This window comes from Sphingomonas sp., from assembly GCF_041661825.1.
Taxonomy (GTDB): domain Bacteria; phylum Pseudomonadota; class Alphaproteobacteria; order Sphingomonadales; family Sphingomonadaceae; genus Sphingomonas.
The window spans coordinates 1-57,671 of the sequence record NZ_JBAZTU010000005.1; the positions used below are offsets into that span (position 1 = coordinate 1).

Genomic DNA, 57,671 nt, shown 5'->3' on the forward strand with positions numbered 1-57,671 from the left:
GTATAGTTCAGCACGCACTCGCCCGCGCGGAACAGGCCCTGGATCAGATAGCGGTCGCGCAGCTCGTCGTTCGAGACACACTCCATCATGTCCGGGTGCGTGGCGTAATAAGTACGGTCGAACATCAAGCTTCCTCTCGGTGAAATGGGGCCGCAACACCCGGAGCGGGCGCGGGCGGGCGACCGACCGAAGCGCGGCGGATCAGCTTGGACAGAAAGAGCGACGGCTCCTTTGTCCCTTCGTCATCGGCGAGCGTGCCGGCCAGCAGCTTCAGCGCGGCCGAGCGCGCCATCGAAGCGATCGGCCAGCGCACCGTCGTCAGCGGCGGCCAGACATGGCCGGCGATGACCGTGTCGTCGAAACCGATGACTGACAGGTCCTGCGGCACGGCAAGGTTGCGCTGGCGCGCCGCGTGGAGCACGCCGGCCGCCATCTCGTCATTGCAGGAAAAGATCGCGGTCGGCATCGGCACCTGGTCGAGCAGGCGATTGCCGGCCTCGACGCCGGATTCGAAGCGATAGTCGCCCGAGGCGACCAGGCCGCGCGGCAGCTTGATCCCGGCTTCGGCCAGTGCGGTCTCGAAGCCCCGGCGACGCTCCTGAGCCGAGCGAAAGCCGTGCGGGCCAGTGACGAGGCCGATCCGGTGATGACCCTGCTCGATCAGGTAGCGAGTCGCCTCGGCGACGGCCTCGGCATCGTTGGAGGCGACCGAATGATCGGCGTCGTCGAGCATCGCCGAGCCCATCCGGACATAACGACAGCCGAGCGACCGGCAGAGATCGGCAAGAGCGTCATTCTCGGAAATGGGCGGCAGCAGCATCACGCCGAACAGGCGGTGGCGTTCGAGGAACTGGCGGAGATCGTCGAGCATGACGGGCGAGCCCCGATCGACCGGGCGGACGACCAGCGCGAATTCGGTGTCGCGGATCGCCTCCAGGATGCCCTGCTCGACGCCGAGCACCATCTGCGCATTGGGATTGTCGTGGATCAGCCCGATCAGGAAGTTGCGCCTGAGCGCCAGCCCGCGCGCCTGCGGGTTGGGGATGAAGCCGAGGTCGCGGATCACCGTCTCGACGCGCTGGCGCATCCGGTCCGACAGCAAGGGCGAGCGGTTGATCACCCGGCTCACCGTCTTTTTAGAGACGCCGGCGAGACGCGCCACATCGTTGATGGTCGGATTGGCCTCAGCCATCATATGCCCTCACTCGTCGGTCCCCCTCACCAATTGGTCATCGTGCCGTCTTCGAGCCGGTTCACCGGCAGATAGGCGCGGCTGTACTCGTACTTCGCCGCCAGCTCCTCATCGAGATCGACGCCGAGGCCGGGCTTGTCGCCCGGGTGCATCAGGCCGTTGTCAAAGCTATAGGCATGCGGGAACACCGCGTCGGTCTCCTCGGTGTGGCGCATATATTCCTGCACCCCGAAGTTCGGCACCGACAGGTCGAAATGGAGCGCCGCGGCCATGCAGACGGGCGACAGATCGGTCGCACCGTGGCAGCCGGTGCGGACATTGTGCATGTCGGCAAAGCTCGCGATCCGGCGCAGATGGGTGATGCCCCCGGCATGGACCACGGTCGCGCGGATATAGTCGATCAGCTGTTCCTCGATCAGCTGCTTGCAGTCCCAGATCGAGTTGAAGATCTCGCCGACGGCGAGCGGGGTAGTGGTGTGCTGACGGATCAGGCGGAAATTCGCCTGGTTCTCGGCCGGGGTCGCATCCTCCAGCCAGAAGGGGCGATATTGCTCCAGATCCTTGCCGAGGCGGCCTGCCTCGATCGGGGTCAGGCGGTGGTGGATGTCGTGCAGCAGATGCACGTCCCAGCCCAAGGCCTCGCGCGCCTTTTCGAACAGTGGCGGGACGGAGCGGAGATATTTCTCGCTCGACCAGGCATTCTCGCTTGGCAGATCGGCATCGGCGGGCTCGTAGAAATAGCGGTCCTTCGAGACGCCATAGGTCGAGGCAAGGCCCGGCACGCCCGACTGGAGCCGGATCGCCTTGTAACCGAGCGACTGGTAATGAAGCGCGTTGTCGATCGTTTCCTCGATCGTCTTGCCGTTGGCATGGCCGTACACCATCACGCCCTCGCGGCTCGCGCCACCGAGCAGCTGATAGACCGGCAGGCCGGCGATCTTGCCCTTGATGTCCCACAGCGCCGTGTCGACCGCGGCGATCGCCGACATGGTCACCGGGCCGCGGCGCCAGTACGCGCCCTTGTAGAGGAACTGCCAGACATCCTCGATGCGGTGCGCATCGCGCCCGATCAGGCAGGGCACGACATGATCCTGCAGATAGCTCGCGACACTCAGTTCGCGCCCGTTGAGCGTCGCATCGCCCAAGCCGTACACGCCCTCGTCGGTCTCGATCTTCAGGGTGACGAAATTGCGCCCAGGGCAAGTGACGATGACGCGCGCATTGGTGATCTTCGGCATCAGGCTCTCCTAGCCTTTTCCATACTTGTCATACAACTTTATTGACAGGGCCGCAGAAAAAGGAAAGATGATTCTGTCACCGGTGTCAGAAAATCGGGACCGGAAAGGAGGAGCAAGGATGCGGAAACAGGTTGCGCCTTGCGGGCAAAAGACCCGCGCGTCATCACCGTGGCGAGCCCCGCCCTTTCGGTCGCCACGGAGCCGGGCATCTGGGAGAAAGCCATGTTCGTGATCCTTCCCGCCGCGGCAGCCGCCGTCATGTTGACGGCGCCGGCGCCTGCCGAAGCCGCCATGCCGCGCCCCGCCGATATCCTCGCCGCCACGCGCCGGGTCGCCGACTGGCAGATCTCGCACCGCGACAATTTCGAGCGCATGCCGTCCGCCACTGCGAGCACGGGCAATCCGCGCGGCTGGCAGCAGGCGACCTTCTGGGTGGCGCTGACCGAACTGGCCGACCGGACGCGCGATCCGCGTTATGCCAGGACGATCCTCGATCTCGGGCGGAACGCGGGCTGGCGTCTGGGCGACCGGCCCTTCCATGCCGACGATCAGCTCATCGCCCAGGCCTGGCTATGGGCGTCGCGGCACGGCGCCGGGCAGGAAGCGGTCAAACCGATGATCGCCTATTTCGATCATGTGCTGGCCAATCGCCCGACGAACGATCTGCGCTTCGTGCCGCCGCCTGCGCCCGGCGATCCGGCCTGCACGACCCGGTGGTGCTGGTGCGACGCCCTGTTCATGGCGCCGCCGAGCCTGTTGGCGGTGTCCCGAGCGACGGGCGACAAGCGCTATGCCGCCTTCGCGCATGAGGAATATCGCGCGACCAGGGATTATCTCTACGACCCGGCCGAGCATCTGTTCTTCCGCGACAGCCGCTTCTTCGAGCCGCGCGATGCGGCGGGGCGCAAGCTGTTCTGGAGCCGCGGCAATGGCTGGGTGATGGGCGGGCTCGCGCGGATCATCCCGCAACTCGACCGGACCGATCCGATGCGCGGCTATTATGTCGGGCTGTTCCGCGAGATGGCGGCGCGCGCGCTGAAGCTGCAGAAGCCCGATGGGTATTGGGCGCCGTCGCTGCTGGACGACGGGCCGAACACGCAGCCCGAATCGAGCGGCACCGCCTTCTTCGTCTATGCGCTTGCCTGGGGCATCGATACGGGGTTGCTCGACGACGCCACCTATCGCCCGGCGGCGATCCGCGGCTGGTCGGCGCTGCAGCGCGCGGTCCAGCCCGACGGGATGCTGGGCTGGGTGCAGCAGGTCAGCGACCGGCCGGATTCGGTGGCGCAGGCCGATACCCAATTCTACGGCGCGGGCGCTTTCCTGCTGGCGGGAAGCGCGATGTACGATCTGTCGCGGCACAAGGTCCGTCGATGAAACCAGCCCTGATGGCCGCGCTGGTCGCGGCCCCGCTGGCCGCCGCGCCAAGCGCGCCGGCCTCGCCCGATCGTTGGGCCGGTCGGCCGCACGGCCCGGTCTATGCGGTCGCGCCGCCAATGCACGACACGGTCGAGCGGCGGCTGATGCCGCAGGTCGAGGGGTTGCTGGCGCAATTGCTGCGCGAGCGCCGCGAGATGGTGCTGGGCGGGGTGAAGGTCTTCGACAGCGGCGACAAGTTCCTGCCCGGTAAGATCGCGGCAGCAATGACCTATCACGTGCTCGACGTGCACGGCGATCCGCGGCTCGAGCAGCGCCTCGCGGAATATGCCGATATCGCCGATCTCACACTCGACGACGCGAACGATAGCTGGGGCATTTATTATTACGTCTCGGCACTTCACCAGCTGAAAGAGGCGGGGCTGCTGGACCGTGCGGTACGGCCGGCGACCCTGGCGAAGCTGCGGGTGCAACTCGACTGGCGACGCTTCGTCCGGCCCGATCTCTCGCTGATCAACCTGCCGAACAATTATTACGGCGTCGCCTTCAGCGTTGCCCGCTTCCGCTTCCTGATGGGATGGGAGGATGCCAGCGCGAGCGAAGCGCTGCTGGCGAAGATGATCGAGCACTACCGGCTCTATTCCGGCAAGTACGGTTTTGCCGACGAGACCGAGGGGGACGGGCGGTTCGACCGCTACAGCGTGCTGCTGATCGGCGAGATCGCGCAGCGCCTCGTCGAGACCGGGATGGCGCCGACGCCCGATGTGAAACAGTGGCTGCGGCGATCGGTCGACCTGATGCTGCCGCGCTTCAACCTCGGCGGCGAGGGTTTCGAATATGGGCGCAGCATCGGCACCTATGGCGAAACGGCGTTTCTCGAGGTGCTGACCGCGGCGGCGCGGTTCAAGGTCCTCAGCCCGGTCGAGGAGCGCATGGCCTATGCCTTTTCGTCGCGGGTCGCGGCGCGCTACATGGATTTCTGGGTCGATCCGGCGACGGGGTCGGTCGACATGTGGGATCATGGCCGGCGGACCGACAGCTATCGCGGCAAGCACCGCATCTTCGGCGAGAATCTCAGTCTGGCGCGCCAGTATATCTACACCGACGCGATCTGGAACGAGCTGGGCTATCGCGGGAAGGCGCCGGCGGCCGATTATGCGCGTTGGCTCGACCGATTGCCGCGATCGACCACGACGTGGTTCGCGCGCGGGGCGTATGACCGGGCGCTGGTCACGATCCGCGACCGCGGGCATGTGATCGGGCTGCCGATCATCAATGGCGCCGTGGGGCAGCATATGAACACGCCCTATTTCCCGGTGCCCTTCTCGCCGGGGCTGCTGCAGGGATCGGCCGATGCGAAATATCCGCATCTCGTGCCGCGCATCACATTGGCTGATGGCAGCGTGCTGATGCCGCTTGCCTGGTTCAGGAACGTCGCGGTGACGCGCCGGGGCGCGGCGACTGAAGTGCGCTGGCGGCAAGATGCGCTCGACCTGATGGGGGCAAGCAATGCCCGGCGCGACGATCGGGTGGCGATCGAGACACGCTATGTCTTCGCGCCCGGCAGGATCACCCGCAGCGACTCGATCGCCGCCAGGCCAGGGGTCGATATTAAGCGAATCGATCTCGAGTTCGCGACCTTCTCGAATCGGGCATCGACGCGTGGGGCGACGGTCCGATTCGGCCATGGCGAGGTCGCCGGATTCGAGGCGCGAAACCTGGGTGACTGCACTGCGGTCCCGGTCGACGCCGACCCGTACAGGGCGCCCACAGGGCCTTTTTCGACGGTTGTCCGTTGCGGAAAAATCCTTTCTTCTCAAGGCAGAAAGTCAATGACAACTTTGTCCTTAAGCTGGACATTGTCATACAACTATCGCGATTTGAATTGACACGACGCGAGACGCGGTTACTTTCGACCTCCAATGACACCGGTGACAATCGGGCGTGACGGAAGCGTAGGCTGCCGATCAAAAAACTCGGGAGGATAAGATGATCACCATGATGAATCGCCGTCATGCGGCACGCGCGCTCCTGCTGGCATCGGTCGCGGGAATCGGCCTGTCGCCGCTCGCCGCCGCAGAACGCGCTGCTACGGAAGTCGGACAGGACCGGATTCCGCCGGCCGAAACCGCCGATATCGCTGCGCAGGAAGGCGTCGCGGACGACATCGTCGTTACCGGCGCGCGGGCGACGCAGCGCAGCTCGATCGAGCTGAAGCGTGATTCCGCGGTCATCGTTGACGGCCTGGTCAGCGACGAGATCGGCGCGACGCCGGACAATTCGGTCGGCGACACGCTCGAGCGCATCACGGGCGTTTCGGCCGATCGCTTCAAGGGCAATGCCAACGAGTTGTCGGTGCGCGGCTTCGGCCCGACCTTCACCCTCTCGACCTTCAACGGACGCGAAGTGTCGACCGCGGGGCCGGATCGCTCGGTCGCGTTCCAGCAATTCCCGTCGGAGCTGGTCAACGGCGTGCTCGTCTACAAGACGCAACAAGCCGATTTCCTGGAAGGCGGCGTCGGCGGTGTCATCGAACTGCGATCGATGAAGCCGCTCGATTACGGCAAGCGCCGCATCCAGGCCGAGTTCCGCGCGGATTATCAGCCCAAGGACAATGACGTCTATCAGCATGACGGCATCGGGTACCGCGCCAACATCTCCTATACCGACCAGTTCAAGACCGGCATCGGCGATATCGGCGTGAGCATCGGCTATCAGCGCCAGGACACCACCACGCCGGAGGATTATTACAACGCCAACGCGACCTTCCAGGCGTGCAACACCTCGGCGCTCAACCCCGCCGTCCTGACGGGCAGCACGGCGGTGCAGACCGCGTCGGGCGCCAACCAGAATTGCGTGCTGGCGACGGGCCCGCGCACCGTGTCCGGCACGGTCGTCGGGGAAACCCGCGGCCCCGTCTATTTCGCCAATTCCTCCCGCAGCTTCCGAACGCAGAAGACCGCCGAGGTTCGCGATGCAGTGATCGGCGCACTGCAATGGCGGCCCTCGCCCGATTTCGAGATCGCGCTCGACGGCCAATATTCGAAGCGCGACAGCCTCGAGGACCGCAACGTCCTGTCGATCGCGGAGGGGCTTCGCGGCATCAAGCCGCTGATCATCGGCGATGGGACCAACGGCTATTCGCCCGGCGCGCTGATCAGCTATCGCGGCAATTCCAACATCGAGGACCAGCTCGAGACGCGCCAGCGCAACGAGGAATATCTCGGCGGCGGGATCAGCCTGGCCTGGACGCCGGACCGGTGGAAGATCACCGCCGACGGCTCCTATTCGCGCTCGCACCGGACCGAAACGCAGAAGGCCACGCGCATGCGGTCGACCAACCGTGTCGGCTATACGCTCACCTATGTCGGCGACAATGTCGTGCCGACTGTCGTGTTCGACAATTTCGACGTGACCAACCCCGCCAACTTCCTCGCGCTCGCCAACAACGCAGTCTATGCGCGCAACCGCTTCGTCACCGATCGCGAGGACGAAATCTGGGCCGGCCGGTTCGACGTGACGCGCGAACTCGACGGCTTCCTGACCTCGGTGAAGGTCGGCGCCCGGGTTTCGAACCATCAGCGCACCAACGACAATGCGCGCAACACCGATCTCAACACCATCCCGGGCACGCCGGCCCAGGTGTCGGCGATCATCACCGCGGCCAACCAGAATTGCCGGGTGCCGTTCACCACCACGTCCTACATGGCCGGGCAGGGCACCAACCTGACCAACTGGGCAACCTTCGACAATGACTGCCTGTTCCGCGCCTTTGCCGGCAGCGACGATGCCTTGCCTTATCCGGCGGACGGCCGCGACCCGAGCGATATCGACGTGCAGGAGCGGATCTATGCCGCCTATGCGATGGCGAATTTCCGGTCGGACCTGGGCAGCGTGCCGTTCAGCGGCAATGTCGGCCTGCGCTATGTCCGTACCGACATCACGTCGATCGGCTATCGTCAGGCCTATCTGATCACGGTGGATACCGGCGCCGACAATTATACCGTCGCGGTCGATCCGACGGGCACGCTGACCTCGAACACCGCCAAGGGCCGCTACGAATATTGGCTGCCCAGCGCGAACATCGCGTTCGATCTCAGCGACAAACTCAAGCTGCGCCTCGCCGGCTACCGCGCGATCGCGCGGTCGGGCATCGAGAGTTTCGGTGCCGGCATCACCCTCACCCCGGGGACCGGAACGGGGGCCAACAACATCATCTTCAACGCGACCACGGGCAACCCGAACCTCAAGCCGTTCCGCGCCTGGAACGCCGACGCCTCGATCGAGCTTTACGCCTCGAAGGACACGCTGCTGGCGATTGCTGGCTATTATAAATGGGTCACGGGGGCAGTGATCGGCCGTTCGGAGCCGATCCCGACCGACATCACCGTCACCACCATCACTGATGGCGGCCCGCGCCAGACGGGAAACATGACGATCAACCCGGTGGGCCCGGCCAACGATCTCGACCAGCGCCATCTCTACGGCGTCGAAGTGACGGCGAGCCACGCCTTCACCTGGCTGCCCTCGCCGCTCGACGGGTTCGGGGTGAGCGGCTCGGCCAACCGCGCCTTTGCCGATTTCGAATTTCCCGACACCTCGACGCTCGCGCCCTATCTCGAGCCGTCGAACTTGATCGGCCTCTCGAAATTCACCGCGAGCGGTTCGGTCTATTTCGAGAAATGGGGAGCGTCGTTGCGCGCGTCCTATCGGTACCGCTCGTCCTATTACAAGCCGAACGGGGGCACCAATCGCGAGGTGCGCGGCGCGAGCTATCTCAACCTGTCCGCCCAGTACGACCTGACCAAGAACGTCCAGCTCAAGGCCCAGGCGCTCAACGTCACGGGCACCAAGGATGTATTCTACAAGGGCGGCGTGGACAGCATCGCCGAGGTCAGCAACAACGGCCCGCAATATTTCCTCGGGTTCCGGGTGCGCCTGTGATCCGGTCCGGCACGGCGATCCTCCTCCTGACCTGTGCCGGTCTCGCCGCTGCCGGCATGCCCCCGGCAGCGGCGGATCCTCTGCGCACGCGGGCGACGCCGTCGCAATGCGCCGCCGAGGAAGGGTATAAGGCAGCGTTCGGGGGGCGGCGGACCTTCTATCTCAAGCCCGACCAGCTGGAAGCGATCAAGGCAGTCCGCGACAGCGACCCGGCAGTGGCCGAGGCCTATGCCGCGCTGATCGCCCGCGCAAACGCAGCGCTCCAGCGCAAGCCCGGATCGGTGATGGACAAGACGACCATCCCGCTGTCCGACGACCGCCACGATTATCTGAGCATCGCGCCTTACTGGTGGCCGGATCCGGCCAACCCCAACGGCCCCTATGTCCGGCGTGACGGCGAGGTGAATCCGAAGCGCGACACGAAATCCTATGATCGTACCGCGATCGGCCGGATGAGCAGCGACGCGGAGACTCTGTCGCTCGCCTATTTCTACAGCGGCGACCGCAAATATGCCGACAAGGCGGCCGAGGTTATCCGCACCTGGTTCCTCGACCCCGCGACGGCGATGAACCCCAATGCCAAGTTCGCCCAGGCCGTGCCGGGTCGCGAGAATGGCCGCGCCGAGGGGGTGCTCGACACCAATGCCTTTCAGCCGGTGATCGACGCGGTAGGCCTGATCGGTCCATCGGGCGCGCTAAGCGATGCCGAGGTGAAAGCGCTGGAAACCTGGTTCGGCCGCTATGTCGACTGGATGCTCAGCAGCCCGACTGGCCGCGAGGAGCAGGCGGCGAAGAACAATCATGGGATGTGGTTCGATGCGCAGCTCACTCAATATGCACTGTTCGCGCGCCGCGCGGCCATTGCGCGCAAGGCGGTCGCAGAATTCCCCAAGCGCCGAATCGCCGCGCAGTTCGATCCGTCGGGCTCGCTTCCTGGCGAACTGACCCGCACCCGCAGTTTCCATTATTCGATCTACGCGCTCGAGCCCGCTTATGACGTGGCGGAGATGGCCGGCTGCCTCGGCCTCGATCTGTGGAATTATACCGACGATAAGGGGCGCGGCCTGCGCAAGGCGACCGACTTCATCGCTGCCTATCGCGGCCGGCAGGCCGACTGGCCGTACAAGGAACTGAACTGGCCCGCGGCCGAGCTCGACGCGCTGTTGACCCGGGCCGACTGGGCATGGGGGCCGGGGCGTTATCCTCGCTCCAGCGAGGGTATGCCGACGCTGCTTTACCGCCCCCAAGCCTCCGCGGCGCGCTGACCGTCATGGGTCGTCCGGCCCCTTGGCCTTCCCTGTTCGGCCGGCGGGATGTGCTCGCCGGGGCGGCGTGCCTCGCGGTAGCGGGCAGGTCGGTCGCCGCCGAGCCGATCGATCTTGTCGCGATCGAACGTCAACGGGTGATACGCGCGGCCGATGCCTGCCTGGCGCGGGCACCGCTGACGATTGCCGCCATCCCGGCACCGCGCAGCCCGGGCAACCGGCACGATTATTATTCGGAAGGCGATTATTGGTGGCCCGATCCGGCCAATCCCAACGGCCCCTATGTCCGCCGCGACGGCTTTTCCAATCCCGCGAAGTTCGACGGTCACCGCGACGCGCTGATCCGCTTCGGCATGGACGTGCCGTCGCTGACAGCGGCCTGGCTGGTGTCGCAGGACGCGCGCTATGCCCGTCACGCGGTGGCCCATCTCAAGGCGTGGTGCGTCGATCCGGAAACCCGCATGACGCCGAACCTGGTCCACGCCCAGGCGATCATCGGGGTGAATCAGGGCCGCGCGATCGGCATCATCGATACGCTGCAGATCGTCGAGGTCGCGCGCGCTGTGGAGCTTCTCGGCCGCCGGCATACGCCGGGCTATGACGATGGCACGCGCCGGGCGGTCGAAGCATGGTTCCGCGACTATCTCGCCTGGCTCACCACCTCCGCGCCCGGTCGGGAAGAGCGCGACCAGGCCAACAATCACGGCACATGCTGGCTGCTTCAGGCCGCTGCCTTCGCGTCGCTGACCGGCGACAAGGCGGTCCTCGACAGCGCCCGCACGCGGCTGATGGAGGTGGTGATCCCACGCCAGATCGCGCCCGACGGCAGTCAGCCGCTCGAACTCGCGCGCACCAAGCCGTTCAGCTATTCGCTGTTCAATCTCGATGTGCTTGCCGGGGCCTGCCAGCTCCTGTCGGGCGGCAGTGCGGATCTCTGGCGCTTCGCCACGGCGGACGGGCGCGGGATCGGCCCGGCGATCGACTTCATGGCCCGCTACATTCGCGACAAGGCGCGCTGGCCCTATCCGCGCGATGTCGAATATTTCGATGCGCTGCCCGTCCGCCAGCCCAGCCTGCTCTTCGGCGGGCTGGCGCTGGGGCGGGCCGACTGGATCAGCCTGTGGAAATCGCTCGAGCCTGATCCGACGGTGCCGGAGATCGTCCGCAACTTCCCGATCCGCCAGCCTCTGCTCTGGGTTCCGCCCGGTGGCTCACATAATGGAATGCACACATGATGGCGGATCGAACGGCCGGGGAATTTTTCGACGGCCGTGCCGAGCATCGGTCAATCGCGGCCAAATTCGTTGCGGCACGGCACGCTGGCGAAGCGCTTGGCGGCTATCCCGGCACGCCGCCGGGATCGCTCGAGGAAGCCTATGCGATCCAGGCGCTGGCGATCGAATTGCGTGGCGGATCGGTCGGGGGATGGAAGCTGGGGCGGATCAACCCCCCTGCCGCTGACCGGATGGGTGCCAACCGGCTAGCGGGCCCGATCTTTACCGACATGATCTTCGAAGGCGATGCGGGCGGCAGTCGCGAGATGCCGGTGATAGCAGGCGGCTTCGTCGCGGCCGAGGCGGAGTTTCTGTTGCGCATCGGCGCGCGCACCGATCCATCGAAGGCGGCGTGGACGCTGGAGGAGGCGCGTGCCCTGGTCGACCGGGTGGCGATCGGTATCGAGATCGCCAGCTCGCCGCTCCGCGCGATCAACGAGCTCGGGCCTGCCGTCACTGCGTCGGATTTCGGGAACAACAACGGCTTGCTGGTCGGCGAGGAGCTTCCCGGTTGGCGCGCCGCCGACCTGGATTCGATTCCGGTCGCCTTCCTGCTCAACGGAGCCGAGATCGGGCGCGCCACCACGGCGACCATGCTCGACGGCCCCTGGGGAGCGGTCCGCTTCGTTGCCGAGCTTTGCGCCAAACGCGGCTTGGCGCTGGAGCCGGGGCAATGGATCTCCACCGGCGCCGTCACCGGAGTCCATCCCGTCGCGGTCGGCGACCGGGTCGAGGCACGGTTTGGCGAGACACTGTCGGTCGGGTGCGTCATCGTGGCGCAGGGCAATCGGGATTGATCGGGACATGACGATGGGCACAGGCGACACGGTGGTGGCAGCGGCGACCGACAGGATCGGGCGCTATCGATGGCTGATCTGCGGCCTGCTCTTCGCGGCGACCGCGATCAACTATGTCGATCGCCAGATGATCGGCGTGCTGAAGCCGACCATTTCGGCCGAGCTCGGCTGGAACGACAAGACCTATGCCGACGTCATCTTCTGGTTCCAGGCGGCCTATGCGATGGGCTATCTCAGCTTCGGCTGGATCATCGACCGGCTCGGCGCGCGGATCGGCTATTCGATCGCTTTCACCATCTGGACGCTGGGCCACACCTTGTGCGGCTTTGCCGGCAACGCCTTCCAGTTCTCCGCTGCGCGCTTCATCCTCGGCATCGGCGAGTCCGGCAATTTCCCGGCGGGTATCAAGGTCGTGTCGGAGTGGTTTCCGGCGCGGGAGCGCGCTTTCGCGACGGGCGTGTTCAACGCGGGCGCCAATATCGGCGCGGTGGTCACCCCGCTGATCGTGCCGATCATCACCATCGCGTTCGGCTGGCGCATGGCGTTCGTCATCACCGGCATTGCCAGCCTGGTCTGGCTGGTCGCCTGGATCTGGGTCTATCGCCGCCCGCGCGAGCAGCCGCGCGTTTCCGAGAGCGAGCTTGCCTATATCGAGAGCGATCCCGCCGACCCGGTCGAGAAGATCGGCTGGCTGCGCCTGCTGCGCTATCGCGAGACCTGGGCCTTTGCGATCGGCAAGTTCCTGACGGACCCGATCTGGTGGCTCTTCCTGTTCTGGACACCCGACTTCCTCGCCAAGACCTATGGCCTCGATCTGAAGAGTTTCGGCCCGCCGTTGGTCGTCATCTATCTCATCTCGGATTTCGGGAGCGTGGCCGGTGGCTGGAGTTCGTCGAAACTGATGAAGCGCGGGCTGAGCGCGAACCGCGCGCGCAAGCTGACCATGCTTGCCTGCGCCTTTCTGGTGATGCCGATCTTCTTCGCGCAATATGTCACCAGCCTGTGGGCCGCCGTGGCGATCCTGGGCATTGCGACGGCGGCGCACCAGGCCTGGTCCGCGAACCTCTACACCATCCCGTCGGACATGTTCCCGCGTGCCGCGGTCGGATCGGTGGTCGGGATCGGCGGGACCGCAGGCGCGATCGGCGGGATGATGATGGCCAAGTTCGTCGGTTACATCCTCGACGCGACCGGCAGCTACACGCTGATCTTCGCGGTGGCGGGGAGCGTCTATGTCATCGCGCTGGCCTGCGTTCATCTGCTTACGCCGCGTCTCGCGCGGGTTCAGGTGGCATGATCCCGATGGCGGTCTGGTCGATGCGCTTCCCGCATCGCTGACCGCCACGGCGCTTCAATATCAGCCCCAAGCCCGGCACGGCCGCCCCGTTAACCTCGCGATTACGAGGAGACCCTAGAGGTCGAAGGGGAAGGTCGTCATTCAATGATCGAGGTCGTCATTTCAGCCGCGAGCGACGGCCTTGGCCGCCTTGCCGGCTTCTGGGGCAACCAGCTTGGCGGCACCTTCCTCGGGCGTGGGTCCACCCTCGCGATCGACGGGCTGATCTGCACTTTCTTGCTGGCCGCTTTCCTTGCGGTGCCGCGCGGCCGGCGGCGTCTGCCGCGGCTCCGAGTGTGGTGGCGCGCGCTCTTTCCCCGGCGCTTGTTCAAGAGCGCCTCGGGCCGGGCCGACATCGTCTATTTCCTGTTCGGCCTGTTCTTCTACGGCCTCGCCTTTGGCTGGATGCTGTTCTCGGCCGGCCCGCTGGCGCAGTGGATCGCGAATGGGCTGACGCTGGCGCTGGGGTCGGCGCCGGCAACCGCGATCCCGCCGCTGGTTCAGGGGGTGGTGCTGACCATCCTGTTCTTCCTCGCTTACGAATTCGCCTATTGGCTCGACCATTTCCTGAGCCACAAGATTCCGGTCCTGTGGCAGTTCCACCGGGTGCATCACGGGGCGGAGAGCCTGTCGCTGCTCACCAATTTCCGGGTCCATCCGGTCGACACGCTGGTCTTCATGCACATCACTGCCGCGGTACTCGGTCTGAGCCAGGGCATTGCCCGCTATGCGCTGGGCCCGACCGCGCATCCCTGGGAGATCGGCGGCACCAATGCGCTGATCATCCTGACCGCCGTCGCGCTGACTCATCTCCAGCATTCGCATCTGTGGATCACCTTCGGCCCGACATGGGGACGGTGGATATTGAGCCCGGCGCATCACCAGGTTCACCACTCGACCGACCAGCGCCATTTCGACCGCAATTTCGGGAGCACGCTGGCGATCTGGGACCGGCTGTTCGGTACCTTCTACCTGCCGTCGGAAAAGCGGGAAGTGCTGCACTTCGGGCTGGATGACGACCCGTCGCCGCATGGGCTGCGCGCCGCGTTCGTGACGCCGTTTCACCGGACCGTGGCGCTGCTTCCAATCGGGCGCGGCACGAAAGTCGAGGACGATCCGGATACCCGACCGGAGATGGTGCTTGGGTCCGAGCGGGCGAGCCCGATCTCTCATTGAATGAGGGAGCGGGCGGGCAAGCCGCTTTACCCCGCGCCGGTTTCGCGATCAGGTTGCGCGCCCCGCCGGATAGGAGCGTATTTTGATCGCCGCGTGCATTGACGATTTCCGCGTGCTGGCAAAAACGCGCCTGCCGCGCTTCCTGTTCGACTATATCGATGGCGGCTCCTATTCCGAGGCGACGATGCGCAGCAACGTCGCCGACCTGCAGGCGCTGAGACTGCGCCAGCAGGTGATGCGCGACGTCTCCGCGATCGACCTGTCCACCATGATGATGGGCCGCAAGGTCGCGCTGCCGATTGCGCTCGGGCCGGTCGGACTGGCGGGGCTCAATGCGCGGCGCGGTGAAGTGCAGGCAGCGCGCGCAGCCGAGGCGAAGGGCGTGCCCTTCATATTGTCGGCGGTGTCGTGCTGCAGCCTCGAAGAAGTGACGGGCGCGGTGTCCGGGCCGGTGATGCTGCAGCTCTACATGATCCGCGACCGGGATTTCATGCGCGACCTGCTGGGCCGCGCCGCCGCGCTGGGGGTCGATACCCTGGTGCTCACCGTCGACCTGGCGGTGCAGAGCGCGCGCTATCGTGACGTGCGCTCGGGGCTGGCCGGGGTGCAGGGCATCGACACCCAGCTGCGCCGCTTTTCCCAGATCGCCGCGCGGCCCGGCTGGGCATGGGATGTCGGCGTGCGCGGCGGGCCGCATACGCTCGGCAATTTCGCGCCGGTCATGAAGGAGGGCGCCGGGCTGAGCCAGTTCCTCGCCTGGGTCGGCCGCAATTTCGATGCCTCGATCACCTGGAAGGATCTGGACTGGATCCGGCAGCACTGGAGCGGGCGGCTGGTGATCAAGGGCGTGCTCGATCCCGACGATGCGCTCGCGGCCTGCGATGCGGGCGCGGACAGCATCATCGTCTCCAACCATGGCGGCCGCCAGCTCGACGGCGCACCCTCGACGATCGCCGCGCTACCGGCGGTGGCGAAAGCCGTGGGCGGGCGCGCTGAAATCCTGATGGACAGCGGTGTCCGCTCCGGCGTCGACGTGCTGCGCGCGCTGGCGCTCGGCGCGAAGGGCGTGCTGCTTGGCCGGCCCTGGGCCTTCGCGCTGGCGGCGCGGGGCGAGGCGGGGGTGGCGGCGATGCTCGACCTGTTGCGGCATGAGATGGCGGTGGCGATGGCACTGACCGGCCAGACCAGCATCGCCGATCTGTCGCCCGACATCCTGCTGCCTCTCAACACATGAGCGCCCGAACGCCGGCGGCCATCGACGGCGGCTGGCTTGCGCTATGCTCGCGTCCAAACAAGACGCGTTGAGGGGATGGAGATGGCCGGAGCATCGAACGGGGCGCGCACGCCGGGGTCGCGCTGGCTCAGCTATCTCGTTGCGCTGATCCTGCTGGCCGCGGGGCTCGCCTTGCTGGTGCCGGGGCTTGCGCTGCTGGGTATCGGCGGCTCGGCTTATTATGCGGTCGTCGGCCTTGCGGCGATCGGTACGGCCATACTTGCGGCGCGGCGCAAACCAGCGGTCGCGCTTGCCTATGCCGCCCTCCTGTTCGGCACGACACTCTGGGGATTGTGGGAAGTCGGGCTCGATCCCTGGGCGCTGATGCCGCGACTGGTCTTCTGGATCGTCGGCGGCATCGCGGTGGCGCTGGTCTGCGCCGCGTCGCGTGCGGAGCGCCGGGCGTTATGGGTATCGATCGGGTCGGCGACGGGCGTGTTCCTGATCGCCTGGATCCTCCATTCGCCGTTCGAGGCCGGGCCGGCACGGTGGAGCGGCCAGCCGCGCGCGGTCGCGGCAAATGGCGACTGGGCGCATTACGGCAATTCGCAGGGCGGTTCGCGCTTCTCGCCGCTCGCCGAGATCACGCCTGCCAATGTGACCGGGCTCGAGCGCGCCTGGACCTTCCGCTCCGGGCTCACCATGCCCGGCGGCAAGCGCAAGGGCGGGTTGCAGGTCACGCCGCTGATGGTCGATGGCGTGTTGTATGGCTGCACTGCGTTCAGCAGCGTGTTCGCGCTCGACCCTGTTACCGGCAAGCAATTATGGCGTCATGACCCCAAGCTCGCCGAGAATTCGGGCGGGCACCCGGCGTGCCGCGGCATCGCCTTTTTCCGCGCGCCGGCGGGCGTGGCGGAATGCTCGACACGGCTGATCCTCGGCACGATCGACAATCGCCTGATCGCGCTCGATGCGAAGACCGGCAAGCCTTGCACCAGCTTCGGCGAGGGCGGCGCGACCAGCCTGCAGGACGGCATCGGCGATTTCCAGAAGCGCTGGTCTCACCCGACCTCGCCGCCGACCATCGTGAACGGCGTCGCAGTGATCGGCGCCTATGTCGCCGACAACCAGGCGACCAAGGTGCCGCCGGGCGTCATCCGCGGCTATGATGCGGTGACGGGCAAGATCCGCTGGGCGTTCGACCCCGGCCGGCCCAACGACCAGCGGCCCTTGCCGCCGGGCCAGAATTACACGCCCTCCACGCCCAATAGCTGGACCCTGTTCAGCGGCGACGATGCGCTGGGCCTCGTCTACATCCCGATGGGCAATGGCAGCCCCGATTTCGTCGGCGGCCAGCGCAGCCCGGAGACCGAGCGCGTCACCTCATCGCTAGTGGCGCTCGACGGGGCGACCGGCGCGGTGCGCTGGACCTTCCAGGCCGTGCGGCACGACCTGTGGGACTATGACCTGGCCGCGCAGCCGGTGCTGGTCGATTTCCCGACGGGTAACGGCACCACGCCCGGCCTGATCCTGCCGACCAAGACCGGCCAGCTCTTCGTGCTCGACCGCCGAACCGGCAAGCCGCTGATCAAGGTGGAGGAACGCCAGGTCCCCAGATCGACCCTGCCGGGCGAGCGCGGGTCGCCGACGCAACCCTTCGCGGTCGGCATGCCCGACGTAGCGGGCAAGCCGCTCGAAGAGCTCGACATGTGGGGCCTCACCCCGTTCGACCAACTCTGGTGCCGCATCCAGTTCCGCCGCGCGCATTATGAGGGCATGTTCACCCCGCCACGCCTTGGGCCGACCTTGCGCTATCCCGGCGAGCTGGGCGGGATCGACTGGGGCAGCGTCTCGGTGGACGAAAGCCGTGGGCTGCTGATCGTCAATTCCAACCATATGGCCGACCGCGACGAACTGATCACCCGTGCCCAGGCCCGGGCCGAGGGCCTCGTCGTGAAGAGCGACCCGAAGACCCATTCGGCGCCCGGCGCGCCGATGGAGGGCACGCCCTATGCGATCCATTGGGGGCCGTTCATGTCGGGGCTCCAGGTGCCGTGCCAGCGGCCGCCCTATGGCTATCTGACCGCGATCGACCTGAAGACACGCAAGATCCTGTGGATGCGCACCCTGGGCGATTCCCGGAACAGCGGGCCCTGGGGCTTCGGCCTGGGCCTGCCGCTGCCGCTCGGCGCGCCGAACATCGGCGGATCGATCGCGACCGCGAGCGGCCTGATTTTCATCGCCGCGACCCAGGACGAGATGTTCCGCGCGGTCGACACCGGCACGGGCAAGATCCTGTGGCAGGACAAGCTGCCGGTGTCGGGCCATGCCACTCCGATGAGCTATCGCGGGCGCGATGGGCATCAATATGTGGTGATCGCGGCGGGCGGCGGATCGCTGCGCGACCGGCCGGGGGATTATTTCATCGCCTATCGGTTGAAGCGGTGAGGGGAAAAGCCTTCGCTCGCAGCCCTTCGGCAATACTGTTCCGACAATAAGAAAGAGCGAGCCGGCTCACATCCGGCACAGATGACATGCCAGACCCCAAGTCATCGTTGAATCGAGGCCGATGACAGGCTGAGCCGACTGGAAGATATGGGACACCCAGCATGTCCCATATCTCCTGTCCCGTCGGTGAGGGGTTTCTATAATATTATTGTATATCAGTTATTTAGAATATAGCCGATAACCGAGGGGAGCGCTGGATATGGGACATTCGGGGATTCTGGAGCGTCAAAGTGGCGGGAGCAGGGATATCACCAGCGATCCCAGCCCAGCATGGCCCCGCGCGCCACGGCTTCCAGCGTTGCGAGATCGGCGCCGTCGCGCGCAAGCACTGACATTCCGCTCTGCACGCTGAGGTAAAATGCCGCCGCGTCGAGGACCGGGAACGCCGGCGGCAATTCGCCCTCGGCGATCGCGCGCGTGAGACGATCGGCGATCTGAGTCAGGTTTCCGCGGCGCCGGGACCGTAGCTCGTGATGCGCGGCATTGTCCTCGTCGAGGTCATGCTGTGCCCCGAGCACGATCAGGCACCCCGGCGGATCGCCGGGAGCCGAAAAGGCCCGGGCCGTCGCCACCAGGAAAAGCGCGATCGCGTCGCGCGCGCGGGGCGTTTCCTCGAGCGCGCGCCAGATCTCGGTGCCGTGATGGGCGTTGTAATGGGCCACCGCCTCACAGAACAGCGCCTCCTTGCTGCCGAAGGCGGCGTAGAGACTCGGCGCGTTGATGCCCATGGCCCTGGTCAGCTCGGCGAGTGAAGCGCCTTCATAGGTCTTGCTCCAGAACAGCCGCATCGCCTGTTCGAGAGCTTCCGCGCGATCGAACCCGCGCCGCCGGCCGCGTTCCACCACGATCGCCTCCTTTCTGTAGCGAACACTATATATTCATGTTGACCGACTCGCCAAGTGCTGCATATCTGTAGTGATTGATACAGAATGGAGATGGCGATGACGAGACTGACTTCCAAGCGCGCTCTGGTGACCGGCGGCAGCCGGGGAATCGGCGCGGCGATCGCGCGGCGGCTCGCGGCCGAAGGTGCTGATGTCGCCATCACCTATGCCGCATCGGCGCAGGCGGCGGCGCAGATCGTCGGCGATATCGAGCGGATTGGCCGCAGGGCGTTGGCCATTGCCGCGGACAATCGCGATGCGCAGGCAATCGAGGCGGCGGTGGAGCAGGCAGCGGGCGCGCTCGGCGGGATCGACATCCTCGTCAACAATGCCGGCATCTTCATTGCCGCGCCGATCGAGTCGCTGACGCTCGACGATTTCGACGCGACCATCGCCGTCAATCTGCGCGCGGCGTTCGTCGCGGTGCGCGCGGTGCTGCCGCATATGGGCGAAGGCGGGCGGATCATTTCGATCGGCAGCAACCTGGCGACTCAGGCGCCGCATGAGGGGCTCACCGCCTATGCGGCGAGCAAGGCCGGACTTGCGATGATGGGCCAGGCGCTGGCCCGCGATCTGGCGCCGCGTGGGATCACCGTGAACACGGTTCATCCGGGATCGACCGACACCGACATGAATCCCGCGAACGGTAGCTTTGCCGCCGACCAGGTCGCGCGGATCGCGCTCAAGCGTTTCGGTTCGCCCGACGACGTTGCCGCCGCCGTCGCGTATCTCGCTGCGCCCGAGGCAGGCATGGTGACCGGCACGGCGATCCTGGTCGATGGTGGCGCAAACGCATGAACGGGGCGATGGCCGCGCTGCTTGGCATTGGCGCGGCGATCGTGGTGGCGGTGGAGTTCGTCGTCATCGGCCTGATGCCGGCGATGACGGCGGAACTCGCGCTGTCGCCTGCCCAGGCCGGCGCGCTGGTGACGCTGTTCGCGCTCGCCTCGGCGCTGCTCGGGCCAGTGCTGGTCGCGACCACCGCGCGACTTCGCCCGGCATTGGTGCTGGCGGCGGCGCTGATGCCGTTCGCGGCGGGCCTGTTGCTGCTCCCGTTTCCGAGCTTTGCGATGGTCGCCACCCTTCGCGTGCTGCAAGGCGCGACGCTGCCGCTGTTCATGAGTCTCGCTGGAGCCCGGCTCGCGGCGGACCGGGGGGCGGGACAGGGGATTGCGCTGCTCTATATCGGCGTCACGATCGGCGGCACGCTCGCGCCTACCTTCGGCGCCTTTGCCGCCGAGCGGGTCGGCTGGGTGGCGCCGTTGGCGGGGCTTGGCGCCTTGGCGCTCTTCGTCGCCGCGGCCTGTCTCGCACTCCCGCACCGCAAGCTCGCGGATGAGCGCGGCATGACGTGGCGGCTGCTCGCCCGTGCGCCGATGCCCGCGCATCTGCTGCTTTCCGCCTTGCTGTTTGCAACGATGTTCGCGGGGTTCAGTTACATCGCGCTGCTGCTCACACACGCGGGGCTTGATGCCGATGCAGTCACGATCGCCCTGTTGGGCTTTGGCGCGGCGGGTCTGGCCGGCAATTGGCTGGCGGGCAGGTTCGTCCGATGGGCGCTGCCGGCGACCTATGCGCTCGCGCTCGTGGTTGTGCTGGCGACGTCGTGGCTGTCTTTCGTCGTCAGACCTGGAGCCCTCGCTTTGGGCCTGGCGATGCTGATCTGGGGGGTGGCGCATTCGGCCGGGTTCGTATTCAGTCAGGTGCGGGTGATGGCGGTGGCGTCGGAGGCACCGGGCTTTGCCGGTGCGCTGAATATCTCCGCGGCGAACATCGGCATCGCGATCGGCAGCCTTGCGGGCGGTCGCGCGATGGAATGGGGTGGGCCGGCGACGCTGGCTGCAACCATGATCGCGCTGGCCCTGCCGTGCGTCGGCGTCGCGTTTTGGATCGGTCGTGCCGGTCGCCTGCTGCCCGGTCGAAATCCGCCCGTCGGATCGGGTTAGGGTGCAGAGTCATCGATTCAGAATTTCGCGCGCAGGCCGATGGTGATCACGCGGCCGATCGGGTTGCCCGAATATTGGTCGTATCCATTGGCGCCGTTGTAGAAGGCCGGTTCGCGGTCGAAGAGGTTGGTCGCGTCGACGAAGATCTGGCTGCCGCCGAGCGATCCCGAGCCGGGCAGGGTGTAGGTCAGGTTCAGGTCGAAGGTCGTGTTCGAGCGGACCTTGTCGCCGCCGCTCGACGGCAAGCCGTCCACCGTGACGATCGGTGCGACCGTAGAGCCCGACCAGTTGCGATAGCCGCCGACATGATTGGCGAAGATCGTGGTCGAGACCGGCCCGATATCCCAGCCGAGATTGGCGCGCGCCTGAGTCTGGATCGACGGGAAGGTGTTGTTGAAGCCCGTCGTGTTGAGCACGCTGAACGTCTTGCCGCCGCGCAGCTTCTGGTCGAACCGGGTGAAATAGGAGATCGATCCACCGATGCGGAAAGCGCCGGCCGATCCCGCCTCGAGCCGGTAATCGACATTCGCGTCGATGCCCTGGATGTCGAGGTTGAGCACATTCCCCTGGCGCACCGATAATATGTAGTAGGTCGGCGTGTTGACTGGCGAGGACAGCGGGAAATCGCCGACGACGCCCGTGATATCCGCCTGGGTCGCGCCGTTCGGGAAGAATTGCAGCCGGTCGGCCAGCGCGTCGCTGCTGATTGCGTTCGAGGCGCTGGTGCCGGTGATCTGGTTGATCAGCTTGGTGTTGAACAGGGTGAAGCCGGCGCGGAAACCCGGCAGCCAGGGTGGTGAGAAGTCGAAACCGATCGACCAGCTGATGCCGCGGCCCGGCTCGGGATCGGGCGGGCCGCCATTGACGGTGATGCCGTTGACCGTGCTCGGCACGGTGCAGAAGCCGTTCGAGCAGGTGACGCCAGGCACTGACGCGACCTGCGGGAAGCGCGAGACCGGGATGTTGATCAGCGACTGGTTCGACCCGCCATAACCCGAAAAGCTGGTGAGGCCGTTGCGCGTCACGTCGCCGACGCTGGTCAGCTGGGGTGCGACAAACGAGCGCGAATAATTGCCGCGGAAACGGATGCCTTGGGTCGGCTCCCAGCCCAGTGCGATGCGTGGGTTGGTGGTCGTGCCGATCTCGCTGTAATCGTCGACCCGGCCCGACAGGCTGATATCGAAGCGCCGGATGAAGGGCATTTCGTTGCCGGCGCCGACCAGCGGGATGTTGAGCTCGGCATAGGCCGATTTCACGTTGCGCTTGAGGAACAGGTAAAAGGCTTCCGATCCGCGCGAGGACGGGCCGGTATTGTTCGGCCGGTTGCGGTTCATCTCCAGCCCATAATGGGCGAACTCGCCGCCGATCGCCATGCGCACATCGCCGCCGCCGATCGTGAACAGCGTGCCGTCGACCGCGAGCCGCGCCTGCGTCAGCGAATAATACCACATCGAGCGAGTCTCGTTGTCGATCAGGCGCGCGCGCACCGCCGCAGAGGTGCGGTTGGCCGAGCCGATGTTCCAGACGTCGAGTGCGTTGTCGACAGTCAGCGGCAGCTCGGTGACGATGATGTTGGTGCCGGGGATCGACGGCGTGGTCAGGCTGCCGCTGCTGTTGGTCGTGCCATTGAGCGCGAGATTGGCGCAGCTCGCGCAGATCTGGCCCTTGTTGCCGACAAAGCTGTCCTCGCGGCCGTACAGGCCGAGCGCGGTGATCCGGAAATTGCCGTCGAGCTTATATTCCAGGTTGAGCGTGCCGTAATAATCGGTCGCGTTGTTGTCGTTGTACGCGCCCGGGCCGAGCAAATCGTCGGCGTTGAAGCGGATGGTCTGCTTGTCGAAGGCTGGATTGGGCGTGATCCCGTCGGCAAGGAATTGCGGAATGCCGGGAGGGTTCACGTAAAAGGGATTGGCCTGGGCGCCGGTGCGCGACACGGTCGAGGTGATCGTGCCGCGCGAGGTCTGCTGGCGGTTGGTGACGCGCGAATAGACGACGTCCAGCCCCACCGTGAGCTTGTCGGTGATGTCCTGCTGGAACTTGACCATCGCATTGTGGCGTTCCTCGCGCGGGAAGATATCGCCGAGCGCGGTCAGCTGGCAGGGCGAGTTCGCCGCCGTATTGGCGATCGGGGCGGCGGAGGTGGGCGAGACATAGATGCCCGATACGCCCGCGGGCTGGATCGATGCCGGCGAGCAGAAGAAGGAGCCGAAATTGGTGCCGCCCTGCGGCCGATGGTCGCGATTGAGGAAATCGCGGTCGGCGAACTGGAGCGCACTGCGGTTGGAATAATTATAGGCCAGCATCGCCCAGCCGCCGTCCCAGCGCGTGCCCCACAGCGCCCCGGCATTATAGGTGCGATAGCCGTCGCCGAAGCCGGCCTGGCCGGTAACTTCGAAGCCCTTGTAGTTGCGCCGCGTGATGAAGTTGATCACGCCGGCCACTGCGTCGGAGCCGTAGACCGAGGAGGCACCCTCGGCGAGCACTTCGACTCGTTCCAGCGCGATCGGCGGCACGATGTTGGGATCGGTCAGCGTCTGCTGCTGGCTGCCGGGCGAGATGCGATGCCCGTCGATCAGCACCAGGGTGGAGTTGGACGAACTCGACCCTAGGCTGTGGATCGTCGGGGCGTAGAAGGAATTGCCCGGATTGCCGCCCTGCGGCGTTGCGCCCGAGCCGGTGATCGACGGGATGGTGCGCAGGATCTGCTGCACGGTCTGGGCGGAGGTCGATTCGATCTCCTTGCGACCGACCGCGACGACGTTCGACCCGACCGGCGCGGCGCCGCGGATGCTGGTGCCGGTGACGACGATGTCTTCCTGCTCGGCCGTATCGGGGCTGGCGGGAAGGTCGGCCGGTGCGGCGGGCGCAGCCTGTTGCGCAAGTGCCGGCACAGAAAGGGTTGAAAGGCCTGCAGCGAGCGCCAGAAGACACGCCCGCCATGCCGCCGCGATTCGCGATGTCGCCATGATCCGCTCCCTATTATGTTGTGGGAGCAAGAGGATAGTATTGGCCTTTGTCCGTCAAAGTCGGGGCCGCCAACCTTCTCAAGCAATGAGAAGGCGACGAAATCGCCTCTCAACTGTTGAGCGTCAGTGCCCCGCAGGCTTCTCGCCGACGCTTTGGGCGGGATAGGTCTTGGACAAATAGTCGACGAACTTGGGATAATCCTCGTCGGACACCGTCGCGCCATAACCGATCATCTGATCGACCGTCAGGGCCCATTGGTCGGGTGACTTGCGCTGCGCGCTCACCTGCGTGAACACATGGCAGCTCGCACAGGTTTTCTCGACCACTGGCTTGATCGCCGGATCGGCTACCGCCGGCGCCGGGTCTGCCTGGGCGAGTGCCCCCGACCCGAGAATGGCGAACGCCAGCAGGCCGGCTGAAACCGTGAACGTTTTGCGACCGATACCGTGCATCCAACTTCCCACTTCAATTCTTCGCCTCTTCTGGCCTCCGGCGGGTGCACCGGGGCTGAACGGCAATTTGCGATCCGGCAGCTATCCCAGCGCCGCTGGCGCTCCAATGAATGGGCTCGGCCCGCTCTCATTAAATGAGAGGATATGCCATGGTCGCGTTGACACTTTGGGCGCTCGACCGGACGCTTAGGGGCATGACGACGGCGTGATGAAGCGCCCCGGGGGGATGATGTCGGCAGGGCGAAACCTTGCGGACGACAGGTTCGAAACCCCCGTGAAGAACGAAAAACGGCCTTGGGCCGAGGAGAGACGGATCGCATGACGCAGGGGTTCACCCGCCGCCAGCTTTGCCAGACCGGGATCGCGCTTGTCCTGGCGGCGCGGGCGCCGGCCGTGCTGGCGCAGGGCCTTGGCGAGCCGGGAGTTCCGGGTAATCCCGATCTGTCCGCCGGCACCGACAAGGGCGAATGGCGGACCTATGGCGGTGGCCTGTCGAGCACGCGCTATGCGCCGCTCGACCAGATCAGTGCCGACAATTTCTCGAAGCTCGAAGTTGCCTGGCGGTTCCGCCCCGACAATCTCGGCCCGTCGCCCGACCCCAATCTGCAGGCGACGCCGTTGATGGTCGACGGCGTGCTGTATCTCACCGCCGGCTCGCGCCGCGCTGCGGTCGCCCTCAATTCGCGGACGGGTGAGATGCTGTGGAAGTATAATATCGATGAAGGTCCGCGGGGCGAGAAGGCCGTGCGCCCGGGCAGCGGTCGTGGCCTGAGCTACTGGACCGACGGCAAGGAGAAGCGGATTCTCTACGTGACGCCGGGATACCGGCTGATCGCGCTCGATGCCGCGACCGGCGATCCGATCCCGGGCTTTGGCGATCAGGGCGTGGTCGACCTGAAGACGGGGCTCGACCAGGACGATGTGGATCTGGTCGGTGCCGATATCGGGCTTCATGCGACCCCGCTGGTGGTGGGCGACATCATCGTCATCGGCGCGGCGCACCTGCCGTCCTCGACGCCGATGAAGAAGCATATCAAGGGCGCGATCCGCGGCTACGACATTCGTACCGGCAAGCGGCTGTGGATCTTCCACACCATTCCGCAAAAGGGCGAATTCGGCAACGACACCTGGCTGAACGGGTCGGAGGTTTACACCGGCAATGCCGGCAGCTGGGCGCAGATGAGCGCCGATCCCGAGCTCGGTCTGGTCTATGTCGGCGTCGAGCTGCCGACCGGCGACTGGTATGGCGGGTCGCGCCCCGGCGCGGGCCTGTTCGGCGAGAGCCTGGTCGCGCTCGACGTGAAGACGGGCGTGCGGCGCTGGCACTTCCAGTTCGTCCATCACGGCATGTGGGATTACGACGTGCCCTGCGCGTCGATCCTGGCCGACATCACGGTCAATGGCCGCAAGATCAAGGCGATCGCCCAGCCGAGCAAACAGGCCTGGGTCTATGTGCTCGACCGGGTAACCGGCAAGCCGGTCTGGCCGATCCCCGAGCGCAAGGTGCCCAAGGGCGATGTGCCGACGGAGTGGTATGCGCCGACCCAGCCCCATGTCACCAAGCCGCCGGCGTTCGATCGCCAGACGGTGACGGTGGACGAGCTGATCGATTTCACGCCCGAACTCCGCGCCGAGGCGACCAAGCTGATCCAGGATTATCGTTATGGCGAAGGCGGGCCGTTCCTGCCGCCGACCTTCAGCAAATGGCCCCGGCCGCGTGCGTCGCTCGTCACGCCTTATGGCGACGGTGCGGGGCAATGGCCGGGCGGTGCGCTCGATCCTGAAACCAACATGCTCTACGTCTTTTCGAACCTGTCCTATGGTGGGCTGGCCAACAAGCCGGCCGACCCCAAGGTGACCGATCAGGCGATGGTGCCCGGCATGGTGTCGGCCCCCGACGAGGTCGGGCGCCGGCCCACGCGGCTCACGGTGCGCGGCCTGTCGCTGCTCAAACCGCCTTATGGCCGCATCACCGCGATCGACCTCAACAAGGGCGAGATCGCCTGGCAGGTGCCGCATGGCGAGACGCCCGACGAAGTGCGCAACCATCCCGACCTCAAGGGCCTGACGATCCCGACCACGGGGAGCATCGGCAAGGTCGGCACGCTGGTGACCAAGACCTTGGTGATTGCCGGCGACGGCACCGCGACGACGCTGAACGGCGTCAAGGGCGCCTGGCTCAAGGCCTATGACAAGAAGACCGGTGCCGAGGTGGGTCGCGTTCGCATGGCGAAGCGGGCGACCGGATCGCCGATGACCTATTCGATGGGCAGCAAGCAATATCTCGTGATCGCGACGACCAACCCGGGCGAGCCGGGCGAACTCGTTGCCTATCGCCTGCCCGGATAACCGAAATCGCGCCGGCGATGTCGGCGGCACCAGGAACTGAGGACGATGGCTTCAACAAGACCGAAAATGAAAGTGGCCATCATCGGATCGGGCAATATCGGCACCGATCTGATGATCAAGATCATGCGAACATCGGACATATTGGAAATGGGCGCGTTTGTCGGGATCGATCCGGAATCGGACGGTCTCAAGCGCGCCGAGCGCATGGGCGTGGCGATCACGCATGAAGGCATGGACGGACTCACCAAATTGCCGGTCTGGCCCGAGATCGGGATCGTGTTCGACGCGACGTCGGCGGGCGCGCACAAGCGCCATAACGAGATCACCGGCGCCGCGGGCAAGGTGATGGTCGATCTGACCCCGGCGGCGATCGGCCCCTATGTCATCCCGGTCATCAATGGCGACGATCATCTCGACGCGCCCAACGTCAACATGGTGACGTGTGGCGGGCAGGCGACGATTCCGATGGTCGCCGCAGTCTCGTCGGTGGCCACGGTCCATTATGCCGAGATCGTCGCGTCGATCGCGTCCAAATCGGCTGGCCCCGGCACGCGCGCCAATATCGACGAGTTCACCGAGACGACGTCGAGCGGCATCGAGCAGGTCGGTGGCGCGGCGCGCGGCAAGGCGATCATCATCCTCAACCCCGCCGAACCGCCGATGATCATGCGCGACACGATCTTCACCCTGTCGAGCGGCGGAACCGAGGCGGAGATCACCGAAGCGGTCGAAGCGATGGTCGCGAAGGTCCAGTCCTATGTGCCGGGCTACCGGCTGAAGCAGAAGGTCCAGTTCGAACGGTTCGGGTCGAACAATCCCGTGGTCATCCCCGGCTATGGCAGTTTCGAGGGGCTGAAGACCTCGATCTTCATCGAGGTGGAGGGCGCGGCGCATTATCTGCCCGCCTATGCCGGCAATCTGGACATCATGACCTCGGCCGCGCTGCGCACCGCCGAGAAGATCGCCGAGCGTCGCCTGACGGGAGTGGCAGCATGACCCCGGGCGGCAAGAAGCTCTATATCCAGGACGTCACGCTGCGCGACGGCATGCATGCCATCCGTCACCGTTACAGCATCGACCATGTCCGCGCGATCGCCGCCGCGCTCGAGGATGCCAAGGTCGACGCGATCGAGGTCGCGCATGGCGACGGGCTGAACGGCTCCAGCTTCAACTATGGCCTGGGCGCGCATACCGACTGGGAGTGGATCGAGGCGGCCGCCGATGTCGTCAAGCATGCGCGGCTGACCACGCTGCTGATCCCCGGCATCGGCACGATCGAGGAGCTGCGCCACGCGCACAAGCTCGGTGTGACCTCGGTGCGGATCGCCACGCATTGCACCGAGGCCGACATCTCCCGCCAGCATATCATGGCGGCGCGCGACATGGGCATGGACGTGTCGGGCTTCCTGATGATGAGCCATATGAGCGAGCCCGACGCGCTCGCCGCGCAGGCGAAGCTGATGGAGGATTATGGCGCACACTGCGTGTACGTCACCGACAGCGGCGGTGCGCTCGACATGGACGGCTATCGCGAGCGCCTGCTCGCATACGACCGCGTGCTGAAGCCCGAGACCGAGCGCGGGGTGCATGCGCACCACAATCTGTCGCTCGGCGTCGCCAATTCGATCGTCGCGGTGCAGACGGGCGCGCTGCGCGTTGATGCGAGCCTGGCCGGCATGGGGGCAGGGGCGGGCAATGCGCCGCTCGAGGTGTTCATCGCCGCCGCTGAGCGCAAGGGCTGGCAGCATGGCACCGACCTGTTCAAGCTGATGGACGCGGCCGAGACTTTGGTCCGTCCGCTGCAGGACCGCCCTGTGCAGGTCGACCGCGAAACGCTGATGCTCGGCTTTGCCGGGGTCTATTCGTCCTTCCTGCGCCATGCCGAGCGCGCCTCGCGCGATTACGGCATCGACACGCGCGACATCCTGATGGAGCTGGGCCGCCGCAAGATGGTCGGCGGGCAGGAGGACATGATCGTCGATGTCGCGCTCGATCTGCAGAAACGCGCCGGCCTGGCGCCCGATTCAACGATAAAGACAGGAGAGGTCTGATGAACGATCTGATGTTGGGACGCCGTCATATGCTGGGCGGCGCCGCGCTGCTGGCCGCAAGTGTCGCGCTGCCGCGCAGCTTGAGCGCGATGCCCGCGCCTGACCTGTCCAAGGTCAAGACGCGTACGACCGGGCCGGTCGAAGCGATGATCTACAAGGCGCCGCATTACGGCCCGAACGGCATGTGGATGAGCCCGGAAGGCATGTGGATCATCCACCAGATCGACGAGAATTACGCGACCCTGATCGACGTTGACACCGGCAAGGTGCTGCGCGAGATCCAGTGCGAAGGCGTGTTCCGCTCCAGCGGCATCTGCATCGACGATGAGGGCGTGATGTGGATCGGATCGACCTATAACCGCCTGATCGTCGCCTGCGACGCGAAGACGGGCAAGGCGATCGCCAAATACAGCACCCCCGGCGCGGGCCAGATCTATGCGCAGAAGGGTGACCTCAAGGGCACCCGCACGCCGCTCAAGCCCGCCTGGCCGCCGCCCCCGCCGGCCGGTCCGTCGGGCCGCCGCGGCGCCGGCAAGCAGGATCTGACCGCGACCGAAGGCCCGGTCGGCACCGGCGCGCATTGCCCGCTGCCCAAGGGCAATCTGCTGTATGTCGACGTGCCGCCCGCCCGCGCGATCTTCGCCATCGACAAGACGACATGGGAAGTGCAGCTGAGTTTCCCGACGGCCGGCGACCGGCCGCACGACATGGCGTGGGCGAATGCGGAAAAGACGAAGCTGTGGTGCTCCGATTCCAACCTCAACGCCTTTTTCCTGCACGATGCGGCGACGGGCGAGATCCTGGAGCGCGTCAACCTTCCCGCCGGCTCGCCGATCATTCATGGGGCGAAGCTCCATAATGGGTACATGTACATGTGCGACGATGTCGGGTGGATGAATCGCGTGCGGTTCTGAGTGCCTGTCGAAGGGGCCCGCCAGAGGCCCCTCGGCATCCCTAGGAGAGAGAATATGGCAACGCCAAAGAACAAGTCGGTGCAAAAGGCCTTCAAGATGCTGCGGGCCTTTCACGAGCCGGACGAATGGCTCACCAGCGCCGAGCTGAGCCGCCGCGCGGGTTTTCCCGAGGCGTCGGGATATCGGTTGATCCAGACCTTGCTGGAGATCGGCGCGGTCATCCAGGACGGACGCGGGCGCTATGGCCCGGGCATGCTGCTGATCTCGCTCTCGCGCTATGTCGCGCATGACCGGCTGCTGCAGAGCGCCGCGAGCACGATCCTGGAGGACCTCGCCGCCGAACTCGACCTGATCGTCCATATGGGCGTGCTGGAGGACGGCATGGTCACCTATGTCGCCAAGGCCGGCCGCAACGAGCGGTTCAACGTGCACACCAAGGTCGGCACGCAGCTCGAGGCCTATTGCTCGGGGCTCGGCAAGGTGCTGCTCGCGTCCCTGCCATTGCGCGAACTCGAAGCGTTCATCGTCGAGGGCGATCTGGTCGCGCTGACCCCGAACACCATCACTGAGCCCAACGCCTTCCGCGCCGAGATCGAGCGCGTGCGCCGCCGCGGCTGGGCGATCGACAATTGCGAGATCGACAGCGACCTGCGCTGCGTCGCGGTGCCGGTGCGCGATTCCACCGGCCGGACGATCGCGGCGATCTCCTCCTCGGACTGCGCCGGCCTGATGAGCGAGGAACGCGTGAACGAAATACGCGAGGCGCTGACTTTCGCCGCCGAGGCGATCGGCACGCAGGTGTTCCGCACCAGCGGCCCTTCGCCCTTTCGCCTTCCCGCGGCCGGGCCAGCGGCGGTGACGCCGGCGCGCGCGCGCAAATATTACGAGGTCGGGGTCGGCAGCAGCCGCGCTCACTGATCCGACATCCTCGCTGAAACGGTGAATCATCAGATGGCAAGTTCCGACGCGACGGCCGTGAAGGCGCAGCGGCCCACCAGGATACGCCACGCCGTGCTGTGGATGACCGTGCTCGCGTACATGATCACCTATATGGACCGGGTGGTCATCTCCACCGCGGCGCCCTCGATCCGCGCCGAGTTCGATCTCAGCAAGGAAACGATGGGCTGGATCCTCGGTGCGTTCCAGATCTCCTATGCGCTGTTCCAGATCCCCGGCGGCTGGCTCGGCGACAAGTTCGGCCCGCGCGCGGCGCTGACCGGGGTGGTCGCCTGGTGGTCCGCCTTCACCGCGGCCACGGTGCTGACCTGGAATGCCGGATCGCTGATCGTCTGCCGCTTCCTGTTCGGCATGGGCGAGGCGGGGGCTTTCCCGATCGCGACGCGCTCGCTGTCGCGCTGGATCCTTCCCTCGGAGCGTGGCTGGGCGCAGGGCGTCACGCATGCCGGATCGCGCTTCGGCGGCGCCATCACCCCGATGCTCGTCGTCGCGCTCATCGCAAGTTTCGGCTGGCGTGCGCCCTTCCTGCTGTTCGCGCTGATCGGCTTGGGCTGGGCGGCGGCGTGGTGGCTGTTCTACCGCAATTCTCCCAGCGAGCATAAAAGCGTGAACGCCGCGGAACTGGCGCTGATCGAAGGCGCGGTGGGCGCCGCCAAGCGCGAGCGTGGCCCGGTGCCCTGGGCGAAGATCCTGCACTCGCCGCAGATGTGGCTGCTGTCGCTGATGTACTTTTGTTACGGCTGGGGCATCGTCACGTTCCTCCAGTGGTTCCCGACCTATCTGCACGACGCGCGCGGCTTCGAGCTGGCGGCGATGGGCATCGGTGCCAGCATGCCGCTCATCGCCGGCGTCGCAGGCGACCTTGCCGGCGGCTGGATTTCGGACCGGCTGCTCCACCGCAGCGGCAAGATCACCTGGGCGCGGCGGGTGGTGATCTTTGTCGGCTTCACCATCGCCGCGGTGGCGGTGCCGCTCGCCGCGCTCAGCGCCGACCCGATCGTGGCGATCGCCTGGTTCGGGCTGGCGGTGTTCGGGCTCGAACTGGTGGTCGGCGTCGCCTGGGCGATCACGCTCGATATCGGCGGCGAATATGCCGGGTCGGTCTCGGCGGTGATGAACACCTTCGGCAACCTCGCCGGCGCGATCGCCGCGGTCGCGACGGGCTACATCGTCGCGCATAGCGGGTGGAACAGCGCGTTCTTCGTGATCTCGGGACTCGCCGTGGTCGGGGCGTTGCTGTGCCTGAAGGTGGACGCGTCGCAGAAGGTGGCGTGAGGGGCTCTTCCCGCCAGATGGCGGGAAGAGCCCAGCGCGCAGGCCCTCAGAAAGCGGCGCTGATCGTCCCGAACACCTGGCGCGGTGCCGACGAGTGAAACACCAGGATGGTGCCGCTCGCATCGTCCGGCGCGAACACGCTGCTGTCGAAGTTCGCGGCATAGCGCTTGTCGGTCAGGTTGGTGACGTTGACCGACACCTTCGCCCCCTTCAGCGCGCCGAAGCTGCCGAAGTCGTAGCCGAGCCCGAGATCCGCCGTGAAATAGCCGGCAAAGCTCTGGTCGTTGGTATAGGTATAATAGCGCCGGCCGGTGTATTTGCCCTGCAGCGAGGCGAAGAAGCCGCTCTGCTTCACCGTCACCACGCTCGAGACCATCTCCTTCGGCGTATCGACCTGCTGCTTGCCCGCCGTCGCCTTGATCACGCAGGTGGTGGTGCACCAGTTGAGATCCTGGTCATAGGTCGACTTGTTGTACGACGCCGAATTGTACCAGCTCAGCCACGGCGCCGGCTTCCACAGCACGCCCAGCTCCACGCCCTTGCTCGTCACGCTGCCGGCATTGTGGAAGGAATTGCCGCAACCCGGGTTCTGCTGCTGGTTGGTCGGGCAGGGGTTGTACTGCAGCAGGCGGTTTTCGAACTTCACATAATAGCCGGTCAGCGACGCCTGAAGCTGCCCGCTCACGAAGCGATAGCCGCCCTCGACGCTCTTCGACGTCTCCGGCTTCAGCGTCTTGCCCTGCACGTCCCACACCGCCTGCGACACCGATTGCGGGCCGAGCTTGAAGCCGCCCTGATACATCGCCATGTTTTCGGCATAGCTCGCGAACACTTCGTGCCCCGGCGCGATCTTCCAGCGCAGGCCGACCTCGGGCAGGAAATTGTCCTTCGCCACCAGCGTGCCGCTGGCGAACTGGCTGGACGCCGGCGGCCCCGACTTGGCGATACCCTGCATCGCCTGGGCATCCGATTTCGCATAAGTGCTCTTGAAGCCGAAATCGACGCTCAGCGCGTCATCGAACAGTTTCACCGTGTCCTGGACGTAGAATTGCTCGGTCTTCCAGGTGGTCCGCTGCACCCACTGGGCGGTGTTCGGCTGGCCTTCCAGGAACTGCGCCAGGCTGAATGGCCCGGTGACGTTGGTCCAGATATAGCGCGCCGCGCTGCTGACATTGTCCTCGACCCAGAAACCCGCCTCCAGCTGGTTGAAGCCGAGCTGCCAGCTCAGGCTGCCGATCACGCCGGTGCGGTCGATGGTATAGCGCGTGTCGCGGATCTGCACCGGTATGTCGTCCGCGGTGGACGTCGTGCCCTGGGTCGACCAGCCGGTGATGAAGTTGTTGCCGGCGCCCTTGTCCTTGTGGTGATACACCTGCCCGTGCACGCTCAGGTTCTTCGTCAGGCTGAAATCGCCGGCGACATAATAAAGGTCGTCGTTGCGCAGGATCTGGCCGTTGGTGAAGGTCACGTCGGCGCGCTTTTCCGGCAGCACGGAGTCGACGCATTTGGTCGGCGCGGTCGGCGCGGTCACGGTGCAATAGGCGCGGTCGAGATAGCCCTGCCAGTTCGGCGCATAGCCGCCCCAATCATAGCCGAGGCGCCCCAGCATCTCCTTCGACAGATAGGCGTCGTCGGCCTGGTTGGTGCGCGACAGGTCGGCAAAGGCCGTGATCGTGCCGCCGTCGAACTGATATTTCAGCTTCGCGTTGAGCTGCTTGCCGGTCGACTTGTTATAGGCCGGCTGGTTCACGAACAGATCCTGCTCGCTATACTGGCCGGAGATATAGGCCGAAAAACCGCCATGCTCGCCGGTGTCGATGCGGACGAAGGCGCGCTTGCTGTCCTCGCTGCCGATGGTCGCGTTGGCCGCGATGCCCATGTCCTTGTGCGGATCGCTGCTGAAATAGGTCAGCGCGCCGCCCAGGTTGCTGGTCGAAGGGATGCTCAGCCCGGCAATGCCGGTCGCCAGATCGGCGCGGCCCAGATTCTCGGAGATCAGCGCGCGGCTGATGGTGAGGCCGTTGTAATTGTTATAGGCGCCGTCGCCGAGCGGCATGCCGTCGAGCGTATAGCCGAGATGCGTGGTGTTGAAGCCGCGCACCTGGAGCGACAGCGACTGCTCATTGACGCCCAGCGCGTCGATCGACTGAGCGCTCACCCCCGGCAGGAAGTTCAGCGCCTTCTGCACGCTGGTGCCCGGCGGCAGCACGTCGAGGTTCGAGGGCAGCAGGGTGGAAACCGAGCGGGTCTGGCCGGTGCCGATGACGACGATGTCCGCGGTGTCGGCGCCGTCCGCGGCGTCATCGACGGAGGCGAGGTCGGCCGTCTGGGCCTGCGCGGCGGGCGCGACCGCGGTCAGCGCGGCCGAGGCCATCAGAAAGGCAAAAGCCTGGCCGCGGCGCAGCCGGCGGCGCGAAGTGTCGGTCATGTATCGTTCCCCGTTCCGGCGGCCAGACGGGCCGCCCTCGCTCGCGCAGCTAGGGCGGGTCGAAGGCGTTATCGTTACGGCTGGGTGACGTTTTGGTGACGGTGCGCGATGGGAGGACAATGTTGCTCAACTGCAACGAACGTTCCGATCCGGCCGAGAACGGGGAGGGGAACCATGCGCGGTCTGTGTGCGCCACGGGCTGAGCGACGCAGCGTCGCGTGCAATTGAATGCACCGTAAGCGAGATTCTGGGACTAGAGCTATCCCGAGCGCCGTCAACGCCGCCCGGTCACCCAAACAAAGCCCTCTGCCCCGCCGTCCGCGCCACCCACCGATAGGCCCCGATCGAGTTCCGCCAGAAAAACTTCTCCCGCTCCACCAGCGTCTTCCCCGCAAAATACTCCTGCAGGATCGCCACGGCGACATCCACCGGCCCATCCCCCTCCACATTCGGCCAGTCGCTGGCGAACAGCACCCGGTCCGCCCCGAATGTCCCGAACAACAGGTCGAGCCGCGCCTTGTGGTCGGCTAGGCGCGGGCTGACATTGCCTTCGTGCAGGCTCGAGGAGAGCTTCACATAGAGATTGGGCCGCCCCGCGATCTCGCTCAGCACGGCGTCATAGGCCGCCTGCTCCTCGGGCTTCGGGTCGAGCTTGCAGAGATGGTCGATCACGATGCGCAGATCTGGCAGCCGGTCGCTGATCCGCACCACCGCCTGGAGCAGGTCGACCCGCGGATTGGCGGTGTCGAGCGCCAGCCCGGCATCCGACACCAGCTTCAGCCCCGCAATGAATTCCGGCCGCTGCGATTGCGCGACGATGTCGTACCGCCACAGATTGCCGTAGCGCAGGCCGCGCAGCAGCGGGTTCTTGGCGTGGCGCGCGAAGATCTCCGGGAAGTCGGGGGATTCGATCCGGAAATTGCCGATCACGCCGACCATGATCGGGTCGGTCTCGGCGGTCTGCAGCGCCCAGAGATTGTCCTCGATCCACGGGCTCGCATCGACATGGATCGCGGCGACCACGGGGTGGCGGTGCAGCGCCTTGCGATAGGTCGCCGGAAAGGAACCGGTCTTCGACACCGGGCTGGTCTTCGGCCCGCGATAGGGCGCGCCCTGGGGGCGGTTGGGGTCGAACAGGTGGATATGCGTGTCCACCATCGGCATCGTCTTGGGCGCGGCGGCCTCCAGGCTCGACACAGCAGCGGCGGCAATCGCGCCCCCGATCAGCGTGCGGCGGGTAAGGTCCTGGCTCATTGCGGCGCGCGCTCCGGCCCAGACACTGGCAACGTGAGCGAGATGATATTCGACCCCGCCGCCACCGCGACATATTGCCGCCCCTCCACCATGTAGGTCATCGGAGAGGCGCGCCACGCGTCGTTGGTCGGGAAATACCACAAAGTCTTGCCCGTCTTCGCATCGACCGCCGCAAAGCCGCCCGCAGTCTCGCCGTGGAACACCAGCCCGCCCGCGGTGGACAGCACGCCCGAATAATTGGCCTCATGCGATCCGGTCAGCGGCTTTTCCCATACGATCTTCCCCGTCTGTGGGTCGATCGCGCGGAGGAAGCGCTGGCCGGGGCTCTTCACATCGACATTGGCGCCGTAGATCCTGCCCTTGGTGCGGAACACGCCGCAATCCTCCGCCGCCATCAGGTAGAACAGCTTGGTCTGCGGGCTGTACGCGGTCGAGAACCAGTTGGTCGCGCCGCGCACCGCGGGGCAGGCGAACACACCTGCTTCGGTCGGCTCGCGGCCCGGGATCAGGATCGGCCGGCCCTTGGCGTCGATCCCGCTCGCCCAGTTCATCTTCTCGACGAACGGCTTGGCGAACAGGAACTGGCCGGTGACGCGATCGAGCACATAGAAAAAGCCGTTGCGATTGGCCTGCATCACCAGCTTGCGCGGCTTGCCCTGATAGAGTTCGTCGACCAGCAGCAGCGGCGCGGTCGCATCCCAGTCATGCACATCATGCGGGGTGAACTGATAATGCCAGCGTAGCTTGCCCGTCTTCGCGTCGAGCGCGATCATCGAATTGGCGTAGAGATTGTCGCCGACCCGACCCGATCCGTCGGTCGAGGGATAGGGATTGCCGACGCCCCAATAGACCGTGTCGGTCGCCTTGTCATAGGAACCCGTCATCCAGGTCGCGGCGCCGCCGGTCGCCATGTCCGGGCCCTGCCAGGTCTTGGCGGCGGCATCGCCGGGCGCGGGTACGGTCCAGAAGCGCCAGGCGAGTTCGCCGGTGGTCACCTTGAACGCAGCGAGGAAACCGCGCGTCGGGGAATCGCCGCCCGACACGCCGGAGATCACTAGGTCGCCGATCACCAAAGGCGCCGGCGTCGCATAATAACGCCCGCCGAACTCGGGGTCGGTCAGCGGCACGGTCCACATCACGCCGCCGGTCAGCCGGTTGACCGCGATGAGATACCCATCGTCCGAGGTGAAGATCACCCGGTTGCCGACCACCGAGACGCCGCGATTGGGGCCGTTGCCGCTCGCCACGCCGGCCGAGGGCCGCGCGGCATTGGCCGGGCCGATCGCGGCGGAAGGCTCGTTGTTGCCCGCACGCTGCTGCTCGGCGATGCCGCCCGCGGGCAGGGGCTGGCGGGCGTTGCGCGCGGCGCACCAGAAGCTGCGGCCGGTCTTCGCGTCGAGCGCGCAGACAAGCTTGGCGCCGGTCACGTACATCACGCCGTCCATCACCACCGGCGTCGTCTCCAGCCCCATGCCGCCGGGCGCAAAGCTCCAGGCGAGCTTGAGCTGGCCGACATTGGCCGTGTCGATCTGGTCGATCGGGCTGTGGCGGTTGCTCGTCGGCGTGCCGTTGTAGGAAGGCCATTCGCCCCGCGCCGGCTGCAGCACCGCGGCGATCTCGGCCGGGGAGGGCGCCGCCATGCTCGGGCGCGCGATCGGGCCGAGGCGCTGGCCCTTCAGGGTCGAGAGATAGGCGAGCAAGGCCGTGCGCTGCGCCGCGCTGCCCTTGAACGGGGGCATGAAGGACTGCGGCTCGCGGGCGTAGGACGTGTATTGCGCATCGCTCAGCGCGATCATCCGGCCATCGAGCGTCTGGAGCTGAAGGCTGTGCTCGGCCTCGTTGCGGGCAAAGCCGCGCAGGGTGGAGCCGTCGCGCATCGTCACGTTGACGACGGACCATTGGAAATCGGGGCAGAACGCCCAGCCCGGGCAGGAGGCGGTGGTGCGCGCGCCCATCATCTTGCTCGGGTCGTCGAGCATCTTCGCCATGTCGGCCACGGTCGATCGGTCCGCGACCATGCTGAGATCGGGCCCGGTGCTGCCGCCTTGCCCGCGCACCATGTGGCAACTCGCGCAATCACCCTCGCCGTGGAACAGCGCTTCGCCCGCCGCGATCTGTTCGGGCGTGGCGTCGCTCTTCGCGACCTGGTTCTTCGACCGGATCAGCGCGACGAAGCGGCCGAGCTCGGCATCGTCGAAGCCGAAGGGCGGCATGCCGCCCGCGGTGCCGTTACGAATGATCGCGCCGATCTCGGCATCGCTCAGCGCGCGCAGCTTGGCGCTGTTGGCGAGCGCGGGCGCGCGGTCGCCGCTGACGCCGCCGGCACCGTGGCAGCCGGCACAGGTCTGTTCGAATTTCGCGGCGGTGGCGGTCAGGCCCTGGGGAGGGGCGGCCTGCCCGGCGAGCAACACGGGCGCAAGCGCTGCGGAAGGCGCGGTAAGTTTCGCCCCGATCGAGGCCGAGGCAACCAGAAGGGCGGCGGCAAACACTGCCGAGGGCCCGAAGAAACGCCGCAACGCCGTAGGACCCATGTCACTCTCCGCCCATCACCATGCCGGTGGCGGCAGGGTGCAACAAGGATAAAAAGGCCGGCAGAATGATCGCGCGAAGCGATCGTCCCGCCGGCCGGTAGGTTCCGCTCCCCGGGAAGAGGGAGCGGGCGGGATCAGAACTTCTTGCGCACACCGAAGGTGAACACCCGGCCGAGCACGTTGCCGTTGCCGTAACCGTTGCCGGCGCGGGCGAAGGGCGGATCGGCATCGAACAGATTGTCCACGTCGAGCACCAGCTCGGTGCCTTCCAGCACGCCCGACGCCGGCAGCTTGTAGCCGAAGTGCAGGTCGAGCGTGGTGTAGGCGCCGATCGTCTCGGTCGCCTGCACGTTGGTCGGCAGGAAATACTGGTTCTTGTACTTGTCGCTATAGTTGAGCATCGCGACGGCCGTCACCGGACCCGCCACCGCACCAAGCTGACCGCGGACGCGGAACTTGGCCTGGCCGAACGGGAACTGATCGATCGGCAACGCACCCTCGATTGCCTTCTGGTCATAGGACAGGACGTAATTGCCCGAGACCGAGGCGCTCATCTGCACGCGCTCGCCCATGTTCCAGCGATAGTTCAGGTCGAAATCGATGCCGTCGGTATCGATCTCGGCCAGGTTGGCGCGCCGCAGGATGGTGATGCTGTAGATCGGCGGCAGGTCGTTCGGGCCGGTCACCGTGGTCGGGAAGTTCTGCAGCGGCAGGTCCTTGATGATCGACCAGACCTGCGCCGACGGGATCGGCTGCGGACGGCAATTGACCGTGTCGGGCGACGCGGGGTTGTAGGTGCCGGTGGTGCAGACGTTGTTCGAGACGAAGAACTGGTTGAACGCCGGATCCCGGTAGAAGAAGGAGGAGGACGGGAAGGCGACGCGGCCCTTGAACTTCACGTTGTAATAGGTCGCGCTGGCCTTGAAGCCCGGCAGGAAGGTCGGCTGGAAATCCACGCCGAGCGACCAGGTGGTCGCCTTTTCGGCGTCGAGATTGGGGTTGCCGCCTGCGATGAAGATGCCGCCCGGGACGTCGGCCGACTGGAAGCCGGGAGGGGCGAGGCCGTTGTTCAGGTAACCCGCACGCGTGTCCGGGCCGTAGAGATCGGGCAGCGCCGGTGCGTGGAACGAGGTGCCGAAGCTGCCGCGAAGCGTGAAGCCCTTCAGCGGCTCCCAGTTCACGCCGATCTTCGGGTTCGTCGTGCTGCCGAAATCGCTATAGCTGTCATGACGGGCCGACAGTGAGAGGTCGAGCCGCTGGAAGCCGCCGATCGCATTGTCGCCGCTGAAGATCGGCACGAACAATTCGCCGAAGCCCGACCAGACCTTGCGCAGGCCCTTCTGCGCGCCGACGCCTTCGAGCGCATTGATGCGCCCGTTGGTGAACAGGCCGTCGAAGAACTCCTGGCGGTGCACGCCGCCGACCGCGATCTTCACGTCGCCGCCGGGCAGCGCGAACAGCGGGCCGTCGACCTTGGTGTTGACCTCCCAGATATATTGCTTGGAGCGATAGCTCTGCTCCCAGTCGGCCAGGGTGATCTTGGTCTGCTGGCTGGTACGGCCGCCGAACGGGTCAATCGCCGTGTTCGGGTCACTCGACTGGATCAGCGCGCCGGCCGCGACCGGGCTGAAGCTGCCTTCGCGCAGATCGGTCGAGGAACGCGATCCGGTGACATAGGTGGTCCATTTGAACCGGCCGAAATCGACGCCGGCGCCGACGGTGCCGCCATAGACGCTCAGGTCCTGGGTATCGCGCTCGCGCACGCCGTCCAGTGCGTTGACGTTATAGGTCACGCTGATCGACGGCACGTTCGCCGCGACGAAGGTCGGAAAATACGGGTTGTTCCGCGTCATCACATTGGTGGTGTAGAGCGACTCGCGGTACGCATCGGTCTGGGTGCGCGAATAGAAGGCGTCGAAGAACAGCTCGACATTGTCTGCGGCCTGGTGATGGCCCGCCGCGAGGAAGCTCAGCCGCTCCTGGCGCGGATAGAGATCGAGATCGCGGATATTGTCGCAGCGCGGGCTGACCGCGCCGGTCGCCGGCTGGATATAGTTGCCGGTCGGGCCGCCGGTCGCGGTGGTGTTGACGCGGTAGGTCGGCGAGAGACAGGCATTGCCCGTCGCGCGGTTGTCGCGGCCGCCGGTCGCGGTGAAATCCTGCGTCAGATAATCGCGGTCGGTTGCGCGCAGCCGGCTCGTCTTGGAATATTCGCCGGCGATCATCACGCCGCCGCCGTCCCATTTGGTGCCGGCGACTGCATTGGCGTTCATCGTGTTGTAGCTGTCGCCATAACCGACGCGGAACGTGCCCTCGAGCCCGTTATAATCCTTGCGCGTGATGACGTTGACCACGCCGGCAATGCCGTCCGATCCATAGACCGAGGACGCGCCGTCGGCGACGACTTCGATCCGCTGGACGCCCGAGGTCGGGATGATCGAGGGATCGGGGATGTTCTGCAGATGGCCGACGCCGACCAGGCGGTGGCCGTTGATCAGCACCAGCGTCTGCGCCTGGCCGATGCCGCGGATGTTCGGTGCGGTCGAGATGATGCCGTTGGAGCGCTGGTCGGGGCGCGGCGCGGTGTTGAAGGTGCTGAGCTGCGGGATGGTCGCGAGCAGTTCCTGGGTGGTCGAGGCGCCGGTGTTGACGACTTCCTCGGCGCCGACCTGGATCAGGTTGGAGCCCGTCGGCGGCACGCCGCGGATGCTGGAGCCGGTGACGACGATGTCCTCGGGGATCGTATCGTCCTGCGCGCCGGCCTCGGGCGACGTGTCGGCTGGCGCCGGGGCGGTCTGGGCGAAGGCGGGCGTCGCCAGGGCCAGCAGGGCGGCTCCTGACAGCAACGAGACGGCGAAACGCGTAGTGGCAGTGGAACGTCTAGACATAAAATCCTCCCCAAATGTTGGCCGCGCTTTGCGGTCTGTTCCGGTTCCCCCATGACCGCCTCGAAAGGGGCGCTCGTCAGTGGCGAACCCGCTTTTTTCCTGGACGGCCTGTTGTTCTTGGCCCCTCCCGAATGGGAAACATGGCCTCCCGGTGTCAAACGACCCCAGGTGATGGCTCTCAGGAAATGAGACGGGAGGCGTCGGGTCTCACCTGTTGAGCACCGTGGGGCGCCGGACACCGCTCCAATTTGTGCCCGCGCGCCCTTGGGGGCATCACCTTGGCGATAACAAGCAGTTCCGGGAGAGTGGTGTGGACAGGCGGCAATTCATCATGGCGGCGGCCGGGGCGATCGGCGCGGCGGCATTCCCCATCCCGGCATTGGCGGCCCTGCCCAAGGCGAAGATCACCCGCATCCGCTATTTCCGCACGCCCACCGATGCGGCGGGCCGGCCCAATGTCCACCAGCCGACCTTCAACCAGAGCACGCACATCGTTCAGATCGAAACCGACGCGGGCATCACGGGCCTGGGGGAGGGCGGCGCGCCCGACGTGATGGAGCAGCTTGCGGGGCAGTTGATCGGCGAGGACCCGTTCCGGACCGAACGGCTCTGGCAGACGATGCACCGCGCCTATTTCTACCCCGCCGGCCGCGAGAAAACCCACGCCCTCGGCGCGCTCGACATGGCCTTGTGGGACATCAAGGCCAAGGCGCTCGGAGTGCCGCTTTATCAACTACTTGGCGGCAAATCGCGTAACCATATCGAATGCTACGCGACCGGATTCTCGATCCCCGGCCAGCCGGGTGCTTCCAACAAGGACCGCGCCCGAGCCTGCATGGAAGCCGGCTTCCACACCTACCGAATCCACGATCCAGCGGCCGGCCCCGTATTCGACCGCTTCGAACAAGTCCCCCGCATGGCCAACCTCTGCCGCGAAGCCCGCGAAGGCTGCGGTCGCGACGGCGGCTGGGCGATCGATTTCCACGGCGAATTCGACCAGAACGACGCCATCGCGCTCGCCAACATGATCGAGCCGCTTCGCCCCTATTTCGTCGAGGACCTGGTCCGCAGCGACAATCTCGATACCTACAAGCTGATCCGCGAGAAGGTGAACGTGCCGATCGCGGTGGGCGAAGTGCTCGGCAACAAATGGGACTGGGCGCATCTGATCGAGGGCGACCTGATCGATTATGGCCGGGTGACCATCCCCAATGTCGGCGGCGTCACGGAGTATATGAAGATCGCCGCGATGTGCGAGACTCACCATATCGGCATGATCCCGCACTTCACCGGCCCGATCGCGACCGCGACCCTGGTCCATTGCAACGCAGCCCTGTCAGTACCCGCGCTGATGGAGATGAGCGCGGCCGGGCGCCGCGGCTGGCCCTATCTCAAGAGCTACTACGACTTCGACAAGGGCCGGATGCTGATCAACGATCGCCCCGGCCATGGTTGCGAGGCGGACTTCACCAAGCTGGAGATGATGGCCGAGTATAAGGAGCGTTATGCGCCGATCCCCGTGCGCGAGCGGACGGACGGGTCTTATACGAACTGGTAGGGAGAGGCTTCCATTCCAACCACTCCGTCACCCCGGACTTGCTCCGGGGTCCACCGTGCCGCACCCCAAAGGCCGATGAGTTTGCGGAACAGTGGATGCCGGAACGAGTCCGGCATGACGTATGAGGCAATCGGGAGCGAGTCTACCGCCCCGCCGGATAGGTCACGCTGAACCCAGATCCCTGGTTCGTCACCTGGATCGTCCCGTCCGCCGAAACGCGCGCCTCGATCCCATAGGCCCCATCCGGCCGACCCGCGGGATTGGCGATCCTCTCCGCCGCCACATCCAGCTCCGGCGACTTCGTGGCACTGTGCAACTGCCACACCGCCGGCCGCGAGGGCGCCATCGCAAGCGTTTCGAGCACCTGCCGATCACCGCCCTTGGTCTCGCCATTGCCCAGCAGTGCCACACGCGGGCGCACCGCCTCGTAGAGCTGCGGACTGTTGCTGAGGGACGAACCATGGTGTGACACCACCATCAGGTCGATGCGGCCAAGCTTGTTGGCGGGGCAGACGAGCTGCTTCTCGATCTTCCAGGTCGAGTCGGACAGGTTGAGGATGCGCGCCTTGCCGAAGCTCGCGACCACCCCGATCGAGGCGTCGTTCTCGTTGGTCGTGGGCGCGCCGCGATCGGTCATGGTGGCGCAACCCGCTACGCTCTGCCCACCGCCGGGAAGGTTCCCCGCCATCACCCGCCCCGCGGCATTGACGATGTGGATCCGCAGGCTCCCGATGCGGAAATGATCGCCGGGCTTCGCCAGCACGCGCTTGCGCCCCGCGACGACCGGCAGATACTCCTTGAACAGATCGCTCGGCGTGACGCGCGGATTGCTGCCGGGGCGTTTCGGCTCAAGGCTGGCGCCATAGTCGATGATCGTACCGACCGGCATACTGCGCAGCAATTCGGCGACGCCGCCGACATGGTCGGCGTGGAAATGGCTGACGATCAGCGTGTCGATCCTGCGCACGCCCAGCGCCCGCGCCGCCTTCACCACGCGCGACGCGCTGGTCGGCGATGCCGGCGCTTCGTCGGGCATGCCGGCGGTCCAGCCGGCGTCGATCAGCAGCGACTTGCCTTCGGGCGTGACATAAAGCGCACCGCCCCCGCCCTCCATGTCGATCAACACCATCCGCAGCTGCGGATCGCTTATCGCAGCGGGGCTCGCACTTCCGCAGAGCGCCGCAATGGCCATGGTGGCCCCGATCCTCAGTCCTCGCACATCAGCCTCCCATGATCCCGGCGGATGATAGCGGGTCGCCCCCAAACCCCAATTCGTATCGCTCAACAGGCGAGAGACAGGCGCTTCGCCGGTGACAGTCAGGCGACAGGAAAACATTACATAAATGTAACTTGATATTGCGCGCGATGCGCCGACAAGGCGCCGGCACTTGTGTGGCGGGTGGAAGAAGATCGAGAAGATGAACGTCGAACAAGGTTCGCATCATCCAAGTATTACTGGATATATCTCGATTCTACTTCGTCGGCCGAAGCGCGACGCATTAATTCTGGAGGTATCATGCGTACTATGCTTGCCTGCTCCGTCGTCCTGATTGCCCTTGCCGGTTGCCATCCCACGCCGGGAAACGAGTCGGCTCTCGCCGGCAATGCGGTGGCGGAAGCTGCCCCGACGCCTTTCAAGGTCGACAAGGTGGCGCTGCCCGGCGAGGGCCGGGGCGACTACCTGACGATCGATACCGATGCGAACCGCCTCTACGTCACGCACTCCGCGGCGGTGCATGTGCTTGATCTCACCACGCTCAAGCCCCTGTTCCAGGTCGACGGTTTGAAGGCGGCGCACGGCGTCGCGCTCGATGCGGCGCGCGGGCATGGCTTCGTCACTGACGGCAAGCAGAATGCGGTCGTGATGTTCGATCTAGCCACCGGCAAGATGATCAAGGCAATTCCGGCCGGCAAAAAGCCCGATTCGATCGTGCACGACCTCGCATCGGGCATGATCTTCGCGTTCAACGGCGAATCGTCCGACGTGAGCGTGATCGATCCGGCCAAAGCCGAAGTCGTCAAGACGATCAAACTGCCCAACGGCCCCGAATTCTCGCAGTCGGACGGGCTGGGCAAGGTCTGGGTCAATCTCGAAGAGGGCAATGCCATTGCCGAGATCGATACGAAGACGCTGACGCTCGCCCGGACGATCAAGCTCGACGGCTGCGAGGGCCCCGGGCCGCTGGCGTTCGATCCGAGCAATCGCCTGTTGTTCACCGGCTGCACCGGCAATTCGCTTCTGGCGGTGGTCGATCCCGACAGCGGCAAGATCATCGCGACGGCGAAGGTCGGCGAAGACCCGGACGGCATCGCCTTCGACGACGCCAAGGACCGAATCTTCGTCGCGAACCGCAAGGGTGGGTGGACGATCGTCGATCAAGCCGACCGGACTCATTACGCGCTGAACCAGACGCTGCCGATCGACGAATACGCCAAGACGGTGTCTGTCGACCCCAGGACTCACCGCGCGTTCAGTTCGACTGCCGACCTGATCTGGCCGAAGGGCAAGACGGGCGACGGCGTGCTGCCGACGGCGAGGCCGGGCAGTTTCCGCCTGATGGTGGTGTCGGAGAAATAGGCGGCCGCTTTCACCGCCGCCGAACATTGGCGATTTGTATAGTCCGCGAAATGGGTGACCAATCCGGAGCGGTGCAAAGGGTCGATACAGGAGGATCCGGTGTTGAAGGTGCTGGTTGCGGAAGATGACGCCGAGACGCGCGATTATATCGAGCGCGGCCTGCGCGAGCTCGGCCATGCGGTAACCACGGCGGCCGATGGCCGCGATGCGATGTTCCTCGCGACCGGCGAGCCGTTCGACGCCATCATTCTCGATCGCATGCTGCCCGTGCTCGACGGCATGACCATCCTGCGCTCGATCCGGTCGGCCGGCATCGCCACCCCGGTGCTGATGCTGACCGCGTTGGCGCGGGTCGAGGATCGGGTCGAAGGGCTCGAAGCCGGCGCCGACGACTACCTGGTCAAACCCTTCGCTTTCACTGAACTGACCGCGCGCTTGAACGCGCTGTCGCGGCGCCCGGCGGCGGTCGCCGCGGAGACGGTGTTGCGCGCAGGCGATGTCGAGATGGACCTGCTCAAGCGCGAAGTGCGCCGCGGCGGCCAGCGCATCGACATCCAGGCGCGAGAATTCGCCCTGCTGGAGCAGCTCATCCGCAATGCCGGGCGGGTGGTGACGCGCACCATGCTGCTCGAGCGCGTGTGGAATTTCCACTTCGACCCCAAGACCAACATCGTCGAGACTCATATCAGCCGGCTGCGCTCGAAACTGAATGCGGGCTCGGACCGCGACCGGATCCAGACGGTGCGCGGCGCCGGCTATTTGTTCGATGCCGATGCCTAAATTGCCCTCCTCGACTGCCTTCCGGTTCGCGGCCTTCTACAGCCTCGCCTTCACGATGCTGATCCTCGCGCTGGGCACGGCGATGTACTGGGCGATCCGGCAGGAGCTGCGGTACGAGCTTGAGCAGCGTGTGGTGACCGAACGCGGCGCCATTCTGCGCGAAGCGAACGACCTCGGCGTGGGCGGTCTGGAAACGATCATCGCGGATCGCGCCGCCACGAAGAACAGCGACATGCGCTACGCCCTGGTGGATGCCTCGGGCCGACTTCGGGCGGGCTGGAAAGTGACTGCGATCCCCACGCCGGGCTGGTCCAACATGCTGTTCGTCAAGCAGAGCGGCAAGCTGGACGACACCCGCGCCTTCACCTCGCGCACTGCCGATGGCGGCACCCTGATCATCGGCGCCGATCCCGAGGCGATCGAGGAGCTCGACGGCCGGATCATCCCCCTGTTCGCGGTCGCCTTCGGCCTGATCACGGCGATCGGCGTGCTCGGCGCTTTCCTGCTGAGCGGTGCGCTCGGCCGCCGGCTCGGGGCGATCAACCGTACGGCGGATGCGATCATCGGCGGCGATCTCGCCCGGCGCATGCCTATCTCCGGCACTGGCGACGAGTTCGACCGGCTGTCCGAAACGCTCAACCAGATGCTCGACCGGATCGCCGGGCTGCTGGACAATCTCCGCCAGGTCTCGGGCGATATCGCGCATGACCTGCGCACCCCGCTGGCGCGGTTGCGGCAGCGGCTCGATCTCGCGCTGGCCGGCAACGCCGATGCGCCGGCGTTGCGCACCGCGATGCAGCAGGCGATCGAGCAGAGCGAGGACATGCTCGAGCTGTTCGCCGCCATCCTCAGCATCTCCGAGGTCGAGGCCGGCGGGACGGTGGTGCGCATGGCGCCGCTCGACCTGAGCGGGCTGATGAACGATCTCGCCGATTCCTATCAGCTGTCGGCCGAAGATGCGGACCGGGCCTTTTCGCGCGATATCGCCCCCGGCATCGCGATCGAGGCCAATCGCGAGCTGATCGCGCAACTGGTGGTGAACCTGCTCGACAACGCCCTGCGCCACACGCCGCCCGGCACTGCGATCGGCATCGCGCTGACCGCCGACGAGGACGCCGTGCACCTCGCGGTGAGCGATCGCGGTCCCGGCATTCCGGAAACGGATCGCGAGCGCGTGTTCGCCCGCTTCGCAAGGCTGGAGAGCAGCCGCACGACCCCCGGGCATGGCCTGGGTCTCAGCCTCGTGGCGGCCATTGCCAGGGCGCATGGCGGCACCGTCCGTCTCGACGACAATCGTCCCGGAGTGACGTTCATGGTGACCCTGCCCCGGAGGCCGCGATGAGGCGTGCCTCTTTTGCCCTGTTATTGGCGGGCAGCCTGCTCTCGGGCTGTCAGACCTATCGGGCCGCGCCGCTTGCCGTGCCGTCCGATGTGCTTGCGCCGCCCGACGCGGCGATCCTGTCGGCCGATGCGGCGAAGATCGACCGGCCCTTCCTGACGCCGCAGCCGATCGACCTGTCGCAGCCGCTGACACCCAACGCGCTGGCGGTGATCGCGGTGCTGGAGAATCCCGATCTCAAGGCGCAGCGGGCGAAGTCGGGCGTGACCGACGCTCAGGCCTTTGCCGCGCGGCTGCTGCCCGATCCCAGCTTCCAGGCGAATGTCGACAAGATCCTGTCAGGCCCGGACATATTCAATGCGTTCGGCGGTCAGCTCGGCCTCGATATCGGCCAGCTGCGCACTGCCCGCGTGACGCGCGAGGCGGGCGAGGCGAGCAAGCGCCAGGTGCGGCTCGATCTCGCCTGGGCCGAATGGCAGACGGCGGGGCAGGCGCGGCTGCAGGGCGTGCGCGTGCTCGCGCTGACCGACCAGCTCGCCATCGCGCGGACCAGCGCCGCCGCGACGGAGAAGCTGTTCGAGGCGACTCAGCGCGCCACCGGCCGCGGCGATATCGCCGCGAGCGAACTCGACAGCCGCCGCCAGGCGTTGCTCGATATGACCGACAAGCTGCGTGTCGCCGAGCGCGACCTCGCTGCGGCGAAGGGCGATCTCAACAAGATGCTCGGCCTGCCGCCCGAAACCGAGTTGCGCCTTGCAGCCCCCGCCGATCCGGTCGTGCCGCCCGACAGCGCCACGCTCGTCGCCCAGGCGATCGGGCGCCGGCTCGATCTCCAGGCCTTGCGCGCCGGTTACGGCGTGGCCGAGGCCGATCTGCACAAGGCCGTGCTCGACCAGTTCCCCAATCTCTCGCTCACCGTGGCGGGCGCGCGCGACACGGCCGACAATTACACCGTCGGCCCGGCGGTCGGTTTCACCCTGCCGCTGTGGAACCGCAATCGCGGTGGCATCGCGATTGCCAGGGCGACCCGCGAGCAGCTTCATGCCGAATATGATGCGCGGCTGTTCCAGACCCGCGCCGAGATCGACGCCGCGATCAGCACGCTCGTCACCGTGCGCCGGCAAAAGGCCGAGTTGATCGCGCAGATGCCCGCGCTGGAGCGCTTCGCCGCCAGCACCGAGCGTGCCGCGCAGCGCGGCGATCTTGCGCCCGCCACCGCCGATACCGCCGCGCAGGCCCTGCGCGACCGTCGCCTGACCCTCCGCCAGCTCGATCAGCAGATCGCCGAGCAGACCATCGCGCTCGAATTGCTCTCGGGCGGCCCCGCCGAAGGATGGACTCAATGAAGTTCTGTGCGCCGCTCATTCCCCTGATCCTGCTCGCCGGTTGCGGCGGGGGCGCCGAGCCCGAAGCGGCCGCGCCTGACGCCGTCGCCCAGGTCCGCACCGGCATCGCCGAGTCCGGCGCGTCGAGCGACGATGTCGGCGTCTATGGCGCGACCGAGGCCGGCCCCGGCGGCGAGCAGTCGGTCGTGGCGCCCGCCGAGGCGATCATCGCCACGATCGTCGCGCCGACCGGCACCGCAGTGGGCGCCGGGCAGACCATCGCCCTGTTGCGGCCCAGCCCGACCACCCGGCTGGACATCGCCAAGGCGAGCAGCGACGCGGCGGCCGCAGGGGCGGCCTATGCCCGCGCGCTGCGGCTGCGGGCCGACGGCCTGGTCAGCGACGCCGATGTCGAGACCGCCCGGGCGGCGGCCGCGACCGCCAATGCGACGCGCGCCAATCTCGGCATCAAGGGCGGCGCGCTGGCGCTGCGCGCGCCGATCGCCGGCACCGTGCGCAACCTCACCGCCAAGCCGGGCGACCAGCTTGCCGCCGGCGCGACGCTCGCGACCGTCGCCGCGCAGGGCGATCTGCGCGCGCGTTTCGGCATGGATCCGATGCTGGCCCAGCGCGTCCATCCCGGCCAGCCGATCAGCATCGACACGATCAACGGCACCGCGCCCGCCAGGGTGGCGGTGGTCGGCGTCGATCCGCAGATCGATCCGACCACCCGGCTCGCCTCGGTCTATGTTCGCATCCCTGCCGCGCTGCATCTCGGCGCAGGCGAGCCGCTCCGCGCGACGCTTCAGATCGGCGCGAGCAGCACCGGCATCACCATCCCCTATGCCGCGCTGCTCGATGACGGCGGCCGCAGCTATGTCTTCGTCGTGAAGAACGGCGTGGCGAAGAGCCGCGACGTCTCGCCCGGCAATTCGGCGGGCGATCGCATCCAGATCCTGAAGGGCCTTCAGCCCGGCGAGAAGGTCGTCACCGAGGGCGGTACCGCGCTCGAGGACGGCATGAAGGTCACCGAACAGGGTGGAGCGGCGAAGTGAGGGAGCTGCTGCAACGCCATCGCCGGTCGATCTGGCTCAGCGTCTTCCTGATCACGCTCGCCGGCCTGGTCGCGGCGACGCGGCTGCCCGTCACCCTGTTCCCGCATATCGATTATCCGCGCGTCGTCGTCTCGATCGACGCGGGCGAGCGTGACGCGGCGCAGATGGCGGCCGATATCACCCGTCCCGCCGAGATTGCGCTGCGCGAAATACCCGGTGTCACCCAGATCCGCTCCACCACCAGCCGCGGCTCGGCCGAGGTGGCGATCAGCTTCGACTGGGGCGACGACATGGTCGCGGCGACGCTCGCGACCCAGGGCGCGCTCGCGACCATCGCGCCCGATCTGCCCCCGGGCACGCGCTTCAGCGTCCGCCGCTCGGATCCGACGATCTTCCCGGTGCTCGGCATCTCGCTGACCTCGAACAAGCGCGACGGCGTGGCGCTCGAACAGCTTGCCCAGCTCAAACTGCGGCCGTTGCTCTCGACCGTGCCCGGCGTGGCCGGCGTCGACATCCTCGGCGGCTCGACGCCCGAGATCGATGTCGAGGTCGACCCGGCCCGGCTCCAGTCGCTCGGCCTGACCATCACCGACGTCACCACTGCGCTCGGCAGCGCGAACAGCGTCGCGGCGGTCGGCAAGATCGAGGACCGCCACCGGCTCTACCTCGCTCTGGTCGAGGACCGGCTGGTCAACGAAGCCGATATCGCCGCGATCCCGGTCAAGGCTGGTACCGCGCCCGGCGCCGGCGTCGCGACGCTCGGCCAGATCGCGACGATCCGCCGCGCGCCCGCGCCTGCCTGGACCAAGGTCACCTCGAACGGCACGGACGCCGTGCTGGTCAATATCCGCCAGACGCCCACCGCCGATGCCGTGAAGCTGGTGCAACAGGTCGACGATCGGCTGAAGGGCGCGTCGCTGCCCGCCGATGTGAAGGTCAGCGTCTTCTACGACCAGTCGGAACTGGTGACGGGTGCGGCCAATGCCGTGCGCGATGCCATCCTGCTCGGCGCGATCCTGGCGGGCGTGGTGCTGTTCCTGTTCCTGCGCAGCTGGCGCCTGATGGTCATCACCGCCGCGCTGCTGCCCGCAGTGCTCGCGGCGACCTGCCTCGCACTTTACGCGCTGCACATGAGCTTCAACATGATGACGCTCGGCGGCATGGCCGCGGCGGTCGGCCTGGTGGTGGACGACGCGGTGGTGATGCTGGAGCATCTCATGCGCCGCCTGCAGGAAGCGGAGAAGGACGAGCGCCCCTCGATGCTGGCGGCAGCGCGCGAAATGGCCAAACCGCTGTTCGGCTCGACCGCGGCAACGATCGTCGTGTTCCTGCCGCTCGCTTTCATCTCGGGCGTCACCGGCGGCTTCTTCAAGGCGCTGGCGGTGACGATGACCGCGGCTTTGGTCGTGTCGCTGCTCTATGCCCGGTTCGTGCTGCCGATCATCGCCGATCGCTGGCTCACCGAAAAGGATGCCCAGGCAGCCGAGAAGGCGGATCGCTTCACCGGCGCGCTCGGCAGCCGCTACGCATGGGCGGCGACGCGCGCCTTTGCCAAACCGCGGATGTTCGCGGCGATCGGCACCTTCGCGCTCATCGTGACGGGCCTGTTCGCCTGGACTCACCTGGAATCGGGTTTCATGCCGGTGATGGACGAGGGCGGCTTCGTGCTCGATTACAAGGCGAAATCGGGCGCGGCCCTGTCCGACACCGACCGGCTGCTGCGCCAGCTCGAAAAGATCATCCGCGAGACGCCCGAAGTCACCGGCTATTCCAGGCGCACCGGCGTCCAGCTCGGTGGCGGTCTGACCGAGGCGGATGAGGGCGATTTCTTCATCCGCCTGAAATCCGGTTCGCGCCGCCCGATCGACGAGGTGATGACCGAGATCCGCGACAAGGCGCAGGCCACCGTTCCGGGGCTCGAGATCGAGACGGTGCAGCTGATGGAGGATCTGATCGGCGATCTCACTGCCGTGCCCCAGCCGATCGAGGTCAAGCTGTTCGGCGACGACCAGGCGCAGCTTGCCGAAGCGGCCGGCAAGGTCGCGGAGACGATCGGCAAGATCGGCGGCGTGGTCGAGGTGCAGGACGGCCTGCGCGTCGCCGGCGACGCCATCATCATCAAGGTCGATCGCGCGGCGGCGGCGCTCGCCGGGCTCGATCCGGATGCGGTGGCGAAGCAGGTCGAGACTCAGATCGGCGGCACCGTCGCGACTCAGATCCTGTCGGGCGAACAGGTCATCGACGTGCGCGTCCGCCTGCCGCAGGAACTGCGCCAGCGCGCCGACGCGCTGAACGCGCTGACGGTGCGCGCGGCTGACGGCCGGGCGGTGGCGCTCCGCGCCATCGCGCAGGTCAGCATCGCCGCCGGCCAGCGCCAGATCACCCGCGAGGATTTGGCCCCCTTCATCCCCGTCACCGCACGGCTGGAGGGCGAGGACCTCGGATCGGGCATCAAGGAAGTGCAGGCGGCGGTCGCCGGGCTGCATCTGCCGTCCACCATCCGGGTCGATTATGGCGGCCTCTATGCGCAGCAGAAACAGTCGTTCAGCGACCTCACCACGGTGTTCGTCGCCGCGTTGCTGCTGTCCGCGCTGTTGCTCACCCTGCTCTACGAGCAATGGGCCTTCACCGCGGCCGTGATCGGAACGGTGCTGCTGTCGACCGCCGCGGTGTTCGCAGGGCTCTGGCTCACCGGGACCGAGCTCGACATCTCGGCGCTGATGGGGCTGACCATGGTGGTCGGCATGATCACCGAGCTGGCGATCTTCTACCTGGCCGAGCTGGTGCCCGATGCGCCGGTCGACGCGGCGAGCCTGCTCGAAGCAGGCAAGGCACGGCTTCGCCCGATCGTGATGTCGGCGCTGATCGCGATCCTCACGCTGCTGCCGCTCGCATTGGGTATCGGGCGGGGATCGGGGCTGCAGAAGCCGCTGGCGACCGCGATCATCTTCGGCCTGGCGATCGGTGCGCCGCTGGTCCTGACGATCCTGCCGACCCTGGTGCTGGTCCTGACCCGACGCCGGCAGCTTGGTGAAGCCTGATGCATCTTCGTACTTTGTGTAAAGAATATGCAATGAATTAAATGCTGGCGATGAGAAGCGGAAAGCGACGCTTCCCTCATCGCGCGGGCTGCCTGTGTCTCATATTGCAAGGATCGGTCGCCCTCTTCGCGCCCGACGCAGCTTTCGTGCGCAAAAAAAGCGCTTGCGAAAATTACGAATCGATTGCACTTTGAATTCACAAGATGGAATCATGACATAACGGCTCAGAGGCCGGGTCTCGATCCTGTGAAAAATCGGGGAGAAATCGATGCGCGTCCTTCGCATGCCGGTAAGGCTTGCCCGCACGACAGCCGGCCTGCTTGCTGCGGCCATCGCGGCGGTCGCTGTACCGGCCTCGGCCCAGGACTGCGCCGCGCTTGCCGGCGTCACGCTTCCCCATGCGAAAATCAGCAGTGCGACCATGGTCGGCACCGATGGGTTCGCCGAGCCCGTACGCGAAGGGCGGCCAGTCGTGCGCTATGCGGCGGCGCGGGACTTCTGCCGGGTCAGGGGTGTCTCCAGCCCGGTGGCCGGGTCGAAGATCGGCTTCGAGGTCTGGCTGCCCGCGTCGGCGACATGGTCCGCTCGCCTGCACATGGTGGGCAATGGTGGCTACGGCTCCAACCTCTATTACGCCCAGATGGCGGCGCGCGTGGCGCGGGGCGATGTCGCGGTGGCGACCGATACCGGGCATAGCGGCGGCGACCTTGGCTTCGGCCGGGACAACCCCGTCGCGATCGCCGACTGGGGCAATCGCGCGGTCCATGAATCGGTCGTCGCGGCGAAGCTGATCCTCAAGGCCTATTACGGCAAGCCGCAGCGTTTCGCCTATTTCAGCGGTTCCTCGACCGGCGGGCACCAGGCGCTGATGGTCGCGCAGCGCCACCCCGAGGATTTCGACGGCATCATCGCTGGCGCACCGGGCAACAACCGCACCAACCTCAACCTGCTGTTCCTGTGGGAATTCCTGCAGAACCACCGGCGCGGCGACAATGAGCATCCGATCGTCCCGGATGCGAAGCTCAAGACGATCACTGCCGCTGCGATCAAGGCCTGCGATGCCGGCGACGGCGTGGCCGACGGCGTGATCAACGATCCGCGCGAATGCCGCTTCGACGTTGCGACGATGCTATGCCCAGCCGCCGAGACATCGGAATGCCTGACGGCCGAACAGGTCGCGACGATCAAGGCGATCTATCAGGGGCCACGCGACGCGCGCACCGGCAAGCAGCTCTATCCCGGGCTGACCTTCGGCAGCGAAGGCATCGATTACGACGATCACGCCGGCTGGAACGCCTTCTGGGCCAATCCCGACAAGCCCAACGAGCCCAACCGAGCCGACTTCTTCCGCTACTGGGTGTTCCATGACGTCAACTGGGATTGGTGGCGCTTCGACTGGGGCAAGGATGTCGACACCGTGCTGGCTGCGATGGCCCCAGTGATCAACGCGACCGACCCCGATTTGTCCCGCTTCCGCGCGCATGGCGGCAAGCTGATCCTGTTCATGGGCTGGAACGACCCGGTCGGCTCGGCGCCCGAGGCGATCGATTATTATCACAGCGTGGTGGCTCGCAGCACGGGCGCCGACGCCGCGGCGAAGCTGGCCGATACGCAAGGTTTTGCCCGGCTCTATATGATCGCCGGCATGTCGCACACCGCGACCGGACCGGGGGCGACTTATGTCTCCAACGCGACCCGCGATTCCGCTCCGCCGGTCGAGGACAGCCGCCACGACATGGCGCGCGCGCTGCAGGACTGGGTCGAAAAGGGCGTCGCGCCGAACGACCTGGTCGCCACGCATTTCGCCAAGGGCAGCGGCCCGGCCGGTACGATCGGCTTCCAGCGGCCGATCTGCGTCTACCCGAAAATCCCGCGCTACCGCAGCGGCGACAAGGCCAGCGCGGCCAGCTTCCGCTGCACGGCGCCGGGCCAGAAATAACAAGAAGAAGCCGACCAAAAACAAGACTTAAGGGGAAACGAACATGAAGCGTACGACCGCGATCCTGGCAGGGACGACTGCCTTCACCATGCTGACTGGCCTGGCAACCCAGGCACAGGCGCAGGATGCCCCTCCGCCTGCCGAAGAGGCGCCCGCGACCGGCGGCCCCGACATCGTCGTCACCGGATCGCGTATTCAGCGCAACGGCTATCAGGCACCGACCCCGACCGTCGTCGCGACGGCCGAGCAGCTCCAGTTCACCTCGCCGCAGAACCTGACCCAGGGGCTCAACAAGCTCCCCGTCTTTGCCGGATCGCAGACCCAGGCGGGATCGGGGCAGGGCGGGCTCGGCTCGGGCGGCGTCAACAATATCGGCAGCTTCCTCAACCTGCGCAATTTCGGCACGATCCGCACCCTGATCCTGCTCGACGGCCGCCGCGTGCCGCCGACCAATTTCGACGGCAATGTCGATGTCGATACCCTGCCTCAGGCGCTGATCCAGCGCGTCGACGTGGTCACTGGCGGCGCCTCCGCCGTCTATGGCTCGGACGCGGTGACTGGCGTGGTCAACTATGTGCTCGATCGCAAATTCACCGGGCTCAAGGGCACGCTCCAGGCCGGCATCTCGCAATATGGCGATGACGGGTCGCAACGCGCGAACATCGCCTTCGGCACCGGCCTGTTCGGCGGCAGCGGCCATCTGCTGCTCAGCGCCGAATACAGCAACAGCGACGGCGTCCCAGCCAAGGAGGAGCGGCCCTGGTTCCACAACCAGCTGCTCACCGGCACCGGCACGCTCGCGTCGCCGTTCAAGCAGGTCAATGAAGGGCGCGAGAATGATCGCGCGTTCGGCGGCCTGATCCGCCGCACCGCGACGATCAACCCGACCATCCCGGACTCGCTCGCCAACATGACCTTCAACGCGGACGGCAGCCTGCGTCCGTTCGACAAGGGCACGCCCACCAATACCGCGGCGTTCAGCAGCGGCGGCGACGGCACCTATCATCCGCGCACCAGCCTGCTCGCGACGCTCCGCACCAAACAGGCATTCGGCCGGTTCGAATATGATTTCGGCGGTGTCACTGCCTTTGCCCAGCTCGGCTATTCGGAATCGAACAGCCATCACAGCCAGGCGACCGCCAACCGCGCCGACACCAGCAGCTCGAAGGTCACGATCTTCAGCGGCAACGCGTTCCTGCGTCCGGAAATCCAGTCGATCCTGACGGCGAACAACATCTCCAGCTTCGTCGTGTCGATGCGCGGCCTCTATCTCGGCCGGCCCGATTTCGAGATCGAGACCAGGTCGCTCGCCGGCACCGTCGGTCTCGAAGGATCGGTGGGCAAGTTCAAATGGGACGTGTCCTACACTTATGGCCGCGGCAAGACCGACCAGATCCAGCACGGCAACGGCAACAACCGCAGCTTCTACGCCGCCGTCGACGCCGTGGACGAGGGCCAGTTCCGCACCGGCACACGCAACGGCACCATCGTCTGCCGCGTGACCTTGACCAATCCGGGTCTCTATCCCGGCTGCGTCCCGATCAACCCGTTCGGCGCAAACAACGCGTCGGAGGCAGCGATCGCCTATACCAACAACGATACCGCCTGGTACGCGACGAACCGCTCGGACGACATCACGGCGAACGTCACCGGCGACTTGTTCGATCTGTGGGCCGGCCCGGTCTCGATCGCGCTGGGCGGCGAATATCGCCACCAGTCGCTGGTCCAGACCTCGACCGTCGATCCGCTCGCCCCGGTCGACTTCACTGGCCTGCGCGGCGGCTTCACGTCCTCGACGCTCGCTTACACCGGCGTGGTCGTCGCCGGCGCGAACGGCGCGCAGGAAGTGTGGGAGGGCAATGCCGAGCTCGTCGTGCCCCTGTTCAAGGATTCGGCACTCGGCAAGTCGCTAGAGGTCAGCGGCGCCGGCCGCTACACCCATTACCGCACCAGCGGCGGCGTATGGACCTGGAAGGCGGGGCTCGACTATCGCCCGATCGACGATCTGCGCATCCGTCTCGTCGCGTCGCGCGACATCCGCGCGCCAACCCTGTTCGATCTGTTCGCCGCGACTCAGATCCGCAATTCGGGCCTGGTCGATCCGCTGACCGGCGTCAGCGCGACGACTCAGCAGGTGCAGGGCGGCAACCCGAACCTGGTGCCGGAAGTGGCGCGGACCTACACCGCGGGCATCGTGTTCAGCCCGAGCTTCCTGCCGGGCTTCAACCTGTCGGTCGATTATTACAACATCAAGATCGACAACGCGATCGGCACGGTCGACATCCAGACCCAGATCCGCGAGTGCACCACGTCCGGCGGCACATCGCCCTTCTGCGCCAACATCACCCGGCCGCTGGGCAACACCAACACCACGGCGGCGAACTTCCCGACGCGCTATTTCAACGGCTCGATCAATGCCGCGCTGACCAAGACCCAGGGCGTGGACGTGGAGGCAAGCTATCGCACGCCGCTCGCCTTCCATGCCGACAGCTCGCTCGGCATCAGGGTGCTCGGGTCGTATCAGCCAAAGCTCGAGATCCGCAATTTCCCGGGCGCGGTGACCTTCGACTATGCCGGCGTCGGCGAACGCTTCTCCAAATGGCGCATCACCACCGAAATCAGCCTGAAGGTCGGCGGGCTCGATGTGGGAATCCTCAATCGCTGGAAGAGCGGGGTGAAGTGGAACGCCGATCCTTCGCTGATCTATCTCGATCCCAAACCCGGCTCTTATGACGTGACCGATCTGACGTTGAGCTACACCGTGCCGCACGGAAAAGGCGAGATGCAGCCCTTCTTCTCGATCGGCAACCTGTTCAACCGCGCCCCGCGTATCCTGGCGA

General features: G+C 66.2%; 37 protein-coding genes and 1 pseudogene (1 of these 38 running past the window's edge). 27 read left to right on the forward strand and 11 right to left on the reverse strand.

Going from position 1 to position 57,671, the window contains the following annotated elements; genetic code table 11:
- The 3 genes and pseudogenes from WC729_RS22335 to manD all read right to left on the reverse strand — a co-directional run.
- Window positions 1-125, reverse strand: a pseudogene (locus WC729_RS22335) (5-dehydro-4-deoxy-D-glucuronate isomerase); the annotation flags it as partial.
- Window positions 125-1,192 (reverse strand): LacI family DNA-binding transcriptional regulator, encoded by a 1,068-nt coding sequence (locus tag WC729_RS22340; protein WP_372856656.1) that lies wholly within the window; start codon window positions 1,190-1,192, stop codon window positions 125-127. The gene WC729_RS22340 and the pseudogene WC729_RS22335, both read right to left, overlap by 1 nt.
- A gap of 26 nt (window positions 1,193-1,218) precedes the next feature.
- Window positions 1,219-2,430 (reverse strand): D-mannonate dehydratase ManD, encoded by a 1,212-nt coding sequence (gene manD / locus WC729_RS22345; protein ID WP_372856657.1) that lies wholly within the window; start codon window positions 2,428-2,430, stop codon window positions 1,219-1,221.
- Window positions 2,431-2,568: 138 nt separating this feature from the next.
- Here manD and WC729_RS22350 point away from each other — a divergent pair, with 138 nt between their 5' ends.
- From WC729_RS22350 to WC729_RS22395, 10 genes are all read left to right on the forward strand, one after another.
- Complete coding sequence (locus WC729_RS22350) at window positions 2,569-3,807, forward strand: glycoside hydrolase family 105 protein (protein WP_372856658.1); 1,239 nt, start codon at window positions 2,569-2,571, stop codon at window positions 3,805-3,807.
- Window positions 3,804-5,696 carry a hypothetical protein gene (locus WC729_RS22355; protein ID WP_372856659.1) on the forward strand — a complete coding sequence of 631 codons (1,893 nt, stop codon included), beginning with the start codon at window positions 3,804-3,806 and terminating at the stop codon, window positions 5,694-5,696. The genes WC729_RS22350 and WC729_RS22355 overlap by 4 nt, the downstream gene beginning before the upstream one ends.
- Window positions 5,697-5,796: 100 nt before the next feature.
- Complete coding sequence (locus WC729_RS22360) at window positions 5,797-8,751, forward strand: TonB-dependent receptor (protein WP_372856660.1); 2,955 nt, start codon at window positions 5,797-5,799, stop codon at window positions 8,749-8,751.
- Window positions 8,748-10,016, forward strand: coding sequence for an alginate lyase family protein (locus WC729_RS22365; protein ID WP_372856661.1), 1,269 nt, complete (start codon window positions 8,748-8,750; stop codon window positions 10,014-10,016). Before WC729_RS22360 ends, WC729_RS22365 begins: the two co-directional genes overlap by 4 nt.
- A 5-nt stretch (window positions 10,017-10,021) precedes the next feature.
- Window positions 10,022-11,251: an alginate lyase family protein gene (locus WC729_RS22370; protein ID WP_372856662.1), complete on the forward strand. Its 1,230-nt coding sequence runs from the start codon at window positions 10,022-10,024 to the stop codon at window positions 11,249-11,251.
- Window positions 11,251-12,087, forward strand: a complete 837-nt coding sequence (locus WC729_RS22375) for a 2-keto-4-pentenoate hydratase (protein WP_372856663.1) — start codon at window positions 11,251-11,253, stop codon at window positions 12,085-12,087. The genes WC729_RS22370 and WC729_RS22375 overlap by 1 nt, the downstream gene beginning before the upstream one ends.
- 13 nt (window positions 12,088-12,100) lie before the next feature.
- The gene (locus WC729_RS22380; protein WP_372857179.1) at window positions 12,101-13,384 is read left to right on the forward strand and encodes an MFS transporter; all 1,284 of its coding nucleotides are present in this window, start codon (window positions 12,101-12,103) and stop codon (window positions 13,382-13,384) included.
- Between the two features lie 144 nt (window positions 13,385-13,528).
- Window positions 13,529-14,599: a sterol desaturase family protein gene (locus WC729_RS22385; protein WP_372856664.1), complete on the forward strand. Its 1,071-nt coding sequence runs from the start codon at window positions 13,529-13,531 to the stop codon at window positions 14,597-14,599.
- 82 nt (window positions 14,600-14,681) lie between these two features.
- Complete coding sequence (locus WC729_RS22390) at window positions 14,682-15,833, forward strand: L-lactate dehydrogenase (protein WP_372856665.1); 1,152 nt, start codon at window positions 14,682-14,684, stop codon at window positions 15,831-15,833.
- A gap of 81 nt (window positions 15,834-15,914) precedes the next feature.
- Entirely contained in the window at window positions 15,915-18,260 is a 2,346-nt protein-coding gene (locus WC729_RS22395) for a membrane-bound PQQ-dependent dehydrogenase, glucose/quinate/shikimate family (RefSeq protein WP_372856666.1), read from the forward strand.
- Between the two features lie 308 nt (window positions 18,261-18,568).
- On the opposite strand, the gene WC729_RS22400 is transcribed toward WC729_RS22395, so the two are convergent.
- The gene (locus WC729_RS22400) at window positions 18,569-19,165 is read right to left on the reverse strand and encodes a TetR/AcrR family transcriptional regulator (RefSeq protein WP_372856667.1); all 597 of its coding nucleotides are present in this window, start codon (window positions 19,163-19,165) and stop codon (window positions 18,569-18,571) included.
- Window positions 19,166-19,261: 96 nt separating this feature from the next.
- Here WC729_RS22400 and WC729_RS22405 point away from each other — a divergent pair, with 96 nt between their 5' ends.
- Window positions 19,262-20,002 (forward strand): SDR family NAD(P)-dependent oxidoreductase, encoded by a 741-nt coding sequence (locus WC729_RS22405; RefSeq protein WP_372856668.1) that lies wholly within the window; start codon window positions 19,262-19,264, stop codon window positions 20,000-20,002.
- Window positions 19,999-21,150: an MFS transporter gene (locus WC729_RS22410; RefSeq protein WP_372856669.1), complete on the forward strand. Its 1,152-nt coding sequence runs from the start codon at window positions 19,999-20,001 to the stop codon at window positions 21,148-21,150. The genes WC729_RS22405 and WC729_RS22410 overlap by 4 nt, the downstream gene beginning before the upstream one ends.
- A 17-nt stretch (window positions 21,151-21,167) precedes the next feature.
- On the opposite strand, the gene WC729_RS22415 is transcribed toward WC729_RS22410, so the two are convergent.
- Together WC729_RS22415 and WC729_RS22420 are read right to left on the reverse strand one after the other, a co-directional pair.
- Entirely contained in the window at window positions 21,168-24,116 is a 2,949-nt protein-coding gene (locus WC729_RS22415) for a TonB-dependent receptor plug domain-containing protein (protein WP_372856670.1), read from the reverse strand.
- Between the two features lie 123 nt (window positions 24,117-24,239).
- On the reverse strand, window positions 24,240-24,569 hold the full coding sequence (locus WC729_RS22420; protein WP_372856671.1) for a hypothetical protein: 330 nt from the start codon (window positions 24,567-24,569) through the stop codon (window positions 24,240-24,242).
- Window positions 24,570-24,887: 318 nt separating this feature from the next.
- Here WC729_RS22420 and WC729_RS22425 point away from each other — a divergent pair, with 318 nt between their 5' ends.
- The 6 genes from WC729_RS22425 to WC729_RS22450 all read left to right on the forward strand — a co-directional run bounded on the left by WC729_RS22425 (window position 24,888) and on the right by WC729_RS22450 (window position 32,115).
- Complete coding sequence (locus tag WC729_RS22425) at window positions 24,888-26,918, forward strand: PQQ-binding-like beta-propeller repeat protein (protein ID WP_372856672.1); 2,031 nt, start codon at window positions 24,888-24,890, stop codon at window positions 26,916-26,918.
- A gap of 66 nt (window positions 26,919-26,984) precedes the next feature.
- Window positions 26,985-27,914, forward strand: coding sequence for an acetaldehyde dehydrogenase (acetylating) (locus tag WC729_RS22430; protein ID WP_372856673.1), 930 nt, complete (start codon window positions 26,985-26,987; stop codon window positions 27,912-27,914).
- Entirely contained in the window at window positions 27,911-28,969 is a 1,059-nt protein-coding gene (gene dmpG / locus WC729_RS22435; RefSeq protein WP_372856674.1) for a 4-hydroxy-2-oxovalerate aldolase, read from the forward strand. Before WC729_RS22430 ends, dmpG begins: the two co-directional genes overlap by 4 nt.
- Window positions 28,969-29,883 carry a hypothetical protein gene (locus WC729_RS22440; protein ID WP_372856675.1) on the forward strand — a complete coding sequence of 305 codons (915 nt, stop codon included), beginning with the start codon at window positions 28,969-28,971 and terminating at the stop codon, window positions 29,881-29,883. The genes dmpG and WC729_RS22440 overlap by 1 nt, the downstream gene beginning before the upstream one ends.
- Window positions 29,884-29,937: 54 nt before the next feature.
- Entirely contained in the window at window positions 29,938-30,801 is an 864-nt protein-coding gene (locus WC729_RS22445) for an IclR family transcriptional regulator (RefSeq protein WP_372856676.1), read from the forward strand.
- A gap of 33 nt (window positions 30,802-30,834) precedes the next feature.
- Window positions 30,835-32,115, forward strand: coding sequence for an MFS transporter (locus WC729_RS22450; protein ID WP_372856677.1), 1,281 nt, complete (start codon window positions 30,835-30,837; stop codon window positions 32,113-32,115).
- A 46-nt stretch (window positions 32,116-32,161) separates the two neighbouring features.
- Here WC729_RS22450 and WC729_RS22455 read toward each other — a convergent pair whose 3' ends face one another.
- The 4 genes from WC729_RS22455 to WC729_RS22470 all read right to left on the reverse strand — a co-directional run bounded on the left by WC729_RS22455 (window position 32,162) and on the right by WC729_RS22470 (window position 41,216).
- Window positions 32,162-34,543, reverse strand: coding sequence for a TonB-dependent receptor (locus WC729_RS22455; RefSeq protein WP_372856678.1), 2,382 nt, complete (start codon window positions 34,541-34,543; stop codon window positions 32,162-32,164).
- A gap of 288 nt (window positions 34,544-34,831) precedes the next feature.
- Entirely contained in the window at window positions 34,832-35,797 is a 966-nt protein-coding gene (locus tag WC729_RS22460) for an amidohydrolase (RefSeq protein ID WP_372856679.1), read from the reverse strand.
- Window positions 35,794-38,328, reverse strand: coding sequence for a PQQ-binding-like beta-propeller repeat protein (locus tag WC729_RS22465; protein WP_372856680.1), 2,535 nt, complete (start codon window positions 38,326-38,328; stop codon window positions 35,794-35,796). Before WC729_RS22465 ends, WC729_RS22460 begins: the two co-directional genes overlap by 4 nt.
- A gap of 134 nt (window positions 38,329-38,462) precedes the next feature.
- On the reverse strand, window positions 38,463-41,216 hold the full coding sequence (locus WC729_RS22470) for a TonB-dependent receptor domain-containing protein (protein ID WP_372856681.1): 2,754 nt from the start codon (window positions 41,214-41,216) through the stop codon (window positions 38,463-38,465).
- A 310-nt stretch (window positions 41,217-41,526) separates the two neighbouring features.
- Between WC729_RS22470 and WC729_RS22475 the strand changes: the two genes are divergently transcribed.
- Window positions 41,527-42,774, forward strand: a complete 1,248-nt coding sequence (locus WC729_RS22475) for a mandelate racemase/muconate lactonizing enzyme family protein (protein WP_372856682.1) — start codon at window positions 41,527-41,529, stop codon at window positions 42,772-42,774.
- A 142-nt stretch (window positions 42,775-42,916) separates the two neighbouring features.
- On the opposite strand, the gene WC729_RS22480 is transcribed toward WC729_RS22475, so the two are convergent.
- Complete coding sequence (locus tag WC729_RS22480) at window positions 42,917-43,903, reverse strand: ComEC/Rec2 family competence protein (RefSeq protein WP_372856683.1); 987 nt, start codon at window positions 43,901-43,903, stop codon at window positions 42,917-42,919.
- A gap of 387 nt (window positions 43,904-44,290) precedes the next feature.
- Between WC729_RS22480 and WC729_RS22485 the strand changes: the two genes are divergently transcribed.
- The 8 genes from WC729_RS22485 to WC729_RS22520 all read left to right on the forward strand — a co-directional run.
- On the forward strand, window positions 44,291-45,352 hold the full coding sequence (locus WC729_RS22485) for a YncE family protein (protein ID WP_372856684.1): 1,062 nt from the start codon (window positions 44,291-44,293) through the stop codon (window positions 45,350-45,352).
- 102 nt (window positions 45,353-45,454) lie between these two features.
- The gene (locus tag WC729_RS22490; RefSeq protein ID WP_372857180.1) at window positions 45,455-46,132 is read left to right on the forward strand and encodes a response regulator transcription factor; all 678 of its coding nucleotides are present in this window, start codon (window positions 45,455-45,457) and stop codon (window positions 46,130-46,132) included.
- Entirely contained in the window at window positions 46,125-47,474 is a 1,350-nt protein-coding gene (locus WC729_RS22495; protein WP_372856685.1) for an ATP-binding protein, read from the forward strand. Before WC729_RS22490 ends, WC729_RS22495 begins: the two co-directional genes overlap by 8 nt.
- A complete protein-coding gene (locus WC729_RS22500) occupies window positions 47,471-48,817 on the forward strand; it encodes a TolC family protein (RefSeq protein WP_372856686.1) in 1,347 nt (448 codons plus the stop codon). The genes WC729_RS22495 and WC729_RS22500 overlap by 4 nt, the downstream gene beginning before the upstream one ends.
- A complete protein-coding gene (locus WC729_RS22505; protein ID WP_372856687.1) occupies window positions 48,814-49,851 on the forward strand; it encodes an efflux RND transporter periplasmic adaptor subunit in 1,038 nt (345 codons plus the stop codon). The genes WC729_RS22500 and WC729_RS22505 overlap by 4 nt, the downstream gene beginning before the upstream one ends.
- Entirely contained in the window at window positions 49,848-52,892 is a 3,045-nt protein-coding gene (locus WC729_RS22510) for an efflux RND transporter permease subunit (protein ID WP_372856688.1), read from the forward strand. The genes WC729_RS22505 and WC729_RS22510 overlap by 4 nt, the downstream gene beginning before the upstream one ends.
- 268 nt (window positions 52,893-53,160) lie before the next feature.
- Window positions 53,161-54,831 carry a tannase/feruloyl esterase family alpha/beta hydrolase gene (locus WC729_RS22515; protein WP_372856689.1) on the forward strand — a complete coding sequence of 557 codons (1,671 nt, stop codon included), beginning with the start codon at window positions 53,161-53,163 and terminating at the stop codon, window positions 54,829-54,831.
- 43 nt (window positions 54,832-54,874) lie between these two features.
- Window positions 54,875-57,671, forward strand: the 5' portion of a protein-coding gene (locus WC729_RS22520) for a TonB-dependent receptor plug domain-containing protein (RefSeq protein ID WP_372856690.1). 89 nt of this gene lie beyond the right edge of the window; 2,797 of the gene's 2,886 nt are visible here — the first part of the coding sequence; the start codon lies at window positions 54,875-54,877; its stop codon lies off the right edge, out of view.

Coding starts and splice junctions, on each gene's coding strand:
- WC729_RS22505 (WP_372856687.1), top strand. CDS start 48,814: ATGAAGTTCTGTGCGCCGCTCATTCCCCTGATCCTGCTCGCCGGTTGC.
- WC729_RS22405 (WP_372856668.1), top strand. CDS start 19,262: ATGACGAGACTGACTTCCAAGCGCGCTCTGGTGACCGGCGGCAGCCGG.
- WC729_RS22430 (WP_372856673.1), top strand. CDS start 26,985: ATGAAAGTGGCCATCATCGGATCGGGCAATATCGGCACCGATCTGATG.
- WC729_RS22455 (WP_372856678.1), bottom strand. CDS start 34,543: ATGACCGACACTTCGCGCCGCCGGCTGCGCCGCGGCCAGGCTTTTGCC.
- WC729_RS22415 (WP_372856670.1), bottom strand. CDS start 24,116: ATGGCGACATCGCGAATCGCGGCGGCATGGCGGGCGTGTCTTCTGGCG.
- WC729_RS22370 (WP_372856662.1), top strand. CDS start 10,022: ATGGGTCGTCCGGCCCCTTGGCCTTCCCTGTTCGGCCGGCGGGATGTG.
- WC729_RS22495 (WP_372856685.1), top strand. CDS start 46,125: ATGCCTAAATTGCCCTCCTCGACTGCCTTCCGGTTCGCGGCCTTCTAC.
- WC729_RS22500 (WP_372856686.1), top strand. CDS start 47,471: ATGAGGCGTGCCTCTTTTGCCCTGTTATTGGCGGGCAGCCTGCTCTCG.
- WC729_RS22470 (WP_372856681.1), bottom strand. CDS start 41,216: ATGTCTAGACGTTCCACTGCCACTACGCGTTTCGCCGTCTCGTTGCTG.
- WC729_RS22480 (WP_372856683.1), bottom strand. CDS start 43,903: ATGGTGTTGATCGACATGGAGGGCGGGGGCGGTGCGCTTTATGTCACG.
- WC729_RS22460 (WP_372856679.1), bottom strand. CDS start 35,797: ATGAGCCAGGACCTTACCCGCCGCACGCTGATCGGGGGCGCGATTGCC.
- WC729_RS22355 (WP_372856659.1), top strand. CDS start 3,804: ATGAAACCAGCCCTGATGGCCGCGCTGGTCGCGGCCCCGCTGGCCGCC.
- WC729_RS22395 (WP_372856666.1), top strand. CDS start 15,915: ATGGCCGGAGCATCGAACGGGGCGCGCACGCCGGGGTCGCGCTGGCTC.
- WC729_RS22445 (WP_372856676.1), top strand. CDS start 29,938: ATGGCAACGCCAAAGAACAAGTCGGTGCAAAAGGCCTTCAAGATGCTG.
- WC729_RS22515 (WP_372856689.1), top strand. CDS start 53,161: ATGCGCGTCCTTCGCATGCCGGTAAGGCTTGCCCGCACGACAGCCGGC.
- dmpG (WP_372856674.1), top strand. CDS start 27,911: ATGACCCCGGGCGGCAAGAAGCTCTATATCCAGGACGTCACGCTGCGC.
- WC729_RS22425 (WP_372856672.1), top strand. CDS start 24,888: ATGACGCAGGGGTTCACCCGCCGCCAGCTTTGCCAGACCGGGATCGCG.
- WC729_RS22450 (WP_372856677.1), top strand. CDS start 30,835: ATGGCAAGTTCCGACGCGACGGCCGTGAAGGCGCAGCGGCCCACCAGG.
- WC729_RS22420 (WP_372856671.1), bottom strand. CDS start 24,569: ATGCACGGTATCGGTCGCAAAACGTTCACGGTTTCAGCCGGCCTGCTG.
- WC729_RS22375 (WP_372856663.1), top strand. CDS start 11,251: ATGGCGGATCGAACGGCCGGGGAATTTTTCGACGGCCGTGCCGAGCAT.
- WC729_RS22410 (WP_372856669.1), top strand. CDS start 19,999: ATGAACGGGGCGATGGCCGCGCTGCTTGGCATTGGCGCGGCGATCGTG.
- WC729_RS22485 (WP_372856684.1), top strand. CDS start 44,291: ATGCGTACTATGCTTGCCTGCTCCGTCGTCCTGATTGCCCTTGCCGGT.
- manD (WP_372856657.1), bottom strand. CDS start 2,430: ATGCCGAAGATCACCAATGCGCGCGTCATCGTCACTTGCCCTGGGCGC.
- WC729_RS22380 (WP_372857179.1), top strand. CDS start 12,101: ATGGGCACAGGCGACACGGTGGTGGCAGCGGCGACCGACAGGATCGGG.
- WC729_RS22385 (WP_372856664.1), top strand. CDS start 13,529: ATGATCGAGGTCGTCATTTCAGCCGCGAGCGACGGCCTTGGCCGCCTT.
- WC729_RS22360 (WP_372856660.1), top strand. CDS start 5,797: ATGATCACCATGATGAATCGCCGTCATGCGGCACGCGCGCTCCTGCTG.
- WC729_RS22440 (WP_372856675.1), top strand. CDS start 28,969: ATGAACGATCTGATGTTGGGACGCCGTCATATGCTGGGCGGCGCCGCG.
- WC729_RS22465 (WP_372856680.1), bottom strand. CDS start 38,328: ATGGGTCCTACGGCGTTGCGGCGTTTCTTCGGGCCCTCGGCAGTGTTT.
- WC729_RS22340 (WP_372856656.1), bottom strand. CDS start 1,192: ATGGCTGAGGCCAATCCGACCATCAACGATGTGGCGCGTCTCGCCGGC.